The sequence below is a fragment of the Metabacillus idriensis genome, from assembly GCF_050483325.1.
Classification (GTDB): Bacteria; Bacillota; Bacilli; order Bacillales; family Bacillaceae; genus Bacillus_P; species Bacillus_P idriensis_A.
Window position 1 is genome coordinate 1 of sequence record NZ_JBCMYF010000021.1, and the last position, 57,671, is coordinate 57,671.

General features: G+C 41.3%; 57 protein-coding genes (1 of these 57 running past the window's edge). 41 read left to right on the forward strand and 16 right to left on the reverse strand.

The window, feature by feature from the left end; genetic code table 11:
* The first annotated feature begins 383 nt into the window (after window positions 1-383).
* The 11 genes from ABEQ24_RS12745 to ABEQ24_RS12795 all read left to right on the forward strand — a co-directional run bounded on the left by ABEQ24_RS12745 (window position 384) and on the right by ABEQ24_RS12795 (window position 11,715).
* Entirely contained in the window at window positions 384-1,322 is a 939-nt protein-coding gene (locus ABEQ24_RS12745; RefSeq protein WP_430007131.1) for an FkbM family methyltransferase, read from the forward strand.
* 266 nt (window positions 1,323-1,588) lie between these two features.
* The gene (locus tag ABEQ24_RS12750; RefSeq protein ID WP_309190609.1) at window positions 1,589-2,068 is read left to right on the forward strand and encodes a hypothetical protein; all 480 of its coding nucleotides are present in this window, start codon (window positions 1,589-1,591) and stop codon (window positions 2,066-2,068) included.
* A gap of 109 nt (window positions 2,069-2,177) precedes the next feature.
* A complete protein-coding gene (locus ABEQ24_RS12755; RefSeq protein ID WP_430007132.1) occupies window positions 2,178-2,906 on the forward strand; it encodes a Cof-type HAD-IIB family hydrolase in 729 nt (242 codons plus the stop codon).
* A 160-nt stretch (window positions 2,907-3,066) separates the two neighbouring features.
* Entirely contained in the window at window positions 3,067-4,560 is a 1,494-nt protein-coding gene (locus tag ABEQ24_RS12760; protein ID WP_430007133.1) for a coproporphyrinogen III oxidase, read from the forward strand.
* 180 nt (window positions 4,561-4,740) lie between these two features.
* Window positions 4,741-5,235, forward strand: a complete 495-nt coding sequence (locus tag ABEQ24_RS12765; protein WP_430007134.1) for a hypothetical protein — start codon at window positions 4,741-4,743, stop codon at window positions 5,233-5,235.
* Window positions 5,236-5,372: 137 nt separating this feature from the next.
* A complete protein-coding gene (locus ABEQ24_RS12770) occupies window positions 5,373-5,819 on the forward strand; it encodes a GyrI-like domain-containing protein (RefSeq protein WP_430007135.1) in 447 nt (148 codons plus the stop codon).
* 267 nt (window positions 5,820-6,086) lie between these two features.
* A complete protein-coding gene (locus ABEQ24_RS12775) occupies window positions 6,087-7,646 on the forward strand; it encodes a fatty acid--CoA ligase (RefSeq protein ID WP_430007136.1) in 1,560 nt (519 codons plus the stop codon).
* Window positions 7,647-7,666: 20 nt separating this feature from the next.
* On the forward strand, window positions 7,667-8,815 hold the full coding sequence (locus tag ABEQ24_RS12780; RefSeq protein WP_430007137.1) for an acyl-CoA dehydrogenase family protein: 1,149 nt from the start codon (window positions 7,667-7,669) through the stop codon (window positions 8,813-8,815).
* 35 nt (window positions 8,816-8,850) lie between these two features.
* Window positions 8,851-9,714: a 3-hydroxyacyl-CoA dehydrogenase family protein gene (locus ABEQ24_RS12785; RefSeq protein WP_430007138.1), complete on the forward strand. Its 864-nt coding sequence runs from the start codon at window positions 8,851-8,853 to the stop codon at window positions 9,712-9,714.
* Window positions 9,711-10,862, forward strand: coding sequence for a thiolase family protein (locus ABEQ24_RS12790; protein ID WP_430007139.1), 1,152 nt, complete (start codon window positions 9,711-9,713; stop codon window positions 10,860-10,862). Before ABEQ24_RS12785 ends, ABEQ24_RS12790 begins: the two co-directional genes overlap by 4 nt.
* A gap of 76 nt (window positions 10,863-10,938) precedes the next feature.
* On the forward strand, window positions 10,939-11,715 hold the full coding sequence (locus ABEQ24_RS12795; protein WP_430007140.1) for an enoyl-CoA hydratase: 777 nt from the start codon (window positions 10,939-10,941) through the stop codon (window positions 11,713-11,715).
* A 362-nt stretch (window positions 11,716-12,077) separates the two neighbouring features.
* On the opposite strand, the gene ABEQ24_RS12800 is transcribed toward ABEQ24_RS12795, so the two are convergent.
* A complete protein-coding gene (locus ABEQ24_RS12800) occupies window positions 12,078-12,263 on the reverse strand; it encodes a YhzD family protein (protein WP_430007141.1) in 186 nt (61 codons plus the stop codon).
* Between the two features lie 139 nt (window positions 12,264-12,402).
* On the opposite strand from ABEQ24_RS12800, the gene ABEQ24_RS12805 reads away from it, so the two are divergent.
* Together ABEQ24_RS12805 and ABEQ24_RS12810 are read left to right on the forward strand one after the other, a co-directional pair.
* Entirely contained in the window at window positions 12,403-13,302 is a 900-nt protein-coding gene (locus ABEQ24_RS12805) for an ABC transporter ATP-binding protein (RefSeq protein WP_430007142.1), read from the forward strand.
* Entirely contained in the window at window positions 13,295-14,554 is a 1,260-nt protein-coding gene (locus ABEQ24_RS12810; protein ID WP_430007143.1) for an ABC transporter permease, read from the forward strand. Before ABEQ24_RS12805 ends, ABEQ24_RS12810 begins: the two co-directional genes overlap by 8 nt.
* Window positions 14,555-14,782: 228 nt before the next feature.
* Here ABEQ24_RS12810 and ABEQ24_RS12815 read toward each other — a convergent pair whose 3' ends face one another.
* Together ABEQ24_RS12815 and ABEQ24_RS12820 are read right to left on the reverse strand one after the other, a co-directional pair.
* Window positions 14,783-15,145, reverse strand: a complete 363-nt coding sequence (locus ABEQ24_RS12815) for a YunG family protein (protein WP_430007144.1) — start codon at window positions 15,143-15,145, stop codon at window positions 14,783-14,785.
* Between the two features lie 12 nt (window positions 15,146-15,157).
* Complete coding sequence (locus ABEQ24_RS12820) at window positions 15,158-15,676, reverse strand: GNAT family N-acetyltransferase (protein WP_430007216.1); 519 nt, start codon at window positions 15,674-15,676, stop codon at window positions 15,158-15,160.
* An 867-nt stretch (window positions 15,677-16,543) separates the two neighbouring features.
* Here ABEQ24_RS12820 and ABEQ24_RS12825 point away from each other — a divergent pair.
* From ABEQ24_RS12825 to ABEQ24_RS12845, 5 genes are all read left to right on the forward strand, one after another.
* On the forward strand, window positions 16,544-17,773 hold the full coding sequence (locus tag ABEQ24_RS12825) for a metallophosphoesterase family protein (RefSeq protein ID WP_430007145.1): 1,230 nt from the start codon (window positions 16,544-16,546) through the stop codon (window positions 17,771-17,773).
* A 9-nt stretch (window positions 17,774-17,782) separates the two neighbouring features.
* Window positions 17,783-20,806, forward strand: a complete 3,024-nt coding sequence (locus tag ABEQ24_RS12830) for an AAA family ATPase (protein WP_430007146.1) — start codon at window positions 17,783-17,785, stop codon at window positions 20,804-20,806.
* A gap of 37 nt (window positions 20,807-20,843) precedes the next feature.
* Window positions 20,844-22,064: an MFS transporter gene (locus ABEQ24_RS12835; protein WP_430007147.1), complete on the forward strand. Its 1,221-nt coding sequence runs from the start codon at window positions 20,844-20,846 to the stop codon at window positions 22,062-22,064.
* Window positions 22,065-22,140: 76 nt separating this feature from the next.
* Window positions 22,141-23,085, forward strand: a complete 945-nt coding sequence (yhaM, locus tag ABEQ24_RS12840) for a 3'-5' exoribonuclease YhaM (RefSeq protein ID WP_430007217.1) — start codon at window positions 22,141-22,143, stop codon at window positions 23,083-23,085.
* A gap of 324 nt (window positions 23,086-23,409) precedes the next feature.
* A complete protein-coding gene (locus ABEQ24_RS12845) occupies window positions 23,410-23,601 on the forward strand; it encodes a sporulation YhaL family protein (RefSeq protein ID WP_430007148.1) in 192 nt (63 codons plus the stop codon).
* Between the two features lie 40 nt (window positions 23,602-23,641).
* Here the strand turns inward: ABEQ24_RS12845 and ABEQ24_RS12850 are convergent, their stop codons facing one another.
* The gene (locus tag ABEQ24_RS12850; protein WP_430007149.1) at window positions 23,642-24,511 is read right to left on the reverse strand and encodes a peptidylprolyl isomerase; all 870 of its coding nucleotides are present in this window, start codon (window positions 24,509-24,511) and stop codon (window positions 23,642-23,644) included.
* 179 nt (window positions 24,512-24,690) lie between these two features.
* On the opposite strand from ABEQ24_RS12850, the gene ABEQ24_RS12855 reads away from it, so the two are divergent.
* The gene (locus ABEQ24_RS12855; RefSeq protein WP_083328378.1) at window positions 24,691-24,777 is read left to right on the forward strand and encodes a YjcZ family sporulation protein; all 87 of its coding nucleotides are present in this window, start codon (window positions 24,691-24,693) and stop codon (window positions 24,775-24,777) included.
* Window positions 24,778-24,895: 118 nt separating this feature from the next.
* Window positions 24,896-24,976, forward strand: a complete 81-nt coding sequence (locus ABEQ24_RS12860) for a YjcZ family sporulation protein (RefSeq protein WP_101567585.1) — start codon at window positions 24,896-24,898, stop codon at window positions 24,974-24,976.
* Between the two features lie 93 nt (window positions 24,977-25,069).
* On the opposite strand, the gene ABEQ24_RS12865 is transcribed toward ABEQ24_RS12860, so the two are convergent.
* On the reverse strand, window positions 25,070-25,249 hold the full coding sequence (locus ABEQ24_RS12865; protein ID WP_070879396.1) for a hypothetical protein: 180 nt from the start codon (window positions 25,247-25,249) through the stop codon (window positions 25,070-25,072).
* Window positions 25,250-25,424: 175 nt separating this feature from the next.
* Window positions 25,425-25,964 (reverse strand): DUF3267 domain-containing protein, encoded by a 540-nt coding sequence (locus tag ABEQ24_RS12870; RefSeq protein ID WP_430007150.1) that lies wholly within the window; start codon window positions 25,962-25,964, stop codon window positions 25,425-25,427.
* Window positions 25,965-26,229: 265 nt separating this feature from the next.
* Between ABEQ24_RS12870 and ABEQ24_RS12875 the strand changes: the two genes are divergently transcribed.
* The gene (locus ABEQ24_RS12875) at window positions 26,230-26,517 is read left to right on the forward strand and encodes a DUF1878 family protein (RefSeq protein WP_430007151.1); all 288 of its coding nucleotides are present in this window, start codon (window positions 26,230-26,232) and stop codon (window positions 26,515-26,517) included.
* On the opposite strand, the gene ABEQ24_RS12880 is transcribed toward ABEQ24_RS12875, so the two are convergent.
* Together ABEQ24_RS12880 and ABEQ24_RS12885 are read right to left on the reverse strand one after the other, a co-directional pair.
* Entirely contained in the window at window positions 26,504-27,100 is a 597-nt protein-coding gene (locus ABEQ24_RS12880) for an HTH-type transcriptional regulator Hpr (protein ID WP_430007152.1), read from the reverse strand. The two genes, ABEQ24_RS12875 and ABEQ24_RS12880, sit on opposite strands and share 14 nt — an antisense overlap.
* 202 nt (window positions 27,101-27,302) lie before the next feature.
* Window positions 27,303-27,659: a YtxH domain-containing protein gene (locus ABEQ24_RS12885; protein ID WP_430007153.1), complete on the reverse strand. Its 357-nt coding sequence runs from the start codon at window positions 27,657-27,659 to the stop codon at window positions 27,303-27,305.
* Between the two features lie 157 nt (window positions 27,660-27,816).
* On the opposite strand from ABEQ24_RS12885, the gene ABEQ24_RS12890 reads away from it, so the two are divergent.
* Window positions 27,817-28,008, forward strand: coding sequence for a hypothetical protein (locus tag ABEQ24_RS12890; RefSeq protein WP_430007154.1), 192 nt, complete (start codon window positions 27,817-27,819; stop codon window positions 28,006-28,008).
* Between the two features lie 60 nt (window positions 28,009-28,068).
* On the opposite strand, the gene ABEQ24_RS12895 is transcribed toward ABEQ24_RS12890, so the two are convergent.
* From ABEQ24_RS12895 to ABEQ24_RS12905, 3 genes are all read right to left on the reverse strand, one after another.
* A complete protein-coding gene (locus ABEQ24_RS12895) occupies window positions 28,069-28,590 on the reverse strand; it encodes a tryptophan transporter (protein WP_430007155.1) in 522 nt (173 codons plus the stop codon).
* Window positions 28,591-28,707: 117 nt separating this feature from the next.
* Complete coding sequence (serC, locus tag ABEQ24_RS12900) at window positions 28,708-29,784, reverse strand: 3-phosphoserine/phosphohydroxythreonine transaminase (protein ID WP_430007156.1); 1,077 nt, start codon at window positions 29,782-29,784, stop codon at window positions 28,708-28,710.
* Window positions 29,785-29,919: 135 nt separating this feature from the next.
* Window positions 29,920-30,342: an HIT family protein gene (locus tag ABEQ24_RS12905; RefSeq protein ID WP_430007157.1), complete on the reverse strand. Its 423-nt coding sequence runs from the start codon at window positions 30,340-30,342 to the stop codon at window positions 29,920-29,922.
* Between the two features lie 722 nt (window positions 30,343-31,064).
* Here ABEQ24_RS12905 and ABEQ24_RS12910 point away from each other — a divergent pair.
* The 3 genes from ABEQ24_RS12910 to ABEQ24_RS12920 are packed head-to-tail and all read left to right on the forward strand — an operon-like array spanning window position 31,065 to window position 33,755.
* Entirely contained in the window at window positions 31,065-31,811 is a 747-nt protein-coding gene (locus ABEQ24_RS12910; RefSeq protein WP_430007158.1) for an ABC transporter ATP-binding protein, read from the forward strand.
* Window positions 31,798-33,027: an ABC transporter permease gene (locus ABEQ24_RS12915; protein WP_430007159.1), complete on the forward strand. Its 1,230-nt coding sequence runs from the start codon at window positions 31,798-31,800 to the stop codon at window positions 33,025-33,027. Before ABEQ24_RS12910 ends, ABEQ24_RS12915 begins: the two co-directional genes overlap by 14 nt.
* A gap of 23 nt (window positions 33,028-33,050) precedes the next feature.
* Window positions 33,051-33,755: an EcsC family protein gene (locus tag ABEQ24_RS12920; protein WP_430007218.1), complete on the forward strand. Its 705-nt coding sequence runs from the start codon at window positions 33,051-33,053 to the stop codon at window positions 33,753-33,755.
* A gap of 45 nt (window positions 33,756-33,800) precedes the next feature.
* On the opposite strand, the gene ABEQ24_RS12925 is transcribed toward ABEQ24_RS12920, so the two are convergent.
* Window positions 33,801-34,955: an amidohydrolase gene (locus ABEQ24_RS12925; protein ID WP_430007219.1), complete on the reverse strand. Its 1,155-nt coding sequence runs from the start codon at window positions 34,953-34,955 to the stop codon at window positions 33,801-33,803.
* 179 nt (window positions 34,956-35,134) lie between these two features.
* Here ABEQ24_RS12925 and ABEQ24_RS12930 point away from each other — a divergent pair, with 179 nt between their 5' ends.
* Window positions 35,135-35,785 (forward strand): phosphatase PAP2 family protein, encoded by a 651-nt coding sequence (locus tag ABEQ24_RS12930; protein WP_430007160.1) that lies wholly within the window; start codon window positions 35,135-35,137, stop codon window positions 35,783-35,785.
* 115 nt (window positions 35,786-35,900) lie between these two features.
* Here ABEQ24_RS12930 and ABEQ24_RS12935 read toward each other — a convergent pair whose 3' ends face one another.
* Together ABEQ24_RS12935 and ABEQ24_RS12940 are read right to left on the reverse strand one after the other, a co-directional pair.
* Entirely contained in the window at window positions 35,901-37,286 is a 1,386-nt protein-coding gene (locus ABEQ24_RS12935; protein ID WP_430007161.1) for a hypothetical protein, read from the reverse strand.
* Window positions 37,287-37,699: 413 nt separating this feature from the next.
* Window positions 37,700-38,203 (reverse strand): antibiotic biosynthesis monooxygenase family protein, encoded by a 504-nt coding sequence (locus ABEQ24_RS12940; RefSeq protein ID WP_430007162.1) that lies wholly within the window; start codon window positions 38,201-38,203, stop codon window positions 37,700-37,702.
* A gap of 136 nt (window positions 38,204-38,339) precedes the next feature.
* Between ABEQ24_RS12940 and ABEQ24_RS12945 the strand changes: the two genes are divergently transcribed.
* Complete coding sequence (locus ABEQ24_RS12945; RefSeq protein WP_430007163.1) at window positions 38,340-40,484, forward strand: transglycosylase domain-containing protein; 2,145 nt, start codon at window positions 38,340-38,342, stop codon at window positions 40,482-40,484.
* A gap of 93 nt (window positions 40,485-40,577) precedes the next feature.
* Here ABEQ24_RS12945 and ABEQ24_RS12950 read toward each other — a convergent pair whose 3' ends face one another.
* Complete coding sequence (locus ABEQ24_RS12950) at window positions 40,578-40,775, reverse strand: hypothetical protein (RefSeq protein WP_430007164.1); 198 nt, start codon at window positions 40,773-40,775, stop codon at window positions 40,578-40,580.
* 401 nt (window positions 40,776-41,176) lie between these two features.
* On the opposite strand from ABEQ24_RS12950, the gene hemE reads away from it, so the two are divergent.
* The 7 genes from hemE (at window position 41,177) to ABEQ24_RS12985 (ending at window position 51,346) form a co-directional block, all read left to right on the forward strand.
* Window positions 41,177-42,229, forward strand: a complete 1,053-nt coding sequence (gene hemE / locus ABEQ24_RS12955) for a uroporphyrinogen decarboxylase (RefSeq protein WP_430007165.1) — start codon at window positions 41,177-41,179, stop codon at window positions 42,227-42,229.
* An 80-nt stretch (window positions 42,230-42,309) separates the two neighbouring features.
* Complete coding sequence (gene hemH / locus ABEQ24_RS12960) at window positions 42,310-43,248, forward strand: ferrochelatase (RefSeq protein ID WP_430007166.1); 939 nt, start codon at window positions 42,310-42,312, stop codon at window positions 43,246-43,248.
* Between the two features lie 22 nt (window positions 43,249-43,270).
* Window positions 43,271-44,692 (forward strand): protoporphyrinogen oxidase, encoded by a 1,422-nt coding sequence (gene hemY, locus ABEQ24_RS12965; protein WP_430007167.1) that lies wholly within the window; start codon window positions 43,271-43,273, stop codon window positions 44,690-44,692.
* 116 nt (window positions 44,693-44,808) lie between these two features.
* Entirely contained in the window at window positions 44,809-45,381 is a 573-nt protein-coding gene (locus tag ABEQ24_RS12970) for a TetR/AcrR family transcriptional regulator (RefSeq protein ID WP_430007168.1), read from the forward strand.
* 80 nt (window positions 45,382-45,461) lie between these two features.
* Entirely contained in the window at window positions 45,462-47,939 is a 2,478-nt protein-coding gene (locus tag ABEQ24_RS12975) for a YhgE/Pip family protein (protein WP_430007169.1), read from the forward strand.
* Window positions 47,940-48,127: 188 nt separating this feature from the next.
* Entirely contained in the window at window positions 48,128-49,150 is a 1,023-nt protein-coding gene (locus ABEQ24_RS12980; protein WP_430007170.1) for a LacI family DNA-binding transcriptional regulator, read from the forward strand.
* A 132-nt stretch (window positions 49,151-49,282) separates the two neighbouring features.
* A complete protein-coding gene (locus ABEQ24_RS12985) occupies window positions 49,283-51,346 on the forward strand; it encodes a catalase (RefSeq protein ID WP_430007171.1) in 2,064 nt (687 codons plus the stop codon).
* 263 nt (window positions 51,347-51,609) lie between these two features.
* On the opposite strand, the gene yhfH is transcribed toward ABEQ24_RS12985, so the two are convergent.
* The gene (gene yhfH, locus ABEQ24_RS12990; RefSeq protein WP_070879296.1) at window positions 51,610-51,744 is read right to left on the reverse strand and encodes a protein YhfH; all 135 of its coding nucleotides are present in this window, start codon (window positions 51,742-51,744) and stop codon (window positions 51,610-51,612) included.
* Between the two features lie 150 nt (window positions 51,745-51,894).
* Between yhfH and ABEQ24_RS12995 the strand changes: the two genes are divergently transcribed.
* The 7 genes from ABEQ24_RS12995 to ABEQ24_RS13025 form a co-directional block, all read left to right on the forward strand.
* Window positions 51,895-52,635, forward strand: coding sequence for an MBL fold metallo-hydrolase (locus tag ABEQ24_RS12995; protein WP_430007172.1), 741 nt, complete (start codon window positions 51,895-51,897; stop codon window positions 52,633-52,635).
* 12 nt (window positions 52,636-52,647) lie between these two features.
* The gene (locus ABEQ24_RS13000) at window positions 52,648-53,637 is read left to right on the forward strand and encodes a lipoate--protein ligase (protein ID WP_430007173.1); all 990 of its coding nucleotides are present in this window, start codon (window positions 52,648-52,650) and stop codon (window positions 53,635-53,637) included.
* 159 nt (window positions 53,638-53,796) lie between these two features.
* Complete coding sequence (locus tag ABEQ24_RS13005) at window positions 53,797-55,353, forward strand: fatty acid--CoA ligase family protein (RefSeq protein ID WP_430007174.1); 1,557 nt, start codon at window positions 53,797-53,799, stop codon at window positions 55,351-55,353.
* A gap of 17 nt (window positions 55,354-55,370) precedes the next feature.
* Window positions 55,371-56,141 (forward strand): enoyl-CoA hydratase-related protein, encoded by a 771-nt coding sequence (locus ABEQ24_RS13010; protein WP_430007175.1) that lies wholly within the window; start codon window positions 55,371-55,373, stop codon window positions 56,139-56,141.
* 162 nt (window positions 56,142-56,303) lie between these two features.
* Window positions 56,304-56,855, forward strand: a complete 552-nt coding sequence (locus ABEQ24_RS13015; protein ID WP_430007176.1) for a helix-turn-helix domain-containing protein — start codon at window positions 56,304-56,306, stop codon at window positions 56,853-56,855.
* A 17-nt stretch (window positions 56,856-56,872) separates the two neighbouring features.
* Entirely contained in the window at window positions 56,873-57,592 is a 720-nt protein-coding gene (locus tag ABEQ24_RS13020) for an AzlC family ABC transporter permease (RefSeq protein WP_430007177.1), read from the forward strand.
* Window positions 57,582-57,671, forward strand: the 5' end (the start) of a protein-coding gene (locus ABEQ24_RS13025; RefSeq protein ID WP_430007178.1) for an AzlD domain-containing protein. The gene runs 216 nt beyond the window's last position; 90 of the gene's 306 nt are visible here — the first part of the coding sequence; its start codon is at window positions 57,582-57,584; its stop codon lies beyond the right edge, outside the window. Before ABEQ24_RS13020 ends, ABEQ24_RS13025 begins: the two co-directional genes overlap by 11 nt.

The following is a 57,671-nucleotide window of genomic DNA, read 5'->3' on the forward strand; positions in this document are numbered from 1 at the left end:
AGGAAACAAAGCCCTCTATGATTCCACAAATCGCTGAGGTGGAGTGAAAAGAGGAAACAAAGCCCTCTATGATTCCACAAATCGCTGAGGTGGAGTGAAAGGAGGAATCAAAGCCCCCTATGATTCCACAAATCGCTGAGGTGGAGTGAAAAGAGGAATCAAAGCCATGCTATGATTCCAAAAATCGCCCGAGATATCATTATGAGTGGAATCTACAGCAAAAATTAGAAACAGCCAAATTGCCGCAGCCTTGAATCGTTCAATAGCCGCGGAAAGCCCCCTTTTTAGCCAATTGTAAATTCTATGTTAATCTGTATCCATTTCAAAAGGATTTTTATAGGTTAATAAGAAGATATAAGAATGCTTAAAAAGGGAGGACCATCATGATTAACAAAGCCGCTGCAAGAAAGCCGTTTCTTATGAAAATGTGGGAGCATTACCCTAAGCTTTGGAAAGGGTTAATTGATTTTGGGATACTGATGAAATACAGAACCTTGGATATCAGCAAACTTCCAGATAAAATCGTATTGCCGTCTTCAACCGTTCTTTATGTTGATGCAAAAGAGAATCGGGGCAGAGCCCTGCTGATCAGCGGAGGCGTGACGCAAAAGAGGCTCCTTTCTTTTTGGCAGCAGGCTGTTGAAGCAGTGAAGCCGGACTGCATCATTGATATAGGCGTCAACTATGGAGAATGTATTTTTTCAATGATCTATCCTAAACATACAAAGATTTACGGAATTGAAGCTAACCGAAATCTGCTTACATACATCAGCCAATCCAGGGATGCTCATCCAAATCAATCACAAATCAAGATTGTTCATGCCTTTGCTTCTGATTCAGACGGAGAAGATAAACGCTTTTTCATAGATAATCATTGGTCAGGAACCTCTTCGGCTTCTTATATGCCGGCGCATCACATGGTCGACGAGGTTTCCGTACAATCAATTACTGTTGATTCGCTATTTAATAAAAGCATGGATAATGAAGCCGTTCTATTTAAAATTGATGTGGAAGGATATGAAGCTTTCGTTTTAAAGGGAATGAGGAAATTATTTAAAAACAGCCGCTCTGTTCTGGGTTTTATTGAGTTCAACAGCAACTATTTTGAAAAATCAGGAGTAGACCCGAATTCCTTTTTTGAGTACCTGAATCAGTATTTTACAATTTATGTTTATAAAGAGAACGATGATATCGTAAAAGTCAAATCGCTGAAAATAGAAGTCCTTCATGAAATGTTTGGTTCCCGCTACATTCATACAGATCTAATTTTAGCGACGGACGCAGATATGGCAGATTCATTAACCGGCAATGAACAGAGCTGAAAAGAAACAGCTCTTTTTTTTGTTCCGAGATGTCTGACATCAATGCCCACTCCTCAGCAGGAAAAGTTCCGCATTGGAAAAATACACCTTTAGAAGCAGACCCTGCCTATCATATATTCTAAACTTGTGTTTGCGCTTTTCTTGTAAAGAATGAGAAGGTATTTCCGAATTTAGTTAGAACTAATAAGGTATAACGATTTATTTCAGAAATGCACGGATCACTCACAACATTCCTGGGTCAATAACTAAAGAAAGAAGGTAAAGAGATGAAAGGGGACTTCTTCTCAAATTACGAAAAGTATATTATTGTGCCGCTCGAAGATCAAAATGCAAATCGAGAATTTAATCCAGGCGAGTATCAATCGCACTATATCCTTACTCTGTCACTTTATGATTCACTCATTTCAACTTGGAGTGAAGCGGGCAAATTTGATATAGAAATAGGAATGGGCCTTGAAAAAGTGCTTGAAGACTTTAACCGCAAACACGGGGACAGTTATCATCTGCAAGTTCTGGAGCTGGATTATGAAAAACCATACTTTGTTTTAGCTTTTTCAAGCAAAGTGAAAATTGAAACAGAAGAAGCCGAAGACCGGATTTCCTATGTCCTTGAGATCCTGCTTTCAAATCATTTTTATGTCGGGCAAAGCTGGTACAGGCTGATTGGCGATAAAGGGAGAATTAAACGCCAGTTATTCAGTTATTCGATTAAAGAGTACTTTGCAATGGAATCGGCGAATGTTTAAGTGGAATAAAAGACTTGCATTAAGAACAGCATGAGGCATCCATATGGTTTATCAGTCCGTAAAATGATATTCTATGTAAAGAGCCGAGAAGGTATAGGAGGATTTTTACATGGATATTAAACTTATTGCACTTGATATGGATGGAACACTTCTGAACGAAAAAAAAGAAATTTCAGAAGCAAACAGAAAAGCAATCAGAGACGCTGAAGCCCGGGGCATTCATGTCGTCATCAGCACAGGCAGAAGCATGGCAACCCTGCGGGATCTTGCTAAATCACTGAGCTTATCTTCTTATTTGGTCACTGTAAATGGCAGCGAAATCTGGGACGAGCACGGTGAACTCGTGGATAGAAATATCGTCCATAATGATTTGATGACCTGGATGTATGACTTATCTAAGACACATAAAACAGGTTACTGGGCAACAAGCACAGAAAGAGTTTTCTTTAATGAAATGCCGGAGGATTTAAGCACGTTTCAGTGGCTGAAGTTCGGATTTGAAATTGAAGATGATAAAGATCGTGAAACCATATTAAATGAGCTCCGCAGCAGAGGAGAGTTTGAAATCACGAATTCAAGTCCTACAAACCTTGAGGTAAATGCAATTGGAATTAATAAAGCGAAAGGCATTGAGAAGGTATGCGGACTGCTAGGCATTACAATGGAAAACGTGCTTGCCTGCGGCGACAGCATGAATGACCTGGCGATGATTAAAGAAGCCGGTATTGGTGTTGCAATGGGGAATGCACAGGACATCGTCAAGGAAGCAGCTGACTGGGTCACTTTGTCCAATGATGAAGACGGGGTTGCTGAAGCAATAAAAAAATATGTATTGTAATTGAGGAACAGATGGCTTTTTCGCCATCTGTTTTTATATTTTTTAAAATTGAAAAATTGGTTCTGAATTGAATCGTCTCCACTTTTCTAAATTGACCATATGCTCTAGGTTTTGTACACTTAAGAAAGTTTTGAAACTAAAAGAAGATAAGGTGAGAATCTTGCGATTTACTATACATGGCATAAACGATGAACGATTTCATCGTCCGCTGCAGTTAATTTCAAATTTGTTTTACGAGGAAACAAAGCTGATGTTTGAAGAAACTGAAGCGGACATCAGCATCGTTTTTCAAATAGAAGAAAAGAATGGAAGTATTAGCGTCCGCGGAACTTTGACGGATCAAAAAGGATATGAAAAGTCTGCTGTACACGAAAAAAGTATTTCAGATGACCTGAGTGAAAAAGAAGGATTTAAAGCGGTTAAACATACACTCGTATACGTGCATCTGAACCTGCTTCAGGATTACACGGGTATGATTCAGCAGTGGGGAATCTTAACAGGCATCCGTCCGACAAAGCTTCTTCATAAAAAATTGCGTGAAGGCATGTCAAAAGAAGAAGCGCATCAGATGCTGAAGGAAGAATATTTAATTTCAGACGAAAAAATTCAGCTGATGCAGCGGATTGTCGACAGACAGCTGAGCGTGGTTCCCGATCTGTATGATCTTTCAAAAGAAGTGAGTATATATATTGGCATCCCGTTCTGTCCGACTAAATGTGCGTACTGCACGTTCCCTGCTTATGCAATCGGCGGAAGACAGGGTTCTGTCGATTCGTTTCTCGGCGGTCTGCATTACGAAATTCGTGAGATGGGAAAATGGCTGAAAGAGAAAAACATTAAAATCACGACTGTTTATTACGGCGGTGGTACTCCTACAAGCATTACTGCAGAAGAAATGGATATGCTCTACGAGGAAATGAACGCAGCGTTCCCGGGTGTTGATAAAATCCGCGAGCTTACAGTAGAAGCGGGGCGTCCGGATACGATTACAGAGGACAAACTGAACGTGTTGAAAAAATGGAATATCGACCGGATCAGCATCAATCCTCAATCTTATATTGATGAAACTTTAAAGGCGATTGGACGTCATCATTCCGTTCAGGAGACCATTGATAAATTCCATTTAGCACGCTCCATGGGCATGAACAATATTAATATGGACTTAATTATTGGATTGCCGGGTGAAGGAATAAAAGAATTTGATTATACTCTTTCTGAAACAGAAAAACTGATGCCTGAATCCTTAACGGTTCATACGCTGTCCTTTAAACGTGCATCAGAAATGACAAGAAATAAACAAAAATACAAAGTGGCTGGACGCGAAGAAATCGAAGAAATGATGGACCATGCTGTCAAATGGACAGATAAACATGGCTACACTCCATACTATTTGTACCGTCAAAAAAACATTCTTGGAAATCTGGAAAATGTCGGCTATGCGCTTGAAGGCCAGGACAGCATTTATAACATCATGATCATGGAGGAGCAGCAGTCCATTATCGGCCTTGGATGCGGCGCTGCCAGCAAATTTATACACCCTGAAACAGGGAAGATTACGCAATTTGCGAATCCAAAGGATCCAAAATCCTATAACGACAGCTTTGAACATTATACAGAAGCGAAAATTAAGATTCTTGAAGAAATGTTTGAGTGATGCTGATCAGAGAGGCTTTCCCATAAAGGGAGAGCTTTTTTTTTATAGAAGAAAAAAAATTATTAATCGTAATAATCTCACATGACTTCCTGCTTATTCACCCAGCTAAATAATCCAAGCATCCCCCAACATGAGACAGCTCATGGCTGAATAGCCTAGGGGAGTGAGGAGGTGGGAGAATTGAAAAAACTTTTGTGCGTCTGTCTGTTTATATTCTTGTTTTTACTTTCAGGATGTTCGGGTTCGGAGGATCCTGTTCAGGAGGAATTGCTGTCCTATGTGAATGAAATCCTGCCTGAGGTAACGGAGAAAGAAACGGCTGCCATAAGCGCATATGACAGTGTGTCCGGCGAAAATTACACGAATGATGAAGTCATGTATTCAGTGATGGTAGATGAAGTTTCGCCAACTTACAATTCCTTTATTGCTGATTTAGAAGAAGTTCAGGTCGAATCAGAAAAATTAAAGGCACTGCATGAAAATTACATTGAAGCAGTCAATATTCAGCATAGTGCTTTTATCTTGATCATTTCAGGGCTTGAAGAACAGGACCGGGGGAAAATTATCGAGGCGAATGAAAAGCTTGCGACAGCACGAAAAATGATCAGAGAATTCAGTGATGAGTTGGAAACGCTGGCAGAAGAACATGATGTTACTCTTGAAAAAGAGTACTAAATTCATGGTCAAAAAAATAAAGAGCAAAATAACCAGTCCTCCTAAAAAATGGGCTGGTTATTTATTTAATTGGGAGGAATTCATTTTGGTATATCGAAATTGTAATATTGTGGTAAAACAAGTCAGGAGGGATACTCATGGAGTGTAAAAGGGTTAAGAGAACTTTTAAAGTGGTAGGCATGAAGGGCAGTGGAGCTTTTGACAATTTCGGCATCGATGTTCCAAGACTTGCCCGGCAATTTTTGTCTCGTGCAGATGAAATAGAAAACCGTTCTGGTACTGAAATCGCTCTTTTTGAACCCAAAAGGGATGTTACCCACTTGAGAGGCCATTTTTATGCAGGATTAAGTGTTAATGACTCTCTTGAAGCCGTTCCAAATGGAATGGATTATCTCGAATTGTCTCAAAACTATGTCACGATTAGAGGACAAATGAATAATATCGGCAACCTGCATCACAATTTAGTGCACTGGGCAGACGATCAGGGGTATAAAAGAGACTTAGAATTTCCTATTGTTGAGACCTATCATCCTATGGAAAATGGTGAGGAAGAGGTAGAGATTTATTTGCCAATTAAAAGTTAACAAACTAATGCAGTAGTCAGTTTGGCGGCTTTTATATGACAGAATAATCATCTTGGGGTTCTGAGTAAATTACTCGAGCTTTTTTTTGCGGCTGATTTAATGGACTTTATAAAAGAACGGATTTTCATAGATATAAAACGTTCTGATGAAAGATTTCAAATTGAATGAAGGAATTTTCTGAAAAAAGATGAATGTTAATAAAGGGATTAAATAATGAGGCATTGCTGTCCTTTTTGTAAACGCTTTCTATCTAAAGGAGGAGTTTCTATGTATTCAACGATTGGAAGAGTATTTGATTTGACTGCTGAGAAGTACCCTGCAAAGGAAGCCATTTATGATGTAAGAAGAGGCATCAGGTGGACGTATTCCGAGTGGCAAAAAGAAGTGAATAAGCTTGCGAATGCGTTCTTGGAGGCAGGTGTTAAGAAAGGTGACCGGATCTCGACGTATTTATTCAATACGATTGAGCTTGCAACGGCTTATTTTGCCAGTGCCAAAATCGGTGCGGTTATCAATCCAATCAACTTCAGGCTGAAAGCACAGGAGGTGGCCTACATCTTAAACGATGCAAAGCCTTCCCTCGTTCTGTTTGAACGGGCGCTTGAGCAGCAAATCAGCGACATTCAATCGCAGTTTGACGAGATCTCCTTCTGGTTCATTGACGGTGAACCGCCATCTTATGCTTCAAGCTATCATGAGAAAGTTAAGCAAACAAGCGACAGGCTTATTGACATGGAAATTACTGAAAATGATCTGTATGCGATCATGTATACGAGCGGGACGACTGGGCGCCCGAAAGGAGTTCTTCATCGTCACAGGGATATGATCGAGCAGAATCATGTTTGTATTGCTGCAAAAAGGCTGACAAAGGATGACCGGGGATTAGTGGCTGCACCGATGTTTCACTGTGCCGAGCTCCACTGCTGTTTCCTCCCTCGCGTACAAGTTGGCGGAAGCAACGTGATTTTGCATCATTTTGAGCCGGAGCTTGTGCTTCAGCTGATTGAGGAAGAGAAAATCACCGTCTTTTTTGGAGCGCCGACGATGTGGAACATGATGCTTCAGGAGAAAATTGAAACGTACAATCTGACTTCCCTGCGACTTGGCTTGTATGGAGCAGCCCCGATGGCACCTGCACTTGTCAAGCTCTGCAAGGAAAAGCTGGGCACCGACCTTATCCAGGCTTATGGAATGACAGAGATGGGACCTGCCGTCACTTTCTTGTCAGAAGATGAGCAGCTGACTAAAGTAGGCTCAGCGGGAAAAGTCTGCTTCGGTCATGAGCTGCGGATCGTAAAGCCGAATGAGAATGGAGCATCAGAACCTGACGATATTCTCCAGCCGGGAGAGGTTGGTGAAATTATTGTAAAGGGACCTTGCATGATGGCAGGTTATTTCAATATGCAAGAAGCATCAGAAAAAGCGCTGTATAAGGGCTGGTATCATTCAGGCGATTTAGGATATTTGGATCGCGACGGGTTTTTATATGTGGCTGACCGGGTAGACGACATGATTATAAGCGGCGGGGAAAATGTGTATCCGCGAGAAGTTGAGGATGTTTTATTTGAACATAATGGCGTACTCGATGCAGCTGTTTTAGGAGAGCCGCACGAGAAATGGGGAGAATGTGTGACAGCCTTTATTGTCAGAAAAGATATGAATCTAACAGAACAAGAGCTTGAGAAATTCTGCAAATCGAGCGATAAGCTTGCGCCATATAAAAGACCGCGTAAATATCACTTTGTAGAGGCGCTGCCTAGAAACGCAAGCGGCAAAATCCAAAAATTTCTTTTAAGGGAAAAGCTCGCAGAACAGCCAAGCGCATAAAACAGGGGGGCTCGATTGAAATGCCGGCAGCATACTTGCAAAAAGAACATCAAATATTCCGGGAAGCACTAAGAAAATTCCTTCAAAAAGAAGCAGTGCCCTACTACGATCAGTGGGAAAAAGCAGGAATGGTCCCGCGTGAACTTTGGATTAAAATGGGGGATAAAGGTTTTTTGTGTCCCTGGACAGACGAGAAGTACGGAGGATCCGGCGTAGATTTTGTCTATTCTGTCATTATTAACGAAGAGCTGGAAAAAGTGGGGTCCAGCCTGATCGGAATCAGCCTTCATAACGATATCGTCGTGCCGTATTTTGATTCTTACGGAACGGAAGAGCTGAAGCAAAGATTCCTGCCGACTTGTGTGACGGGAGAAACCATTACGGCGATTGCGATGACAGAGCCAGGGGCTGGTTCAGATCTCTCAGCTGTCAAAACGACAGCTATTAAACAAGGAGATTATTATGTATTAAATGGAGAGAAGACATTCATTACAAATGGAATCTGTGCGGACTTAATTGTTGTCGTCTGCAAAACGGACCCAAAGGCGGTGCCTGCACATAAAGGCATCAGCCTTCTGGTCGTTGAAAGAGACACACCTGGCTTTAAAAGAGGCAGAAAGCTTGAAAAAGTAGGCTTGCACGCACAGGACACAGCAGAGCTCATTTTTGAGGATGCAAAAGTGCTTGCGGCGAACCTTTTAGGGGAAGAAGGCAAAGGCTTCTATTATTTAATGGATAAGCTGCAGCAGGAGCGTCTCCTTGTAGCAATCGGAGCCCAGACTTCTGCTGAGAGAATGCTTGCTATAGCCAAGCAGTATACAAAACAAAGAAAAGCGTTTGGAAAATCAATCAGTGATTTTCAGACTGTACAGTTCAGGCTGGCAGAAATGGCAACAGAAATTGAAATTGGACGTACTTTTTTAGATTCGGTCATTGAAGAACATCTGGCAGGAAAAAATGCGGTTACACGTGTTTCCATGGCTAAGTACTGGATTACGGACATGGCTAAAAAAGTGGCGTCAGAGGTTATGCAGCTTCACGGCGGATACGGTTATATGGAAGAATACGAGATTGCCAGACGTTATCGGGATATTCCTGTTTCGGCCATTTACGCAGGCACAAATGAAATCATGAAAACAATCATTGTGAAAAATTTAGATCTTGCTTAAACCATTCAGCAAAAAATCAAGGGGGACACACTTCCATGAGCATACAGAAAATAGCTGTTATCGGATCAGGATTAATGGGGAGCGGGATTGCCCAATCCTTTGCGGCAGCAGGAAAAACAATTTACTTATATGATGTTTCAGAGAAAGCGCTGGAAAAAGCACAAGCTGGAATTGATAAAAGTTTATCAAGGTTCGTTAAAGCAGGACACATTTCAGAATCTGATAAGTCAGCTACGTTAGAAAAGATCCGTTCTTTTACCGTGCTTGCAGATGCAGTAAATGATGCAGAGCTGGTTGTTGAAGCAGTTCCTGAGAATCTGGAGCTTAAAAAAGCGATTTTCAAAGAACTTGATAAATTAACGGGAAAAGAGGTCATCCTGGCTACAAATACGTCAGAGCTAAGTGTTACAGCCATTGCGGCTGCAACAAAAAGACCGGATCAGGTCATTGGCATGCACTGGTTTAATCCGGCTCCCGTCATGAAGCTGATTGAAATGGTAAAGGGAATTGATACATCTGATCAGACAATAGAAGCGATCAGAAAATTATCAGAGGAGATTGGGAAAGAGACTGTATTAGTAAAAGATGCACAGGGCTTTGTCACAACAAGAGCGCTGTCTGCTCATATGCTTGAATGCATCCGGATTTACGAAGAAGGAATTGCAAGTGCAGAAGATATCGACAAAGCGGTCAAGCTTGGGCTGAATTATCCGATGGGGCCGCTTGAGCTTGCAGACTTAGTCGGGCTTGATACGATGCTGTTTGTCAGCAATGGGATGGCGGATGCATACGGTGACCGCTTTTTGCCTCCGCAGCTGTTAAGAAAATTAGTTGAAGCCGGACATCACGGACGGAAAACAGGTAAAGGATTTTACACATACGAAGGAGAGAGAAAATGACACGGGAAGTAGTAATTGTTGAAGCGGTAAGGACAGCTGTTGGAAAAAGGAAAGGTGCCTTCAGAGAAACACATCCTGTTCATCTTGCAGCTGCGGTTTTAGATGAGGTTGTCACAAGGGCAGGTTTGCCGAAAGAGCATGTTGAAGATGTTGTTATGGGCTGCGTATCCCCAATTGCAGAACAAGGCTTTAACATTGGAAGACTGGCGGTTCTTGAAGCAGGATTTCCTGTCAGCGTGCCTGCCGTTCAAATCAACCGCATGTGCGGATCAGGCCAGCAGGCCATTCATTTTGCCTGTCAGGAAATCAGGTCCGGTGATATGGACATTGTCATTGCAGCGGGTGTAGAGAGTATGACAAAGGTTCCTATCTTAAGCGATGGAAACGACGAAACGATCCCAGCAAGCCTGCATGAAAAATATAACTTTGTCCATCAGGGCATTTCAGCCGAAATGATTGCAGAAAAACATCAGATTACAAGACAGGAGCTTGATGAATACTCGCTTCGAAGCCATAAGCGGGCTTTAGAAGCGATTCAAAAAGGAATCTATCAATCTGAAATACTGCCTCTGAAAGGGCTGAATAAAGAAGGAGAAGAAATTGTCTTTGATCAGGATGAGGGCCCGCGCGCTGATACTTCTCTTGAAGCATTGGCAAGTTTAAAAACGGTTTTCAAAGAAGATGGAGTCGTGACGGCAGGAAACGCAAGTCAAATGAGCGACGGTGCGGCTGCTGTCCTGTTAATGGAAAGCAAAAAAGCCCAGGAACTGGGACTAAAACCAAAGGCAAGAATTGTGGGACAAGCCGTTGTAGGCTCAGATCCGACTTATATGCTTGAAGGAGTGATCCCTGCAACTCAGAAAGTACTGGAGAAAAGCGGACTGACTGTAAACGATATTGATCTTTTCGAAATCAATGAAGCATTCGCTCCAGTTGTCCTTGCCTGGCAGAAAATGATTGGGGCAGATCCTGAAAAAGTGAATGTGAACGGCGGTGCTATCGCCCTTGGTCATCCACTGGGTGCAACTGGTGCAAAGCTGATGACGAGTCTTGTAAATGAGCTTGAACGCAGGAATGCACGCTACGGGCTGCTGACTATCTGCATTGGACACGGAATGGCGACAGCGACAATTGTTGAGAGAATTTAAATTATCTGAAAATAATATCAATTAGTTTCAGAACGAGCTATAATAATTAGTGAGGATGGAAATCTAATTTAGGGGGATGGGTATGGAAACTGTTACATATGCGGTACATGGAAGATATGCAACGATTGAAATGAACAGGCCTGATGTTTTAAATGCGATGAATGAACAAATGCTGAGAGAACTTCTTCAGGCATTGAAGCTTGCTGGTGAAAGTGAAGCGGATATCGTGGTTTTATCCGGCAGCGGCAGAGGTTTTTCAGCTGGCGGGGACATAAAAACAATGCTGAATTCAATAGATAACTCGGGCTTTTCAGGGGTAATGGATTTAATCTCAGAGGTTATCACGACATTGTATACACTGCCTAAGGTAACAGTGAGTGCGATTCACGGACCGGCAGCAGGTTTAGGATTCAGTCTTGCTTTAGCTGCTGACTATGTTGTCGCACATTCAAGCTCAGTTCTTGCGATGAATTTTATCGGCATCGGGCTTGTACCTGACGGAGGCGGACATTACTTCATGGAAAAACGCTTAGGCGAAGCGAAGGCCAAGCAATTGATCTGGAGCGGGGAAAAGTTAAGTGCAGATGAGGCGTACAAACTTGGTTTAGTTGACTTAGTATGCGACGTTGACTTAAAAGATGCAGTACAATCTCTTGTCAGCGAATGGCTGCAGAAACCTGTAAAAGCGATGATTGCGAGCAAAAATATTTATTCAGCTGTAAAGAAACCAGAGCTAGAAAACATCCTTTCACTTGAAAAAGAAACACAATATAACATGAGACAATCACAGGATCATCAAGAAGGAATTAATGCGTTTTTAGAAAAAAGAAAACCTCAGTTTACCGGCAAATGAACGGAGAGCGGTTGCGATTGTCGTAACCGCTTTTCACTTTGGTATTAGGAGGCGAATGGAAAAAAGAAAGTAAATCTTTCATTTTGGAAAGTATTTAGCAGACTTTTGAAAGTAATAAAGCGATTTTGGAAAGTAAGCCGATTTTTTTGGAAAGTAAACACAGTTATGCATAGAACAATGTCATTTCCAATAACAAAATTTACCTGTAACTAGGAAAAAATTATGCGCTTTAAAACGATAACTGGAAAAGAGCATTTTATGAAGGTATTTAGAGGGGCAATTAACCGCCAGATCCTATTTATAGAAAAAGGACATTCCTTATAAGGAATGCCCTCATCGATTTCACTATGATATTACTATTCTTATCTTTCAAATAAAATCAATTTACCGCTTGCCGATGTGCAGCGGTGCGTTTTTTTCAGATAGTTTTTCTCTTCAAGCTTTTGCCCGCCGACTTTTTTTGCTTCCTGGTCATTGGCAGCTTCAAAGCTTTCATCCATTAATTTTTCCCCGTCTTTATTAAATGCCGTTAAGTAATACATGCCCATTTAATAGCCCCCTTTGCATATGAAGTTTAAAAATTTAATAGGCTTATAACTATAATTCTCATCATCTTCTTTTTTTCCTGCAAGGAATGAAACATTTGCTTGATGAGTTTCGTACATAAGATAGACAGGAGGAATCAGGATGACATTACAATTGAATGGAATTACGAAACGATTTGGTTCACACACAGCAGTTGATCAGCTTTCATTAGCAATTCCAGAGAGTGAAATGTTTGGTTTGCTGGGAGCCAATGGGGCTGGAAAGACGACAACTTTCCGGATGATTTTAGGCTTATTAAACCCATCAGCAGGGCAAATTTTGTGGGACGGAAAGCCAATCGGCTATGATGCAAGTGATGAGATTGGCTATCTTCCGGAAGAAAGAGGACTTTATCCTAAAGTGAAAGTGCGTGATCAGCTTGTTTATTTAGGACGGTTAAAAGGGATGAATAAACAGACTGCGCTTTCAGAAATGAATGAATGGCTTGAACGCTTTAAGATTCCGGAATATGCAAACAAGAAAGTAGAGGACCTCTCAAAAGGAAATCAGCAAAAGATTCAATTCATTACAGCAGTCCTGCATCGTCCGAAGCTGCTGATTCTTGATGAACCGTTCAGCGGTCTAGATCCGGTAAATGTAGAACTGCTTAAAACTGCGGTATTGGAGTTGAAAAACCGCGGAACATCGATTGTCTTTTCAAGTCACAGAATGGAGCATGTAGAAGAACTGTGTCAGCATTTATGCATCATGCATAAAGGAAAGCCTGTCGTTCACGGGGCATTAAAGGAAATTAAGCGTTCCTTTGGAAGAAAAAATGTGATCGTTCATGCTGATTTTGACTTAGACTATTTACAGCACGTTGAAGGAGTTACTAAATCTAAGAAAACTTTTGAAGGAATGGAACTGCAGGTAACAGGTGAAGAGGTGTCTCAGGAAATCATGGCTTCTTTGCAGGGCAAAGGATTTGTCCGGAAATTTGAACTTGCAGAGCCCTCTCTGAATGATATTTTCATTGAAAAGGTTGGTGCCGCGTATGAATAAATTTTGGATCATCTTTTGGCATACATACACAAGCAAATTAAAGACAAAATCATTTTTAATTACAACCGGCGTCACACTGCTGCTGATCTTCGGGCTTACAAACCTGCAAAATGTGATTCATTTTTTTAATGACGGGGATAAAGAGGCAGTTAAGGTGGCAGTTATTGATCAAACGGAAAATGAAACGATTTATCCTGTTTTTGAGCAGAATGCCGGAACAATGGATAAGAAACTGCAGCTGAATCGTGCAGAGAAGTCAGAGGAACAGCTGAAAAAGGATGTCCTTGATGAAAAGATGGAAGGATACTTAATTTTGAGTCTTGATCAAGATGGCTTGCCGAAGGGTTCTTATTATGCAAGATCCATTGCAAACTCAAGTGTTTCAGAGACAATTGAGCAGTCCTTGCAGCAAACGAAAATAGCAGCAGGTACAGCAAATCTTGGCTTGAAAAGTGAACAGCTCAGTCAGTTGTTTGCTCCATTAGAACTTGAGAAAACGGCCCTGTTAGAAAATGCAAAATCTGAAGAAGAGCTTAATCAGGCAAGAGGGCTGGTCTACGTTCTGCTGTTCATTATTTATTTTTCGGTGATCTTATATGCAAGTATGATTGCGATGGAAGTAGCTGTAGAAAAATCATCGCGGGTAATGGAGATTCTGATCAGTTCCGTTTCTCCAATTAAGCAGATGTTTGCAAAGCTGCTTGGGATTGGACTAGTGAGCTTAACACAGTTCGGACTTATTATACTTGTAGGATACAGCTCTATTAAAGGAAATATGGAAAATACAGCATTGATGGGAGAAGGATTCTTCAGTTTCACAGAAGTGCCTGTCGCAACATTAGTTTACGCCGTTGTTTTCTTTATTCTCGGGTACTTTATCTTTGCGACTCTGGCGGCTTTTTTAGGATCGCTTGTCAGCAGAATTGAAGATGTTCAGCAGATGATTGCACCAATGACATATATAATTGTGGGTGCATTCATTATCGCAATGTTCGGTCTTGGAAACCCTGAAGCGATGTTCATCACGGTTACATCCTTTATCCCGATTTTCTCTCCAATGATCATGTTCTTGAGAGTCGGCATGCTGAGTGTTCCTGCATGGGAAATTGGATTATCAATCGGCATCTTAGTAATCACCATAATCGCACTAGCGGTCATAGGTGCTAAAGTCTATAAAGGCGGCGTGCTCATGTACGGCAAATCCTCATCATTTAAGGATGTCAAGAAAGCCTTGCAAATGTCAAAGGATTAATAAGAAGAGAAAGCAGAGCCTGTGCGCAACGGGTTCGGTTGAAAGGTGCAAATCGCTATATAACATATCAATTCGCATACTAATTCCTATAGGAATTGGTATGTTTTTTTTGTGGATATATAAGAGTTTACTTGTAATCCCTGTTCAAATTTAACATATAAAATTACATAGGAATTAGCAGGACTTTGCTGCTCGACAAATTCCTGCTAATTGAGGGCTATTTACAAATTATTCAGTATTACTTAGTTCTTTTAAAACACTGCTGATCAGATAGTTGTATTGATTAATGTTTGTATCCGTAAAAGCCTCTTTTCTATTCGAAGGAATATCTTCATAACTTATACTTTCACTGAATTGAGATTCTGAAAAATCATACCGTGTATGATAAATCATATTGTAAAAGTGCCACCCCTCAGCTAAAGGGGTTTTTCGTATTTCCCCGCCTAAAATGTCATTGACTACTAATGATGTTACACCGCACTGTCCTTTTGAAGGATTATCAATACTCCATTTGGAACTTGATTTTAATGACCACGTTTGTTTTAAAGATTGTAATAATTGTGCTTTTGTCACTTTTTCAATTGTATTCATTAATGGTCTTCCTCAATTTGAATATATTTTCATACGCCAATTATTGCATTGCATTAAGTTACCTGGCGGGTATTCAAATTCACAATCTGAAATAAATGAAAAGTTGAGCTTTCGGCAAATAGCATTTGAAGCAGGATTTTCAACTGATGGGAAAGCGTGTACGTATTTATATCTCTTCTCTCTAATGGTTTCATTAATTGCCAGCTTAACTGCAATAGTTGCTATCCCTCTACCTTGAAATTGTGGCAGTACACTCCATCCAATTTCGTAAACGTTTTCATCATTCCAAGTTGTTTGCCAATAGCCAACAGAGCCAACCGCTTCAAAATCAGGGGATTGTCTAATGCTAAACATTTTTCCTTTATCACCAAGTTCAAGATACCGTTTGTGCCGTTTTAAAATCTGTTGTTTACTTTCTGAGCCACCCAGATGTTCCATCATTTCTGGGGCGTTTAATTTAACGAGCAGTTCTAGATCTTTATCTTCCCAACTATTAATTTGAATTTGTCGTTCTCCAATTCGTTCAAAAATATCTATCAACTCCTTAAATTTTGTTTTCAATCATTATTCGCTTCAACAATGCTGCCCTTTACTTCAATAAGAAGTGGAGATACTTTTCTAAGCAATAGACCTATAACTGAATCAAGACAAAGAGTTAAAAGAAATAATCGGTGAATATCTGATATTTCCATTTTAATATAAATGTCCAATATCGTGTTTTATTAATGTAAATGAAAAAGCACGCCATTTTAGCTATTAAATGGTGTGAATTACTTTGCGATTTACTGTTTTTCACCTCATCTGTCTGCCGGGTCTGAACAGTCGGTTCCGCTTTTCCGGGTGTCCAGCTCCACCTCCCAACTCCTCGGCCAGAACGGCTCCGAAAGTATTGGCAAAAAGCGCCTTTTCTGTCGGATCCTTATCTGTCTGTCGGGGCTAAACGTTCGGTTCCGCTTTTCTTGTTGTCCAGCTCCGCCTCCTAGACCCTCGGCCAGAACGGCTCCGCCGGCAAAGGCAAAAAGCGCCTTTTCCATCGGATCCTTATCTGTCTGTCGGAGCTAAACGTTCGGTTCCGCTTTTCTTATTGTCCAGCTCCACCTCCCAACTCCTCGGCCAGAACGGCTCCGAAAGTATTGGCAAAAAGCGCCTTTTCTGTCGGATCCTTATCTGTCTGTCGGAGCTAAACGTTCGGTTCCGCTTTTCTTATTGTCCAGCTCCACCTCCTAGACCCTCGGCCAGAACGGCTCCGCCGGCAAAGGCAAAAAGCGCCTTTCCCGTCGGATCCTTATCTGTCTGTCGGGTCTGACCAGTCGGCTCCGCTTTTCTGGATAGAACGTGCATTCGTATTTCTGAGGTGGTACAATAGAGAATAAGAGAGAAGTAAAGGAAGGAAAGCGGATGGAACCTATTCGATTTATTCATGCAGCGGATTTACATATAGACAGCCCGTTTGCCGGAATGCAGCAGATGCCGGAAACGATTTTTGAAAGGCTGAAGGAGAGCACATTTGCTGCTCTGGACAAATTGATCAAGCTTGCCATCAGCGAACAGGTTGATTTTATCTTGATAGCCGGGGATTTATTCGACGGCGAGGACAGAAGTTTAAAAGCACAGCTGAAGTTAAAAAAAGCATTTGAACAGCTTGAGCTGAACAGCATTCAGGTATATGCCATACATGGGAATCATGATCACATGAGCGGGAAATGGCTTGCCCTTAGCTGGCCGCAAAATGTTCATATTTTTTCAGACAAAGAAGTAGAATGCAAAACTTTCTGGAAAAACGGAAATACTTCCGTCAATTTATATGGATACAGCTATCCGAAGCGGGCTGTTACCCAGAATATGACACCTTTCTATAAGAAGCAGAGTGAGGCAGATTTTAATGTTGGACTGCTTCATGGGTCGATTGCGGGCAATAACGACCATGACGTTTATTCTCCGTTTCTGATCAGCGACCTGCTCGAAAAGCAGTTTGATTATTGGGCGCTTGGACATATACATAAACGGACGCATCTTCATGAAAGTGAGCCGCCGATTCTATATTCAGGCAATATCCAGGGCAGAAACAGAAAAGAAACGGGAGATAAAGGATGCTATCTCGTTTCCATGTCTGAGGGCACCGTGTCGTATACGTTTAAACCGCTCCATGATGTGAAATGGGAAGAACTTTTAATAGAGATTAAAGGAAGTTTTGAGGAATGGATTGACAGCCTGCATCTGCAGCTTCAAGAGCTTAGAAGTGACGAGCCGCGTGTCGTTGTGATTCGTATAAGCGGTATTAGTGAGCTGTATGATTCGCTTCAGGAAGAGAATGTGCTTGACGATTTAATAGATCAATGGAATGAAGATGAGACAGAACGTGAGAATTTTGTATGGATCTCCTCAATCATCAATGAATCAATGCCCGAGATTAACAAGGAATCACTGCAGCTTGATTCTCATTTTTTAGCGGATTTAACAGAGATTATCAAAAACTTTGATGATTTTGAGAGCACTGTTTTGCCCCTGAAACAGAACGCATTATACAGGAAACACATACCGGCATTTGATGCAGCTGAACAGCAGCAGATAGAAAAAGAAGCAGAATACATGCTGTTTCAGGAACTTTTGAAGCATAGAAGATTGTGAGGTGAAAAAATGAAAATCATTGAACTGAATATCTATGGGTATGGACAATTTAATCACATAAATTTCACCCTGAATCCCCATAACTTTCAAGTGATTTACGGAAAAAATGAAGCAGGAAAATCTACAATCATGTCATTCATTCAAAGTATCTTATTTGGATTTCCCGCAAAAATCCAAAATGAAAACAGGTATGAACCAAAGCAAGTGAAAACATACGGCGGTGCTCTGATTGTTGATACCGAACAATATGGGAAGGTCAAAATTGAGAGGCTGCCTGGAAAATCAGCTGGTGAGGTTACGCTGTACTTTGAAAATGGAGATACAGGCAGCGGGGAAATCCTTGATCAAATCCTGTCTCATTTTGATAAATCGATGTATAAGTCTATTTTTTCATTTGATATCCACGGCATACAGCAGGTAAGCAAAGTAAGTGCTGATGAACTCGGAAAGTTTTTATTGTCATCGGGCTTGCTTGGGACAGATGCTCTCTTGCAGACGGAAAATCAACTGTTGAAAAAACAAGAACTGCTGTATAAGCCTAACGGAAAAAAACCAGAAATCAACGCAGCATTAAGCAGACTGAAGGCCCTTCATTCTGACATGCAAAAAGCAAAAGAACAAATCCAGCCTTACGAAGAACTCATGAAGGAAAAAGAAATGATTGAACGTCAGCTTATGGCAAAAGCAGAAAGCAAGTCTATGCTTGAAGCAAAATCAAGAAGGCTGGCTGAAATCATCGATGCTCTTCCATTATGGATTGAAGAAGAGTCGATTCTTTCTGAATTATCAAAGACAAACCAGTCCTTTCCTGCAGATGGATTAAAGCGCATGGATGAGATTGAATCGAAGGAAGAGCCGCTGCTGTCTGAAAAGAGATCTCTAGTGAGATTGATAGAAGAGCATCAGCAAGCAATACATCAGCTGAGTGTCAATGAATTCATTCTTTCGCATCAATCTGATATCGAACATCTCAGAGAGACAAACTCCGCCTATCATGCGAAAAAAGATCAGCATCAGCAGTACAGTTTGAAGCACGGGGCACTTTCAAGAAAAATATCAGAAGATAAAGAGCGGCTTTTTGCGGAAGCTGTAGATGATGAATCTGTTCTTTCAATTAACACCTCAATAACAGTCAAAGAAGAAATACGAGAAATCGTGTCGGACTATCAGCAGCTGCAGCAAAGAAAGCATATGCTCGATCAGCAGTTTGAACGGGCGAAAGAGAATCTGGAGGAAAGCGAAAACAGATTAACAGATTACGCAAAAGGGCTGCTTGGTGCAGAAGAAAGGAAGCTTCTAGAAGAAAAGGTAAAACAGCAGGAAGAAATGCAGCAGCAAATTCTGGATGAAAAAAGAGCAGAAGATGAATATCGGAGTAATGAAAAGAAAATAAACGAACAAAGCAAGTCGAACCAATCAAAGAAGAATCAAATGAACATAATGAAAGCAGCTGCGGCTGTTCTGCTTATTTTGTGTTCCGGCTGGATGATCTATGAACAGCAATGGTTCCTCTTGCCGATACTAGCAGGATTGATTGGCCTCGTTTTCTTTTTTATTTTCAAAAACGATTATGGGGAAGACGCATTTCTGAATCATTTACGGGACAAACAAGAGGAATTAAAACGTAAGCTTGAACAGTCGAGGGGACAAGAATATACAGATACGGAAGAACTAAGGGGCATCCTGTGGAAGGATGAACAGCTGAGAAGATCTCATGAGCTTGAGCAAGTGACATTCGCACAGAATGAAAGAGCGTATCACCGCACCGTCAGCGGTTTTGATGAATGGGAAGAGGCCATTTATCAATTAAACCGAAAAGCTAAAAAAGCGTACAGTGATTTTAGGATGAGCAGTGAATATTCGCCTCTCGCTCTGCCTGATCTTCTGCAAACATTGTTTCAGCTGCAGAAAGATATACGGGAGTGCTCTCAAATTGAAACGAACCTTGCAGAGCTGACATCAGCCCTTTCTGCTTATGAAAAACAGCTTAAAAGTGTATGTGAAAAATGCGGATTAGACCAAAAAACTGATTTGAATGAAGGCATGCGGAAATTGTCTGCTGCTCTCCAAGATTCAATGGAAAAGAAGAGCAGGCAGCTTATGTTTATAGAAAAAATTTCCGATGCCGAACAGCGATTAGCAAAAATTGAAGCAGATCTCAGCCTTCTTTCTGAGAAGAAAAAAGAGCTTTTCCATTTATCCCTGTCAGCTGATGCCGAAGATTTCCGTAAAAAGGCTGAAGAAGCGAACAAAAGAAGTTCGTTAGAGCAAAAATTAAAATGGATAGAGCAGCAGCTCCAGACAAAAAAGCATTTGCTCAAAGGCGGAAAGCTGGATTTTCTGATAGATTATAAAGAAGAAAAGCTTTTATGTGAGAAAGAACTTAAAGCGGGAATTGAACAAGAGAGGACCTTGCAAAGGAGGCTCTCAGAGCTTTCGGCTGCGCTTCAAAATATTGAGGAATCTGGACTTTACTCTGAACTAAAACAGAAGTATGAGCTTGAAAAAGGTGCTGTAAAGCAGCTTGCGCACAAGTGGGCGGTGCTCTCAGCCGCGAAAAATATGCTGAATAAAACGGTGGAATTTAACCGGTCAGTCAGACTCCCAAAAGTATTAGAAGGAGCTGAGCACTTTTTTTCGATCATGACGAATCATCAATACAGAAAAATCTTTCTTCCTGATTCAGAACAAACATTACTTGCAGAAAGAGCTGATGGAAACCGGTTTGCAGCAAATGAGCTTTCTCAGGCAACAGCAGAACAATTATATATTTCCCTGCGGCTGTCTCTTGCCCGTCATTTGAGCACGGAACAGGGCCTGCCGATTATTATTGATGATGGATTTGTGAATTTTGATTTTGACAGGACGAAACAAGTGCTGTCATTGCTTGAGGAATTTTCAATGCAGCATCAGATTATTTTCTTTACTTGCCAGGAGCATCTTCTGCCGCTGTTTAAAGAAGAACAAATTCTTGATTTAAAAGCTAAAGAGCAGGCTGCAAAACAAGTATCTATTGGACAGAGATTATTGTAAAATGAACTGACGAAAGGTACCTGAAAGGAAGTAAGTCATGCAGCAAACTACATATGAGAAAAAGCCTCTTGGCAAACCGCTCTTTTTACTGAGTTTTAACTTATTTATTATCATGGTGGGCATCGGCTTAGTGATCCCGATTCTGCCGTTTTATGTCGAAAAATTCGGAGCAGATGCAGCAACACTTGGATTTCTGGTAGCTGTATTTGCATTCATGCAGTTTTTTTTCGCTCCTATTTGGGGGAGGCTCTCAGACAGAATTGGCAGGAAACCGCTGATAACACTCGGGCTGTTTGGGTTTGCGGCGGCTGAGTTTATTTTCGCATGTGCAACGGATTTATGGATGCTGTTTTTATCAAGGATGATTGCAGGCATGTTCGGTGCTGCGATCATGCCGAGCGCAATGGCATACGTTTCTGATGTAACAACACCTGAAAAACGAGGGCAGGGGATGGGATATTTAGGCGCAGCAATGGGCCTTGGCATTGTGGTTGGCCCGGGAATCGGCGGCTGGCTCGCTGAATTCAGTCTTTCTTTCCCATTTCTATTTGCTGGTATTGCAGCATCACTTGCCGGAATTGTATCGGTCTTCGTTTTGCCGGAGTCCCTGTCAAAAGAAGCGATGGAGCAAACCATTGCTGAAGCTGAAAATGAAAAACGTGAAAATCAATTTGTTTTAATCAAAAAAGCTCTTCAAAGTCCTGTTGGCTTTTTGCTGATCCTTGTCTTTATGATGAGTTTTGCCCTAACGATTTTTCAGGCGATCTTTGGCTTCTATGCGTTAGAGCGCTTTGGTTACGGACCGCAGGAAGTCGGTCTGATCATCCTTTTAACAGGGATTGTAGGAACGATTACGCAAGGAGCTGTTGTTGGAAGGCTTGTGGCTAAATTCGGAGATGAAAGGGTTGTGACCTCTGCTCTTTTGCTGAGTGCATTTGGGTTTGTCATCATGACTTTTGCGAATTCTTTCGCAACAGTTTTACTGACAACCTCTATCTTCTTTTTGGGAAATTCCATTTTGAGGCCTTCTTTAAATACGTTTATCTCAAAATTAGCAGGAAGCAAGCAAGGTATGGTGATGGGGCTTAATAATTCTTTTATGAGTCTTGGAAATGTAGCAGGCCCCATTTTGGCGGGTTTCGTTTTTGAATATCAAATCAACCTTCCTTATTATATTGGTGCTGCGGTTATGCTTGCTGCACTGATTTCAGCGAAGGTGTGGATTTCAAGGAGAAACGATGCTGGTTTGTCAGCATAGCAGGAGTCAGGAAAAATAGATGGAAATTATGCTATACTCAGGATAATGAGGCAATTTGGGAGGGACCGTTTTAATGATGACAAAAGGAATTAATCATTACGAGGTAGGCGAGCAAGCAGATGTGTTTCTGATGGTGAAATCATCGACTAAAGGAATAGCCAGTAACGGAAAACCATTTTTAACATTAATTCTTCAGGATCAATCAGGTGAAATTGAAGCAAAGCTATGGGATGCGGGTCCAGAAGATGAGGTATCCTACAGCTCACAAAGCATTGTTAAGATTTATGGTGATATTCATCACTACCGCGGACGAAATCAGCTTAAGATCCGCAATATCCGAACTGCCTCAAGCACAGATAACGTGAAAATTTCTGATTTTCTTGAAACCGCTCCGATCGGACAAGAAGAAATGATGGAAAAAGTCACACAATATATTTTTGAAATGAAAAATCCCAACATTCAGCGGGTAACTAGATATCTTATGAAAAAACATCAAAATGAATTTCTTGAATATCCGGCTGCAACAAAAAATCACCACGAATTTGTTTCCGGATTAGCTTATCATGTTGTTTCCATGCTTGATTTAGCAAAGTCCATTGCAGCTTTATATCCAAGTCTTGATACGGATTTGCTATATGCAGGAGTCATTCTGCACGACCTTGGCAAGGTAACTGAACTCTCAGGACCTATCGGCACTTCTTATACAGTAGAAGGGAACCTGATTGGCCATATTTCCATCATGGTAAATGAAATTGCCAAAGCAGCCGAACATTTAGGCATTGAGGGTGAAGAAATCGTTATTCTTCAGCACCTTGTTCTCAGTCATCATGGAAAAGCAGAGTGGGGGAGCCCAAAACCTCCATTAATCAAAGAAGCTGAGATTTTGCATTATATTGATAATCTCGATGCGAAAATGAATATGCTTGACCGTGCTCTAGAGCGAGTGAAGCCGGGCGAGTATACGGAACGTGTTTTTGCACTTGATAATCGTTCTTTTTACAAACCAACCTTTCATAACTGATTTTTTAGAGTCTTTCTTCATTGAAGAAAGGCTTTTTAAGTTGTTTTTAATCAACCTGAATAGATCTTGAAGTCTAGAATAATAATGAGAAGCCTCTGAAACTCGGAGATTTTGAAAAAAGAGTGGAAGTCTAAGAATAAGGTGTGAATGTCTCGGAATGGAGCTGAAAGGCATCTGAAAAACCCCGGAAACTGACTATACGATTTACAGCATCCAAGAATCATAACAAGTTCTCTTTTCATCTTCTAAAAAATCATGTATAAATGGACCTGGAACCTCATATAGTGCAGTAAAGGGCTTGTCAATGAAAAGGGGGAAGCGGGAATGATCTTGCTGCCGTGGTGGGTTTACCTCTGCATACTTGGGATCTTATACAGCGGTTACATGGCTTTTTCAACAACAAGGAAAGAGAAGATTGTTGAGGAGGCCTATATAGAAAAAGAGGGCAATGTTTATATTGAAAGAATGCTTAAAGAACGTGAGATCCGCAGAAAAAATCAAGATGATGACATGTAAAAAACTCCCCCATTTACATTTAAATGGGGGAGTTTTGCTGTTATTGTCCTTCAGCAGGAGCTGCAGGAGCTGCTGGCGCTTTGAACGTATCTTCTAATTCTTTGTCTTTCACCTTTACATCTGCTTCTTTAAGAGCTTTGTCCAATGCTCCCTGAACAGCATCAGGCTGGCTTGTCTTTTGTTTTTTTACATCTGCTTCAAGTTCTTTTTTCATTTCTTCATACGGCTTTACTGTTTTTGTAACTTTGATAATGTGATAGCCGAATTCAGATTTTACAGGCTCGCTTACTTCGCCTTCTTTAAGAGCAAATGCTGCTTTTTCGAATTCAGGAACCATTTGTCCTTCGCCGAACCAGCCTAAATCTCCGCCGTTTTGTCCTGATGGATCTTTAGAAGCTTCCTTCGCTAAATCCTCAAACTTTTCACCTTTATCAAGTCGGGCTTTAATTTCTTTTGCTGTTTTTTCATCTTCAACAAGGATGTGGCTTGCCTGTACTTTGCCTTTTAGGCTTTCATAATATTGCTTAGTATCTTCTTCAGTAACTTTCACTTCTGTTTCAGCTGCTTTTTTGCGGAGCAGATCGACTTTTACCATATCTTTAACAGTCTTTTCACCTTGCTGCTGAATGACTGCTTCAAATTGAGGGCCGTATTGCTGAGTTAAGTTGTCAATTTCTTTGTTAACTTCTTCGTCAGAAACTTTGTACTCTTTGCTTAAAACTCTTTCATGTACAAGCTCTGTTAAAACATCTTTTCCGAAGCGGTCTTTCATGGCTTCATAAAATTCGTCTTTTGTTACATTGCCTGCTTTTGTTTCAGCAATGACCTCGGAACCGCTGTCATTATTGCTGCATGCGCCTAGCGCCAAAACACTTGATGCTGCTGCTAATGCAAGAGCAAATCTTTTCATCTGATACAACTCCTACTTCTGTTTAATTTAAAGACTGCCTAATAATTGGAACACTATACCACATTGTGCCATGAACTAAAAAGTTTTGCAATAGGACTAGGGTAATCAGGGCATTCGTCCAGGTCAAAATGAGAAAGCGTCCATATGATGTATGGAACGCCGATAAGGGAGGTTTTAACATGAGTGGAGGATACTCAAACGGTTTTGCATTACTGGTTGTATTGTTTATTTTATTGATCATTATTGGTGCTTCTTACATTTGTTAGGGAGCAATAAGGGCTTTAAATTTTACAAAAAGATTGCTTAAAACAAATGATAATTGCCTATTCGTTACATGATGATCGTGCATACAATAACTTACCGACGCATAAAAGGAGGTAAGTTATGGGAGGATACGCTGGAGGCTTTGCGTTAATCGTTGTTTTGTTCATCTTATTGATCATTGTTGGTGCTGCTTGGCTATAAGCCAAAATAAACATAGCTGACAGATAAATCTGTCAGCTATGATTGTATAAGCTGTGTGCGGATGACTGCGCGCAGCTTTTATAATGGTGAAATCTACGTAAATAAGATTTCTATGTATGAAGAAACTAATAAAATGGTAATCAGGACGTTGATTGTCCGGAATACTTTTGTTTGACGGTCTTCAGGAATCTCTCGGACCAGGCACAGCGTATTGGTCAATTTATTTATATAAAACAAAATGAACACGGCAAACAAAATGAAAAAAGCTATCATATGAGATTCCCCCTCTCCTCACTGATACATATAACATTACCAAAAAAATGATGAAAAAGATAGCAATGACTCCTAATAAATAGCAAAAGAAAAGCTTCTCCAAGATGAGAGGCTTTTCTTATTTATAGTTGCATATCTTTATGAATCAGCAGCCATGCAATATGCACAGTCTTTTCTAAGACTTTTGAAACAGAATTTCAAAGCTTTCATCGGCTTCTTCAATGAAACATTCTTTCGGCGCTTTGGAAAGCTGACTCAAAAAAATAAAATCAGTTACACATAATCCGGTATGAAAGGCGATTCCCAGGCAAAAGTAGTGCAAATATGCAGGAAATTGCATGAGTCCTGCCAGCATAACCGCCGTGACAATTATAAAAGGTGTAAGACGCGAAAGGGTCATACTTACTTTGCTTACATTGCAGTTCGTTTTCAAAAAGAGAATCGGCATGTATGACTGGAACTTCAGTTTAAGGGATACCCGGTAACCGTACATCCATAAAGGCACAGCATGAAGCAGTTTGTGACATGGCACGATGCATATGATAAACATAAGCAATAAGAAAAAATGATCTTCTTTCAAATGGATAGAAGGAAAAACGACCACAAGCGGTAAATATATGCTAATAAAGGTAATCATCATCGTTAATACAGAGACTATAAAAAGTCTATGGAATCCATAATCTTTTGAAAGATTAATGGTTTTCCAGCAATTCATTTCAATCACCGTCCGAAAGTTATAAATGTTCATGCACGAGCATGATTGGTCAAGTCCTTACATACTTTACGATGTTCAGTTGGAAAAAGCAATATGAAATTTCACGTGTAAACGGTTAAAATAAAATAAGTAAAGTTTTACAAAATAAGAAACTTTCGAAAAAGGGAAGAATGATTTAAAATAAATAAACGAAGAAGAATGAAAGAAGTGAACCTTAGTGGAATCCTTGGAAAAACGAATAGCAAATTTGGAGTACTACCAGAGGTTGCTTGTAAAGATGGTCGACGCTGATCAATACCCTTTTTATCTGTCGGTCATGAATGCAGGTTTATCTGCTGAAGAAATTGAGGACATTCACCGCATTTGCGCGGAGCTTTTGAACATGCTTGCAGAACAAAAAGAGCAAGGACTCCTCGATTACATGAGTCTCCTTACTCTTTTCGCCGGACAGCTGAACCATAAGCTTCCAGTTAATGAGACGATTCTTGCTTTGCATAAGCAGGGAATGTATGTGCCGCTGATGACAGAGTTCAAAAAAATTATTCGGAAATAGCTGAAGCCGTTTCAGCAGCAGGTTCTTCCCGTTTTTTAAGCTTCCGGTTTTCCTCAACAAATTCCTTCTCAATATTCGTAAAGGAATGTTCGAAGATCTCCATAAAGTCATCTCCGTATATGTTTCGTATGATACACATCATTTCCATTATTTCAGGAAATTTCCCATACAAATTTTGAAGCGGCAGAGCGCCTTTAAAAACAGCATTTCTGCTTGGATCATAGTCTTCTAAAAGCTTCAGCAAAATTTCTTCGCCCTGATCCGTCAGCTGAATGTACGTATTGCGTTTGTCATTCTGCTTTTTCGAAAACTCAAGATAGCCTCTCTCTTCAAGCTTCTTTGAAAAGTTGAATGCAGTAGATACATGCATCACTCCAAATTTAGCAATCTCTGAAATCGAAGCACCCTTTAAATGATAAGCAATCCATAAGATGTGATGCTCATTGATATTCAAATCATAGGGCTTAATCCATTGCTGCCAGTCTTTTTCGATGGATTTCCACAATGCTTTGCTGAGCTGCGCGATTCTCTGGCTGAATAAAAGTGCTTCTTTTATAGAATAATCCTGCTCGTTACGTTTCATCCCCAGTCACCTACTTTTTCTCTTTTGCTCTTATATTCTATTATGCCAATAAAATAAAGATTAATAAAGATTAAATTTACAAAATTTTTAAATAAATCTTAAAAGCATAGGAAAAGCGTTGTTTTTTCGGACAAAAAAAAAGAGCGGCATGTGAGATAATCTGCCGCTCCAGCAAGTGAATTGCTTTGTCTACAAAAATATTCTATTTGTTTAAAGTTTGTTCTAATTCTTTGATTTTCAGTTCGATTTCATTAATTTCTTTTTGAAGCTCATTTTTATGAGGCTCAATTTCTTCCTGCCAGGTCTGAATGGATTTTTGAAGATCTGATGTTACATCTTTTAGAACTACAGCACTTTCTTGAGCGGTTTTAACCACTTGATCTTTAAGTGAGACACTGTCATCTTTCAGCTGAATTAAAATATCTTCTAATTTTTGTTTATTTTGTTTTAACTGGCTGCGCAAATCTTTTCCGGAAGACGGAGCGGAGAGGATTGTTGCTATACCTCCGATAACGCTCCCGACTAAAAGACCTGTCATTAATGATTTTCCTTTTGCCATAGGTATCACTCCATTTGAGAATAATTGTATGTACTTTTAAAAGCAATAAACAGGAAAGTCCTTCTTTTATAAGTACCCCTTGTGAGGATAGATAAACGCTGTTTTATTCATAGCTTATGATGCTTTCGCATAAATATGAGTAAAAGGGGGGAGGAGCTTGGCTGGCGTCATCTTTCTATTTTTTATCATAAGCTTGCTTTTTTTTACGGGTGCTTTTCATTACCTCAAACTCGCGCAGCAATCAGCATCCTATCCGCCTAAGCATGTTGTTCATCAAAAAGCTGCTGTGCTTGCAGGGGGTGGAACACTTGCACTGCTGATCGGCATTTTATTCTATTCTTTCCAATAGGCTTCATTTTCATAGATTTTGACAAAAAACCCGACCGGCTAGGATCGGGTTTTTTCTATGTTATTGAGCAACAATGTTTGAACGTTTCATGATTGTCTGTACAATCGGATAAATGAAAACCATTGCGATGGTATTAAGGGCTGTTGCCGGTAATACAACTGCTATGAATAACGCCGTAAATCCTGCACCGCCTGGAAGACCGACAATGAATAGTGCGGCTGTCAGAAAAACAGTACCGGAAATCAGTGTGCCGGCAGCTGTCAGGATTCCTGCTCCTGCAGTTGATGCAGCATATTTCTTAATCACAATGACTAAAAGATAAAAAACAAAGGCAGTCACAAATTTATCAATGACATTCGGCAGAAGTCCGCCTGGAAAACTGGTAGTTAATCCGGACAGCACACCCGTAACCGCTCCAAGTAAAAACACATTGCGGATGTGAGGGAACAGCAGGATGCCTAAGAACATCATAGTGAGCATCATATCCGGCTTCATCCCATTAAAAAATGGCGGGATAATTCCGTGTAAAGCAAGCCCCATTGCGACAAATAAAGATAAAACAACTAATACTTTTGTATTCATTTCTCAACTCTCCTCAGACTAAGCTCTTTTTTTGGAACTCCCCAATAATGACCTATGTCTTATTGCGGGAGAACTTACAGAATAGTATAACAGGTATTTCTGACCTTGTAAAAAAAATTATGTGTGCTTTTTTTGAAATTCAGTCATGAATTCAACAAGTGCCTCGCATGCTTCGAGGGGCACAGCATTATAAATGGAAGCTCTGCAGCCGCCTATTGACCGGTGTCCGGCCAGACCTGAAAAGCCTTTTTCAATGGATTCTTTTAGAAAATCCTTTGTCAACTCTTCATTTTTAAGGGTGAAAGTCACATTCATTGCTGATCGGCTGTCCTTTTCGGCATGCCCTTTATAAAATCCGCCGCTTTGATCGATGCAGGAATAAAGCAGGCCCGCTTTCTTCTCATTCAGTTCTTCCATTGCTCTTAAACCGCCAGTTTCCTTGATCCATTCCAGTACAAGGGAAAGCATGTAAATTGCAAATGTCGGAGGTGTATTATATAGAGAATTCTGCTTTGAATGTGTACTGTACTTTAAAATAGCCGGTATTTCCGCATTTGCATTCTCAAGCATTTCTTTTTTTACAATTACGACGGTTACACCTGAAGGGCCGAGGTTTTTTTGAGCTCCTGCATAAATAAGCGAGAAACGGCTGACGTCAATTTCCCTGCTCATGATATCGCTTGACATGTCGGCAATCAGCGGCAGTTTTGTGGAAGGGAAGGTTTTCCACTGCGTGCCGTAAATTGTATTATTTGAGGTTAAGTGCACATAGCTTCCTTCTGCTGGATCTTCAAAGCTTTTCGGAATATATGTATATCGATTTTCTTTACTTGATGCAATAATCGACGTTTTGCCTATTTTTCCTGCTTCTGACTGTGCTTTTTCAGACCATACTCCGCTCATTATAAAATGGGCGGGAGAATCGCTTTTTAAAAAATTCATTGGAATCATGGCAAACTGAAGGCTTGCACCGCCTTGCAGGAACAGGACCTCATACTCTTCTGGAATGGACATCAGCTCTTTTAATAAAGATGCTGCGCGGCTGTGAACTTCTTCGTAAGGTTTGCTTCTGTGGCTGAGCTCCATGACTGACATGCCTGTACCGTTAAAATCAACTAATTCGCTTTGCGCTTTCTCCAAAACAGCAAGAGGTATTGCTGCTGGCCCTGCGTTAAAGTTATACGTTCTTTTCATGGGAAAATAACACTCCTTACTTTGATGCGCTGATTGATTAAATTTCTATTTCATTATCCTAACATGAAATGGAGAGTTGGAGTCGGAATTTTTGAAAAATAGTAAAAACAGCAAAAAAACCCGCAAAATGCGGGGTTAGAGCAGGCCTTCTTGTATGGATGATGCGATTTGCTTTAAATCTTCTGGTGTATATTCTTCCGTATGTGTTTTCCATACAGCGCCAAATCCATCGCCTTTTCCGTAGCGCGGAATCAGGTGAATATGATAGTGAAACACGGATTGACCGGCTTTTTCGCCGTTATTATTAAGGATATTCATGCCGACTGGCTCAAATTGTTTTTTTATCGAATTAGCGATTTTTGGAACAACCTCAAATACATTGCGGGCAATGTCAGGTGTCAGATCGTAAATATTTTCTTTATGTACTTTTGGAATAACCAGTGTATGTCCCTTTGTCACTTGACTGATATCCAGAAAAGCTACCACATGCTCGTTTTCGAAAACCTTTGCTCCTGGAATCTCCCCGTTTACAATCTTACAGAAAATACATCCGCTCATCATGTTTCATCCCTTTCTCAAATTAAACTGAATCTTAACCGTATTTTACCATAAATAAATGGAGGATTAAATTGCCGGAAACAAGACATTAATAGGAGGTTCTTTTCTTAGGAGGCTCCCATGCTTCCCGCGGAAAGCAAGTTCTTCTCGTTACAAGGAACGGACAACATTTATAATCAAAAACAATATCTATGCCATATAAAAAGAAAAACAGGATGATCACAAGGATCATCCTGTCCTGAAGAGGAAAACAAACTGTCGCAGCTTAAAGATAAGGCTCGCAAAACTCTTTGTCATCTCCCTCATTTGCTTGGAAATGAAGGTTAAAAAAGAGTGAATTGACTAACATTGTACAAAGCAACCATCTCCTAGTTAAGAAAATCACATAAAGGATAAACTCTTAACAAATCAGTAAACGGTCTTTGACGAACACCTCATTTAAAAATGAATTTATATAGGAGCATCTATTACAAAAAGTAACGGCCCGTAGACACCTCATCTCGAAATGGAAATTGATCATCATTTTATCAATGTTAACTTACTCATGGATTCCTTAACATAAACTGTCTTTAACACACACCTCATTTGAAATGAATGTCTGTGACAACTGCTTTCCTCTACACTCATTATGATGTCCTGAAATGATTTGATTATGCATCGTAAATTAGCAAAAGTGCCATCTGATTTGTTAAAATAAAAGAAAACGGTGAAGGGACGAAAACATGAGCTTATTAAAAGTAAATCACCTGACAGGAGGATACACGCGCAATCCTGTCTTAAAAGATATTTCATTTGAAATTGAAAAACACCAAATTGTCGGTCTGATTGGCTTGAATGGCGCGGGAAAAAGCACAACAATCCGTCATGTGATCGGGTTAATGGAGCCTCATAAAGGCGAAATTGCCATTAACGGCATTTCCTTTCACGAGCAGCCGACTGAATACCGCAGCCAATTTTCATTTATTCCTGAAACGCCGATTCTTTATGAAGAATTAACGCTTTATGAACACTTGGAGCTTACGGCGATGGCGTATGGACTAACTCAGGAAACATTTAAACAGCGTCTTCAGCCATTGCTGTCTGAATTCAGAATGGAAAAAAGACTAAAATGGTTCCCAAGTCATTTTTCAAAAGGCATGAAGCAAAAAGTCATGATTATGTGTGCGTTTTTAGTTGAACCTGAGCTCTACATCATTGACGAGCCATTTGTGGGGTTAGATCCGCTGGCAATTAATGCACTGCTTGAAATGATGAACAAAGCAAAACAAGACGGAGCGGGAATTTTAATGTCAACGCATATTTTAGCAACAGCAGAACGCTATTGTGATGCATTTATTATTTTACATAACGGAAAAATCAGAGCAAAAGGAACGCTTGAAGAGCTTCGTTCGGAGTTCGGAATGATGAACGCAACTCTTGATGATTTGTATATTCAGCTGACAAAGGAAGATCAAAATGAGCAGCATTGATCAAATTTGGAAAACCCGGTTAGAGGCTCATATGAAAGAAGTGCAGTCTTATACAAAATATATGTTCAATGACCATTTAATTTTTGTCCTTGTATTTTTGGGAGCAGGCGGTGCTCTATCTTATCAGGAATGGCTGAAAACAATGCCTGATGAGTTTCCTGCACTGGCGATCTTAACCGCGGTATTTGCACTCATTATTACGGCATCGAGTGTTCGGACACTTTTAAAAGAACCTGATTTGGTTTTTCTATTGCCGCTGGAAGAAAAAATGGCCGGCTATTTTCAAAAAGCCCTTGTGTACAGTTTCTTCAGTCAGCTGTATGTGTTTTTGATTGCAGCATTAATCCTCGCCCCAATGCTTTTCAGGGCTGAGAACTTGACTGGGACAGACTATTTGGTCATCTGTGTTCAAATCCTTCTTGTAAAAGGGTGGAATTTAATGCTGAATTTCAGAATATCTTTTTATACTGAACCTTCAGCGAAGATCTATGATTTCATTGTCCGCCTTGCTATCAATGCTTTAACTATTTTCTTCCTGCTGTCAAAAGCCTATATCTATGTATTTGTAATGTATGGTGTGATGGCGGTGCTTTACATCTATTTTCAAAAAGCAACAAAGGCAAAAGGAGTCAAGTGGGAGAAGCTGATTGACAAGGAGCTTGAGAAAAAACAATCCTTCTACCGGATTGCAAACCTCTTTACAGATGTCCCAAAGCTTACGAAAAAAGCAAAGCGCAGAAAGTATTTAGATGGATTCCTTGCGTTTGTTAAGTACAGACAGGAAAGCATCTACAGTTATTTGTATACAAGAGCATTTTTCCGCTCAAACGATTATCTTGGCATCTTTATGCGGCTGACAATTATCGGAGGAATTGTTCTTTATATTATCCCGACAAATCAGTTTAGTTTGCTCGCAATAGCCATCCTTGTTCTCTATTTGACAGGTATTCAAATGATCGGGCTTTATAAGCACTACGATATGCTTGCTCTGCCGGACTTATATCCCGTTCAGCGGCAATATAAAAAACTCAAATTTCTTAAACTGCTGTTTATCATGATAGTAAGCCAGCATATGATATTAACTCTGATTGCCCTTCTTTCGGGAAATATCATCCCGGCCCTGATTCTTTTTGGAGCAGGTTTCATTTTTGCCTATGTGTTTGTTTATCTCTATGTGAAATCAAGGCTGGTTAAAATGGATGCCAGCGTATTCTAGGGTAAAGGCAGCTGATGCAAATGATTTATGAAAAACAGCTGGAAGAAGATCTTTTTCAGTGGAAAAAGAAGTTGCTTAGAAAATCTTCTAGGTTTGAGCGTGTTTCTAAAAAAACACAAACGAAGATAAACGAGCGCATTCCGGAAAAAGTCCATGCAATTATTACCGAAAGCATAAAAAAAATGGTGCAGGCGACACTTGCGGGTTCTAACCTCACGACAAGCGAAAAGAAGCTTGCTGGACTGTCACTTGAAGAAAAAGAAAAGAAAGTCAGGCAAACGATCGGCACCTTTCAAAAAACAGCTGCTGTAGAAGGAGCAGGGACCGGGGCCGGAGGCATTTTCGGATCGGCTGCTGACTTTCCTTTGCTGCTGGGCATCAAAATGAAATGCTTATTTGAAATATCCACGCTATATGGATTTGATCCTAAGCAATATGAGGAGCGACTGTTTTTGCTCTATGTCTTTCAATTGGCTTATTCCAGTGACGAACATCGAAGAAATACGTTCGAACGGATTGAAAACTGGGAACTCAAAAAAGATGATCTTAAAGAGATTGACTGGCAAACCTTTCAGCAGGAATACAGAGATCACATTGACCTTGTCAAACTGCTGCAGATCATGCCGGGGATCGGGGCAGTTGTAGGCGGTGTTGCTAATTATCACCTTGTCCGGCATTTAGGGGAAACGGCAATGAATTGCTACCGTCTTCGGATTATGAATAAATAAAAAGAGTGCGATTTATAGAATCGCACTCTTTTTCTGCCTTTGTCCTTATTTCTCAACTGCAACAGCATTGTGTTCAGACTGATACGTCAATAATGCCAAACTGAGTGTTTTTGCTGCAATCAGCATCGATTTTTCATCAATATCGAATTTAGGATGATGGTGAGGATAAGCTGTTTCAGTGTAAGGAGGTTTTGCTCCTGTGAAGAAGAACGTGCCTTTTACATGCTGCAGATAATAGGCAAAGTCTTCGCCGCCCATTTGCATTGGACTTTCTTCAACAATCTGGACACCTGGAACCTTTAATGCAAGCTCAGCAAGCTGTTCGGTTTCCTCGCGGTGATTAACAACAGCCGGGTAGCCTCTCACGAACTGATATTCGTAGTCAGCGTCATAAAGGGCACAAGAAGCCTTGACGGCACGTTCAATTTCTTCCTCAATCAAAGTGCGCACCTCTTCATCAAATGTCCGGGCCGTTCCAATCAGCACGGCTGAATCGGCAATGACATTAAACGGATTTTCAGCAACAAAAGATCCTACAGATACGACTGCAGAATGAACGGGATCGACTTTTCTGCTCACAATCTGCTGCAGGTTCATGACAAGCTGGGAGCCGATGACGACTGCATCTTTCGTTTTGTGAGGCTGTGCACCGTGTCCGCCTTTTCCATTAATCGTAATCTGAAACCGATCTGCAGCAGCCATGATAGGGCCGACGCGGTATTGAATTTTGCCTGCTGGTTCGCTTGCCCATAAATGAGTCCCGAATATGACATCAACCCCGTCTAAGCATCCATCTTCAATCATGGATACCGCTCCGCCCGGTGCATATTCTTCAGCATGCTGGTGAATAAATACAACGCTGCCTTCAAGCGTGCTGCGATGTTTATGTAAAACCTTTGCTAATATCAGCAATGTCGCAGTGTGGCCATCGTGGCCGCAGGCATGAGCCACACCGGGAACAGTCGATTTATAAGGAACATCCTTTTCATCCCCGATCGGCAGTGCATCAAAATCTGCGCGGAGAGCAATGGTCTTTCCGGGCAAATCTCCTTTGATAACAGCAACTACTCCGTTTCCGCCCACACCTGTTCTGGCTTCGATGCCAAGTTTATGGTAAAACTCGGCAATGTAAGCTGCCGTTTTGAATTCCTGGAATGAAACCTCCGGATGCATATGAAGATAGCGTCTGATCTCAACCATTTCTTCAAAACCCGCATCTAAATCTGAACATATGTCAGTATACAAAATTTTTCATCCTTTCTTTTTGAACGCTTCTATTCACCAAATCATTAATAAGATAAAATAAATGCAGATATTACAATAAATTCTAGAGAAATTGTTTGAAAATTACAAGAATAAAGTTTGGAAGGGGCTAAAAGATGAAAAAAGGGTATTTAATTGCCTGTTTTCTAATGCTTACAATTGGAATAATCGTCTCGATGGATTCTGAATTTACCAAGCGGGCAGATGCGGCTGCGCGTGAGGCAGTATCATGGGTTCACCATTCAGATTTTCTGCTCGCTATTGTGGATGGGATAGGTTTCCTGGCTTCTAAAACAGGAATCATAAGCTTATTGGCTCTTGCCATTATCTTACTCGGACTTTTATATAAGCATATTCTTCAGCCGCTTATGATTGTGCTCGCCGTTTATTTTGGAGACCTCCTGAATAAAGCGCTAAAAAACTATTTTGGGCGTGAAAGGCCTCTTGAACCGCTGCATATTGAAGAAGGCTTCAGTTTTCCGAGCGGGCATGCGATGGTCGGTGTTCTCTTTTATGGATTTTTAGTCTATTTGCTGGCAGGGAAAATAGCGTCAGCAGCTGTAAGAAGGTGGCTTTACGCTGCTGTGTGCATGCTGATGCTGCTGATTGGCATGAACAGAGTTGCAACGAATGCTCATTTTTTATCTGATGTAGCTGGCGGATATCTCATTGGTCTGATTTGTTTACTCCTTGTAATTGCGGTCTATGATAAAGTGAATGATTTTCTAGCTGCTGCAAGAAGCAAAAAGAGCGGCGTTTCTGTTTGACGTCTTATATGGTATTTAAAACAGGCACTTCTTTATGAATGCCTGTTTTTGTGTTTATGATGTTATATGTCAATAATAAAACCGGATTAAAACAGAGACCGCTTTTCATTCCTCTTTACAGTAAAAACATCGCCACAATCGTGGTCACAATCAAACCAATTGTCACAGGAAGAATGTTTCGTCTTGCAAGTTCAAATGGATCGACTCCGCATATGGCAGCAGCGGGAATAAGCGCCCATGGAATGATCGTTCCTCCGCCTACCCATATGGCTGTGATTTGCCCTAAGGCTGTTAATGTGGCTGCTCCAGTACCAATAGCCGTGGAAATTAAACTGGCAATTGAGCCTGCAAGGGATATCCCTGAAAATCCGGAGCCATCAAGACCGGTAAGCACGCCGACACCAGTCAGTGTAACCGCTGCAACTTCTTTAGTTAAAGGAACAACAGATGCGAGGGCCACCCCAAGGTCATTTACAATTCCCTGTGAAGTTTTTGGTAAAAAATCGCCGACAATTTTAACAAATCCGGCATCTCCCAGATAAAAGAAAGCTGCAATCGGAATAACTGGTCCAAACACTTTAAAGCCAAATTGAAACCCCTCAATCATGTATCCTGTTGTTTTTTCAAGACTTGCATTTCTGTGAGCGAGCAGACAAACAGCAAGCAGAATGACCAGTGCCGTTCCTCCAATTAAAGCTGTTGCATCTCCGCCCTGCAAGTTAAGCTTAACCATCAGCAGAATATCAATCACAAATAATAGTGGAATAAACAAGGCCATGAAGAGTTTCATCCTGCCAGTCAGCAGCTCCTTTTTCTTCTCGGCTGAGATTGGCATTGTAAGAGACGGAAAAGACTTACCCAGCTTCATATCTCTCATTAAGAGGAAATAAGCTGTTATGGTAGTAACAGTCCCCATCACAATAACGAGCGGAATGGATGCACTGATTACATCGCCAATCGGAAGACCGGCTGCATCTGACGTAAGTTTTGGAGCAGCCTGAATGACAAAGTCGCCTGAAAGCGCAATGCCATGACCAAATAAGTTCATGGCCATTGCCACACCTAATGCGGGGAGACCAGCCTTTATCGCAGCCGGCAGCAGAACAGCGCCAATCAGGGCAACAGCGGGTGAAGGCCAGAAAAACCAGGAAATGGTCATCATTAATAATCCAATAGTCCAAAATGCAAGTGTTGGATTGCGAATGATCTTTGTGAATGGCGATACCATTGATTCATTTATCCCGGTTACTTCTAAAATCTTGCTCATTGAAACAATGATGGAAATCACAAGGATCGTCGGCAGCAGCTCAGTAATAGCAAAAATGAAACTGTTGAAAACACTTGTAATTGAATGGCTTAAGGAATGGCTTGCAGCAAAAGAAACTACAATAATCCCGATAATGCTGACAACGGTTGTATCCCGTCTGAAAAGCATGAATCCTATAATACTTATAATAAAAAACACATAAAACCAGTGTATGAGAGTTAACTCAGCCCCCATAGTGATCACTCCACTCCTGTATAAATGCCTAGATTCCTGTAATACAGGTTATGTGCGGAGCAGGAGGTTGTGATTGTTATTTTTAAAGAAATGGGGGTACTATTTTAGTAGAATGCTGTCATTTCCAAGGAAATATTGTCACCGTACCCCGAAAAGCGGAATCGCCCGTTCTGGCCGAGGAGCTGGGCGATGGAGCTAGACAGCCCCGAAAAGCGGAGCCGACTGCTCAGGCCCGACAGACAGATAAGAATTCACCCGAAAAGTCCGGTTTTGACTTTTTGGGGTGAATTTGTTCTGGCCGAGGGACTAGGAGGCGTAGCTGGACACCCCCGAAAAGCGGAGCCGGCTGTTCATAAGACAAGCACAAATGAAAGAACCCCCGCAAAATGCGAAGGTTCAGTTCTTTCATTAATTTATCCGGTTACAGTATGATAGGTTGTTACATAAGAAGGTCTTGGGAATATCGGCTTTTGGTCTACACCTTCGCTTGTCCCTCTTTTTTTATGTGCCTGTTCATACGATTTTGAGGCCTGCCAGTTTTTAAAGGACGATTCATTATCCCATAGCGTAAGAATGACATAAGTATCATCATTAACAGGTCTGAGCACACGAATTGCGACAAATCCGGGTTCGCCTTCAATCATTCGTGCCCGTTCTTTGAAGCGCTGTTCAAAGAGAGGCTTCCCTTCATCAGATACAGGAATATTGTTCAGGACAGCATAGCTTCCATTTTGGAAATCACCAGCACCATCAAGAACTTCATACTTTTTAGGCTCCTTAAAAAGGGAAGGGGCATCGCTTTCATGTAAGAGAATCGCTTTATCCTCATTTTGCATAAGAAGCATTTTTTCATTTTGATTTTCAGATGCTGTTTTAGCTAAATAGTCTGCAGTTCCAAATGTGACATAAAAATTCATTTTACATTCACCTCTTTTTGTTTCATTATAACAATGATTCCATAATTATTGCTATTTTCAGCCTCCAGTGTACATATTCATTCCTTTATTTAACAATAATAAGAGTATCTAAATTTAACGAATTGTAGGTGATGACATGCGAAAAAAAATCATTCTCTCTGCCAGTGTTGCACTATCTACAGCTGTAATTGCTTTTGCAGTCTACCTGCTCATTTTAGTGATCGGCGATTATTCTATAGATGAGAAAAAGCTTGTCATGGATTCGACTACCACTTTAGTGGATTTAAAAGGCAATAAGGTTGCGGAGCTGTATTTGCAGAACCGCGAGCCCGTAACGATTAAAGAAATTCCGGAGCATGTCCGCAATGCATTTATTGCTGTAGAAGATCAACGGTTTTATGAACACAATGGAATCGATATGAGGGCCATAACGAGGGCTTTGTATAAAGATTTGCTTGCCGGCCAGAAAGTGGAGGGCGGAAGCACGATCACACAGCAGCTTGCCAAAAATACATTTCTCTCTACTGAAAAGTCTCTTCTGAGAAAAACCAAAGAAGCGGCCATTGCGATGAGTCTTGAAAACAAATACAGCAAAAATAAATTGCTTGAACTGTATTTGAATCAAGTTTATTTCGGTCATGGTGCGTATGGCATTCAAAGCGCTGCACTTTACTATTTCAATAAGGATGCAAAGGATCTGACGGTCGAAGAAGGTGCGATGCTTGCCGGCCTCCCAAAAGCACCTTCTAATTATTCTCCGGTTCTGCATCCTGAAAAAAGCAAAGAACGCCGGGACACGATTTTAAGTCTGATGGGTGATCAGGATTATTTGACACCTGAAGAAGTCGTCCGTGCACAAGGGAAGACGCTTGGTTTAAATATCTCTGAAGAATCCGAATCACCTTGGCTTACAACATACATTGATATGGTAATGGACGAGGCAAAAGATCGATATGCTTTATCAAATGAAGAATTAATGCGGGGAGGCTATACAGTCACAGTCCCTATAAATACAGAAATGCAGGAAACAGCTTATGAGCTGTTTAAAAAAGGAGAATACTTTCCGGGAACAAATCAGCATGCAGAAGGAGCATTTGTCCTACTTGATAATAAAACCGGCGGCGTACTGGCTGCGATTGGCGGAAGAAATTATACACAAAAAGGGTTTAACCGCGTCAATACGATGAGGCAGCCTGGCTCAACGTTTAAACCGCTTGCCGTATACGGACCGGCAATGGAAGAAGATGAATTCGGCCCTTATTCATTGCTCGAAGACAAGCCTGTCTCATATAACGGGTATCAGCCAAGAAATAATGATCAGCAGTACGAAGAAGAAGTTACGATGTATGATGCCATTGCTGCATCTAAAAATGCACCTGCTGTTTGGGCATTAAATGAAATCGGGATTTCTAAGAGCAAGAAGTACCTTGAGAAGTCGGGTCTTTCTATAGAAGATAACGGTCTTTCAATCGCTCTCGGCGGACTAAAAGAAGGAGTTTCGCCATTGCAGCTTGCAAATGCCTACAGATCATTTGCCCAGTACGGCGTTTATAGTGAGCCGTTTGTTATCCAGAAGATAGAGGACCGTGAGTCCAAAAAAGTTGGTGAAGTGAAACAAGAGAAGAAGCGGATTTTTTCTTCTCAGACTGCATGGAACATGACAAGGATGCTTCAAGAGGTAGTTGAAGACGGAACAGGCCAGACAGGAACATACGGAGGCGAACTTGCCGGAAAAACAGGCACAACTTCATATGTCGATAAAAAAGGCGCTGTAAAAGATGCGTGGTTTGTAGGCTACACGCCTAAAGTCTCAGGTGCCCTCTGGATGGGCTATGATAAGACAAACAGTGAACAGCATCTGACTCATGGCAGTTCTTTTCCAACAAAACTATTTAAAGATATTTTAAGAAATTCTTCGATTGACCAGAATGTGGCGTTTAGCCTCCCAAAAGGTGTAGAGGATCTCGAAGAGCCAATCAGGCTGAAAAACCTTGGTGCTGTTGAAGCAAAGTATACATTTAAGCCGCTCGGTTTATTTACTGTCACACTGAACTGGGAAGCTCAAAAAGATGACCGGGTTATCTATAGAATTTATGAAACAAGCGGAAATGAGGACAAGCTTGTCGGTTTTGTGAAAGGAAAGGATTCCTATGAAATTCCTTATGCCAATCTTTTATCAGAAGCTGCCTATAAAATTGTTCCTTATAATGAGCAAACCGATCAAGAAGGCAAAGGATCAAAACCGGTCAAACCAAAACTATTTACAACGGCTCCATACTAGCTGGTTCCAGCAGCTTTCCTATTAAGCAGGACGGATCCCGGCAGATAAGTCAAAACCGGACTTTTCTGAGGGATCCTTTTTTGTCTGCCTGCGCTATACGGTTGATTGCGCTTTTCGGTGGTGTCTAGCTCCACCTCCTAGTCCCTCGGCCAGAACGGCTCCGTCTGTAAAGGCAAAAAGCGCCTTTTCAGCCGGATCCTTATCTGCCTGTCGGGCCTGAACAGTCGGCTCCGCTTTTCGGTGGTGTCCAGCTCCGCCTCCTAGTCCCTCGGCCAGAACAAAATCCTCCAATTAATTGGGGAACCCCATGAATTAATTCGGAAACCCCTTCAATTAAATTGAAAACCCCATGAATTAATTCCCAAACCCCTCCAATTAAATTGAAAACCCCATTAATTGGGTATTGGCTCCTCGTACTGGCAGTCGGCATCGCTTTTCAGTGGTGTCTAGCTCCGCCTCCTAGTCCCTCGGCCAGAACGGCTCCGTCTGTAAAGGCAAAAAGCGCCTTTTCAGCCGGATCCTTATCTGTCTGTCGGGCCTGAACAGTCGGCTCCGCTTTTCGGTTTTCAGTGTCAATTTATTGACATTTATTTGTGAAATCTATACAAGCAAGGGTGAAACAGTTATAGTGTAAGGAGCAAAAACAAGGAATAGCGTGTTTGTTTTACATAGAAAGGTGGATTTGAGGATTTATGACGGATTCAAAGCAGTTTAATGATACATTCCTTAGGGCGTGCAGAGGTGAAAAAACAGATCATGTTCCTGTATGGTATATGAGGCAGGCAGGAAGATCGCAGCCGGAATACCGTGCAATTAAAGAAAAATACAGTCTGTTTGAGATTACGCATCAGCCCGAGCTGTGTGCATATGTCACAAGATTGCCGGTAGAGCAGTATGGTGTGGACGCGGCTATTTTATATAAGGATATCATGACACCGCTTCCATCAATTGGGGTGGATGTAGAAATCAAGTCAGGCATCGGTCCTGTTATTGATAATCCAATCAGGTCGCTCTCAGACGTTGAAAAGCTTGGTGAAATTGACCCTGAAAGCGACATTCCATATGTGCTTGATACGATTAAATTGCTGACAACAGAGCAATTGAATGTTCCGTTAATCGGCTTTGCCGGCGCTCCATTTACGATGGCAAGCTACATGATTGAAGGCGGACCGTCTAAAAACTACAACAAAACAAAGGCATTTATGTACGCTGAGCCGAAAGCATGGTTCACGCTTATGGATAAGCTTGCAGACATGACCATTATTTATTTGAAGGCTCAAATTAAAGCAGGGGCAAAAGCGATTCAAATTTTTGATTCATGGGTCGGCGCTTTAAATGAATCAGATTATCGCTGCTTTATTAAACCTGTCATGGAACGCATTTTCACCTCGATGAAGGAAGAAAATGTCCCGATGATTATGTTCGGGGTGGGAGCAAGCCACCTTGCACATGAGTGGCATGATCTGCCGCTTGATGTAGTCGGACTTGATTGGAGACTGCAAGTAGATCAGGCACGCTCCATGGGACTTACAAAAACATTAATGGGAAATCTTGATCCTGCGATTCTCCTGGCCCCTTGGGAAGTAATTGAGGAGCGGGCTAAAGACATTCTTGATCAGGGCATGAAGCAGGACGGCTATATTTTCAACCTTGGACACGGTGTATTCCCTTCTGTTAATCCGGATGTTCTCAGAAAATTAACAGGTTTCATTCATGATTATACAAAAACTGCCAAGCGTGCGTAGAGCATTTGATTTGGAATCTTGCCCTTAGTAATGGCAAAATAAGACTAGATCTTATAACTAACCAAGAGGTGTAGGGAAAAATGACAAAGAAAACAATGGGTCTGCTCGTTATGGCATACGGAACTCCATATAAAGAGGAAGACATTGAACGCTATTACACACATATTAGACACGGCCGTCCGCCTGCTCCTGAAATGCTTCAGGATTTAAAGGACCGCTACGAAGCAATTGGCGGCATATCTCCACTTGCCAAAATCACATTGGATCAGGCTAAATCCCTTGAAGAACATTTAAATGCTGTTCAGAATGAAGTGCAATTTAAAATGTACCTGGGACTTAAACATATTGAGCCTTTTGTTGAAGATGCAGTGAAGCAAATGAAGGAAGATGGCATTGAAGAAGCTGTCAGCATCGTGCTTGCTCCTCATTTCTCGACTTTCAGCATCAAATCATATAATGGCCGGGCAAAGCAGGAAGCAGAAAATCTGGGCGGACTAGAGATTACATCTGTTGATAGCTGGTATAAAGAGCCTAAATTTATCGATTACTGGACGGGAAAAGTAAAAGAAACATATGCGTCAATGACCTCAGATGAACGAGAAAAAGCGGTTTTAATTGTATCTGCCCACAGCCTGCCTGAAAAGATTATTGCAGCGGGAGATCCATATCCTGATCAGCTTCAGGAAACAGCAGATTTGATTGCAGAAGCTGCAGGCATTGAAAACTATGAGATTGGCTGGCAAAGTGCAGGCAATACGCCTGAACCGTGGCTTGGACCGGACGTTCAGGACTTAACCAGAGATCTATATGAACAAAAAGGATATCGTACGTTTGTCTATATTCCAGTCGGCTTCGTTGCGGATCATCTAGAGGTTTTATTTGATAATGATTATGAATGTAAAGTGGTTACAGACGAACTTGGCGCGAAGTATTACAGACCGGAAATGCCGAATGCCCAGGATGAATTCATCGAATGTCTGTCAACGGTTGTTTTAAAAGAATTATCTATGAAAAAGTAAACAAAAAAGAAGGCGATAAACAATGACTGACAAGAAAAAGAAAGTTGTCATCATTGGCGGAGGGATAACTGGATTATCCGCGGCATTTTACTTGCAAAAAGAAATACAGGAAAACAACCTGCTGGCAGAGTCAATCTTGATTGAAGCAAGTCCGAGACTTGGGGGGAAGATCCAGACTGTCCATAAGGATGGATTTATCATAGAACGCGGACCTGACTCTTTTCTTGAAAGAAAAGCGAGTGCCCCGCAGTTTGTCAAGGATGTCGGACTTGCGTCAGAGCTCGTAAACAATGCAACAGGAAGATCATATGTGCTAGTAGGAGATCGGCTTCATCCGATTCCGGCAGGAGCTGTAATGGGTATCCCTACACAAATCCTTCCTTTTGTTACGACAGGGTTATTTTCCATTTTGGGGAAGGCAAGAGCTGCCGGTGATTTTATCCTTCCTGCGAAAAGAGAGACAGGTGATCAGTCACTTGGTCATTTTTTCAGAAGGCGTCTTGGGAATGAAGTTGTCGAAAATCTGATTGAACCGCTTCTGTCAGGAATTTATGCAGGAGATATAGACAAGCTGAGTTTGATGTCGACATTTCCGCAATTTCATAAAGTGGAGCAGGATCACCGCAGCCTGATACTCGGAATGAAAAAAGGATTGCCCTCATCGAACCAAAAACATGAACCTGCACGTAAAAAAGGGATTTTCCAAACGGTAAAAGGCGGACTGCAGAGTTTGGTGGATGCCGCTGAAAGCAAGCTTGACGATACAAAGATATTAAAAGGCGTCAAAGTCGAAAGTATTGTGAAAAAAGACGCTGGATATATTCTGAGGCTTAGCAATGGGGAGATAATTGAGGCGGAATCCGTTATCATCACAACTCCTCATCAGCAAACGGCAAATATGCTTCCTGATAAAGAAAATTATCAGTATATGCAGGAAATGCCTTCAACATCAGTTGCGACTGTCGCCATGGCTTTTCCGGAAGAAGACGTTGAGATTGAAGGAAATGGCACAGGGTTTGTTATTTCCAGAAATGGCGATTACACGATTACTGCCTGCACATGGACACATCGTAAATGGCCTCATACCGTTCCGGCAGGAAAAGCTTTGATCCGGGCATATGTAGGAAAAGCAGGTGATCAGGCGATAGTGGAACAGCCGGATCATGAAATTATCAGTGCTGTTTTAGAGGATTTAAACAAAATCATGAAAATAGATAAGAAACCTGAATTCACTGTCGTTTCAAGGTGGAAAGAAGCGATGCCGCAATATAATGTCGGTCATCAGGAAGAAATTCTTGAGGTGAAAACTAAAATCATGAATTCATATCCCGGCATGTTTTTAGCAGGTGCTTCATATTCCGGAGTAGGGATTCCTGATTGTATTGATCAAGGAATAATGGCTTCAGCTAATGCATTGGAGTATCTCAAAAAGGCAACTCTTTAAATAAGAGTTGTTTTTTTTGATGTTTTAACTTGATTGCGGGAAATTCCTGTGATATATTAATTTCTGTACTAGTTGACCGAAAATGTCATTTGGTCATTCTGATGGAGGTTAGCCGATTGAGCATTGATCGAAAACATTTAATTGTGGAAGCTGCAAAAAGGTCGTTTACACAATTTGGCTACAAAGCTACAACAATGGACTCTGTTGCGAAGCTTGCCAACGTTGGCAAAGGGACCATCTACACTTTTTTTAAAAACAAGGAAGAGCTCTTTGATGAGATTGTATCCACGCTTCTTGCTGAAATGAGAATAGAAGCAGAAAAAGCAATGGATGATGATCTGCCTTTTTTCGAAAATGTACATCGTGCTCTATACAGTCTGCTTGAATTTCGGAAAAAACATCAGTTCACAATCAAAATCTTTCAAGAAAGCACAGATGTTGGCACACCGGCTGTGCAGGAAGTTGTGCAGCGCCTTGAGAAAATGATCCTGCAGTTTATTGCTTCAAAAATTGAAGCTGCTGTTTCAAAAGGCGAGCTTCGGGAATGCAATCCTGAAGTAACCGCATTTGTGATGGTAAAGCTATACATTTCCCTTATTTTTGATTGGGAAAAACATCATCAGCCGCTTGAAAAAGCGGAAATAGCAGATCTTTTCCAGCTTTACTTATTAAAAGGATTGTCAAAATAGATGGTCCTCTATTTTTTTAAACCAAATTGACCAAATGAACAAATCGGTCAATATGTGTATTTATAGGAGGAGATTTTTGAATGAGCTTAATAGCGAAAGAATGGAAAGCATTAGTTTCCAACAAAAAAGTTCTTATTCCAGTACTCGCTGTTTTATTTATTCCGCTAATGTACGCCGGAATGTTCCTGTGGGCGTTTTGGGATCCATATGAACAATTAGATCAGCTGCCGGTTGCAGTCGTTAATGAAGACACCGGGGCAGATTACGATGGAACCGATTTAAAGATTGGGTCAGATCTGGTTGATAATTTGAGGGATAATCCAAAGTTCAAATGGGATTTTGTCTCAAAGGATGAAGCAGTAAGAGGCCTTGAAAATGAACAATATTACATGATGATTGAAATTCCTGAGGACTTTTCTAAAAACGCAACAACTCTGATGGACGAAAATCCTCAGTCCCTGGAATTAAAATACGTTCCGAATGAAGGCTTTAACTTCTTATCAGGGCAGATTGGCGGAACAGCTGTTGCTCAAATAAAAGAAGAAGTCTCAAATACGATTACGAGAACCTATGCAGAAAGTATTTTTGAAAACATTGATAAGCTTGCAGACGGCATAGGCCAGGCAAGTGATGGTGCCAGCGAGATAAATAACGGTGTTGGCGAATTGAAAGACGGTTCAGGCAAACTGAAAAAAAATCTTCAAGTTTTGGCTGAGAAGTCAATTAGCTTTAAAAATGGATTACATGATGCATCTGCAGGTTCTAAGGAATTGACAGCAGGTATTAACGGCTTGGACAGCGGACTTGGCCAGCTGCAGGACGGCGGAAAGCAGCTTGAGAGCGGATCTTCTGAAGCCGAAGCAGGGACTGTTAAGCTGAACGAAGGATTGGGTACATCTCTTGCAGGAATGAAAAAACTGCAGGAATCAGCCCCGCAGTTAACAGACGGTTCTGCTAAGCTCAGTGCAGGTGCGGGCGAGCTGTCAGGCGGTTTAAATCAGCTGGCTGAAGGCAATAAAGCATTATCAGCTGGTGCAGGAGAATTATCAAGCGGTTTGAATCAGCTTACTGACGGCAGTAAAGCATTATCAGCCGGTGCAGGAGAACTTTCAGGAGGCTTAAATCGTCTTTCTGATGGGAATCAGGCTGCACAAGCAGGGGCTGCGGAGTTATCTGCAGGATTATCTTCATTAAATGATCAGATGGCTGCTATGATTCCTCAAATTGAAAAAATGCCATTGCCTGAAGCAGATAAACAGAAGTTAATTAAGGCAGCAAAAGGTGTAAATCAATTATCACAGGGAAGCAAGAAGCTTGAAGGCAGTCTTGGAGAGCTATCAGCAGGAGCAAACAAGCTTCAATCAGGTGCGTCAACCTTATCTGAAAAATCAGGTCAGCTATCAGCAGGAGCAAACAAGTTTCAAACAGGTGTTGCAACACTATCTGAAGAATCCGGAAAGCTATCAGCAGGAGCAAGCAAGCTTCAAACTGGCGCTGCTGTTCTTTCAGAAAAATCCGGACAGCTTGCCGCAGGTCAAAAACAAGTTGAAACTGCTTTAGATCAGCTTGTTGCAGGTCAAGAAGCTTTATACGATGGTTCGGGCAAGCTTTTAACAGGTCAGCAGAAGCTTACAAACGGATTAGAAACATTTAATCAGAAATTCGCTGAAGCAAAAGCTGGATCTGCCAAACTTGCAGCCGGCAGCGGTGAACTCAACTCAGGAATTTCTAAGCTTGCAGACGGTTCTTCTGCTCTTCAGGACGGTACAAATCAGCTTGCTGACGGTGCTGGAAAAATAGATGAAGGTGCAGGCAAACTATCAGAAGGAACTGGGGAACTATCTTCTAAACTTGGTGAAGCCGCAGAAGAAACAAAAGACAAAAGCGGTTCAGATAAAACGTATGACATGATTTCCGAACCTGTAAAAGTAAAAGATGAAAAGGTAAATGCGGTTCCTAACTATGGAACGGGCTTCGCACCTTACTTCTTGTCACTTGGTTTATTTGTTGGGGCATTGCTGCTTTCAATTGTCTTCCCATTGAGACAGGCGGCTGGCGTTCCTAAAAGTGCAATCGGCTGGTTTATGAGCAAGTTCGGCATTCTCGCAGTCATTGGCGTCATTCAGGCATTGCTTGCAGATGCAGTCTTATTATATGGATTAAACATTGAAGTACAAAGTGTTCCATATTTCATTTTATTCAGCATCATTACGAGTCTGACTTTTATTACACTGGTCCAATTCTTAGTGACAACATTAGGCGATCCGGGCAGATTTGTTGCCATCATCATCCTGATTTTACAGCTTACAACAAGCGCAGGAACATTCCCGCTTGAACTGATTCCAAATGCGCTGCAGATCTTTAATGCATGGCTGCCTATGACTTATTCAGTCTCTGGCTTTAAAGCGGTCATCTCATCTGGTGACTTTGCCTTCATGTGGCACCAGGCAGGCATTTTGGCGATCTTTATCGGTGCTATGATGATTGGCACAATTGCTTATTTCTTCTTCGCTTTAAGAAAGGATAAAAAAGAAGAAGCAGATGAATTAGCTGCATAAAGGAAAAACGTCTAAAGCGATATGCTTTAGGCGTTTTTTATTATGAATGATCCAGGAGTGAACTGACAGAGAAAAGATTCAACAGTTTTATATATTGAAAGCCCTTACATTTTGAAATATAATGGAAAATGAGAACGATTTCATTTAAATAGAGACACCATTCGTTCGCGAGATGAGGGGGAAAGCAAGTGTCTACAATTGAGGATGTTGCCAGACTTGCAGGACTGTCCAGAACTACTGTATCACGAGTCATCAACAACCATCCATATGTATCTGAATCAAAAAAAAGGGTTGTATTAGAAGCAATGGAAGAACTGGGTTATGTACCTAATTCATCCGCCAGAAGTCTCCGCAATCAAAAAACAGAAATTATCGCAGTGTTCATTCCAAGAGTTCTCAATCCTTTTTTCAGCCAGTTCATTGAGTCATTGGAGATGGCATCGTCTGAGAGAAACTATCAGCTGATCGTATGCCAGACACAATATTCTAAAACCAAAGAACTAAAATATTTAAACCTGCTTAAAACAAAGCAGGTTGATGGCGTGATCCTTGCATCTCTTGAAAATGACTGGAGCAAAATCGAGCCGTATATGGAATATGGTCCTATCGTATTGTGCAATGAGTTCGAAGAAAATGCCAAAGTCCCTATGATCAGGTTAGATCAGGCGTTTGGCGGCTACATAGCAACAAAGCACTTGATTGAGCAAGGCCACAAACATATCGCGTATTGCTGCGGAGGGCACAGAAGCAATGTTGCCAAAGAGCGGGAAAGAGGATTTAAACAAGCGTTAGCAGAAGCAGGACTGCCTTTTGACGAAAATGCCGCGTTCAGAGACGCATTCAATATTGAAGATGGAAAAAGAGTTTTCCGCGAATTAAAGGGGCTGAATGAGAGTCCAACAGCTGTTTTTACTGGGGCTGATGAAGTAGCGGCAGGCATCATTTCTGAAGCAAGAAAGCATGGCTGGAACGTGCCGGATGAGCTTGCCGTCGTTGGCTTTGATAATCAGGCGATAACGGAATTGCTTGATCCAATGATTACAACCGTTCACCAGCCTGTCTGCGAAATGGCTAAAAAAGCAATGGATGTAATAATTGATAAAATTAACAGGAAAATCTATCATTCTCTTGAAATTTACCAGTTTCCTCTGAAGCTTATTGTGAGGGATTCAACTGTGAGGGAAATGGCAAAAATCCAAATGACAAATTAGTCAATCAATAGAGAGCTAAGGACACTGTTTTACATGCAGTGTCTTTTTTGATGAAAGGAATCTAAGATATATGGGTTTCATTGTCGAAATTATGTGGTAATTCAATAGAGTACATATAATAGGACGGAAGGAATGAATGAATTGGACAAGCATCCTAAAAACAGCAAGGACGAACAATTAGAGGCTTATCGTGTAGATGATACAGGGAAAAAAATGACGACGAACCAGGGGCTGCGTGTTTCAGAAGATGAGCATTCTTTAAAAGCGGGTGTACGGGGACCTACTCTGATGGAAGATTTTCATTTCAGGGAAAAGATGACTCATTTTGATCATGAGCGCATTCCTGAGCGAATTGTGCATGCTATGGGTTATGGGGCCCATGGTTATTTTCAAGTCTACGAGCCGATGAAAGAATTCACAAAGGCTAAATTTCTTCAGGATCCATCTGTTAAAACGCCTGTATTTGTCCGGTTTTCAACGGTTGCCGGTTCAAGGGGTTCAGGCGATACGGTAAGGGATGCCAGGGGATTTGCAACCAAATTTTATACCGAGGAAGGAAATTATGATTTAGTTGGAAATAACATACCGGTTTTCTTCATTCAAGATGCGATCAAGTTTCCGGATTTAGTTCATGCTTTAAAACCAGAACCGCATAATGAAATGCCCCAGGCTTCTACCGCTCATGATACATTCTGGGATTTCATTGCAAACAATCAGGAATCAGCACATATGATTATGTGGGCAATGTCAGACAGGGCAATTCCTAGAAGCTACCGGATGATGGAAGGATTTGGCGTCCATACCTTCAGATTTGTAAACGAGGAAGGGAAAGGCCGTTTTGTGAAATTCCACTGGAAGCCGAAGCTTGGCGTTCATTCTCTAGTGTGGGATGAAGCTCAAAAGCTTGCAGGTAAAGATCCGGATTTTCATAGAAGAGATCTATATGAAGCAATTGAAAATGGAGATTATCCAGAGTATGAGCTAGGCGTTCAAATCATAGAAGAAGAGGATGAGTTTAACTTTGACTTTGACATTCTCGATCCGACAAAGCTATGGCCGGAGGAAATCGTTCCTGTAAAATTGATTGGAAAAATGACGCTGGACCGCAATCAGGATAATGTATTTGCTGAAACAGAGCAGGTTGCGTACCATCCTGGAAGTGTAGTGCCAGGTATTGATTTTTCAAATGATCCATTGCTTCAGGGCCGATTATTTTCGTATACAGATACACAGCTCTCAAGACTTGGAGGTCCAAACTTTCATGAGCTTCCGATCAATCGTCCCGTCTGTCCGTTCCATAACAATCAAAGAGACGGCATGCACCGGATGACAATTAATCGAGGTCAGACGGCTTACCATAACAACTCACTTTCTCAAAATGACCCTCGTCCAGCATCTGAGGAGGAAGGCGGCTATGTACATTATCAGGAAAAGGTAGAGGGACGTAAAATCCGTCAGCGCAGTGAAAGTTTTAAAGATCATTTTTCACAGGCTAAGCTTTTCTGGAACAGCATGACGGATATTGAAAAGCAGCATATGACTGCAGCTTTCCGCTTTGAACTTGGAAAAGTAAAGAGCAAAGATGTGCAGCAGCAGGTTGTAGACATGATCAGTTCAATCGACATGAAGCTTGCAAATGAGGTTGCTGCAGGCATTGGGGCTTCCGTAAGTAAGGATGCTGCAGAGTCAGGTGTAACAAACTCATCTCCTGCATTAAGTCAGGAAAAAACAATTAAAGTGCCTGATACACGCAAAGTAGCGATTCTCGCTGAGGACGGGTACAATGCTTCTCAACTTCATCCATTTTTAAGCTCATTGAAAGAAGCAGGCATTACGCCTGAAGTGATCAGTCATACATTGAGTCCTCTTAAAAGTGATGACGGTCATGAACTTGAAGTGGACCATACTTTCCTTACTAGTGATTCCGTCTTATTTGACGCCATTTTCGTTGCCGGAGGAACGAAAAGCCGTGATCTCTTGCTGCAGAAGAAAGAAGCTGCTGCTTTCTTGAAAGAAGGCTTCAGCCACTTTAAAGCAATCGGGGCAGCTTATGAAGCGGCCGAAATTCTTGAATCAGCGGGAATTGGCAATGGTTCAGGCGTAGTTGTTGCTGAAGAAGCAGAAAAAGCGGCGACTTTCGCTGATGCATTTATTGCAGCAGCAGCCGAGCATCGTCATTGGGACAGAGAAGTATAATAGGAGAAGAAAGGCACTGAGTTCTCAGTGTCTTTTTTAAGAGATAAGAAAGTATAAAATTTTGCGCTTCGATGGCGAGCGGAATCGCCCAACTCCTCGGCCAGAACGGATCAGCCAGTAAAGGCAAAAAGCGCCTTTACTGGCTGATCCTTATCTGTCTGCCTGCGCTAAACGGGCGCTTGCGCTTTTCTTATTGCATAAAAAAAGAGAAAGAACGTTGCATTCTTTCTCCAAAATATAGGTATTGTTAGGATGAACAAGGGTTAAATGTGGTTGATTTTCATGCATTTATCGCATGTATTGCCGTAACACTCATGCTGTTCTTCAATTTTATCCCCGCACTCCAAGCACTTCTTAGCAGGCAGGTTTTTGAAAAATTCAGTCATTTTAACTAACATTGGTATCCCCTCCAAGTTGTTGTTAATGTCATTGTATTATAACAGATAGAGGTATGTCAACATCTGTTTTGTAACAATGTCATAAAACATGCAATTTTTTTAAAAAATGGGTATATTGAGAGGTAGGAATAAAAATAAAGGAGGATTGTCATGAAGGTAACAGTAGTTGGTTTTTGGGGCGGGTATCCGGCGGTGAATGAGGCATCATCGGGATATCTTTTTGAATCTGCCGGATTTCGTCTTCTTGTAGACTGCGGAAGTGCTGTATTATCACAGCTGCAGAATTATGTGAAGCCTGAAGATCTTGATGCAGTTATCCTTTCCCATTATCACCATGACCATATTTCAGATGTGGGACCTCTTCAATTTGCAAGACTGATTGCAAAGTACTTAAACAAGAGCAGCAGAGCACTGCCGATTTACGGACATGCCGCTGATCAGCCGGAATTTGCAAGACTTACATATAAAGACGTGACAATAGGAAAGGCCTATAATCCAAATGAGCAGCTGCAAATTGGCCCTTTTACCATTCGTTTCTTAAAAACAAAGCATCCGGCAGACTGCTTTGCAATGAGGATTTCTGATGGTGCTGCAGAAGTCGTTTATACAGCTGACTCAAGCTTCATCGAAGAATTTATTCCCTTTTCAAAACAAGCAGATCTGCTTCTTTGCGAGTGCAATTTTTACGGGGAGATGGATGGATCAGGTGCAGGCCATATGAATAGTTACGATGCGGCAAAACTGGCAAATCTCGCTTCCGTAAAGGAATTAATGCTTACTCATTTGCCGCATTTCGGGAATCATCAGCAGTTACTCTCAGAAGCTCAGACAATCTATCAAGGTCCTGTCCGCCTTGCCGCTTCCGGCTTAAAATGGACAAAGGAAAATTAGGAGGAACAAACCATGCTATTTATCGATAATCAGGGGATTACGGATCCTAGAATAAATCTGGCCATAGAGGAGTATTGCCTGAAAAACTTAGATCCTGAACAAACTTATCTGCTTTTCTATATCAATGAACCTTCCATCATCATCGGGAAGAATCAAAATACAATAGAAGAAATTAATACGAAATATGTAGAAGATCAAGGGCTCCATGTTGTCCGCAGATTATCAGGCGGCGGAGCTGTTTATCACGATCTTGGAAACTTGAATTTCAGCTTTATCACGAAAGACGATGGAGACAGCTTTCACAATTTCAAGAAGTTCACTGAACCAGTAACACGTGCATTAAAGCGTTTGGGCGTAGATGCTGAACTAAGCGGCAGAAATGATATTTTGGCTGAAGGCAGAAAAATTTCAGGGAATGCCCAGTTCTCAACGAGAGGCAGAATGTTCAGCCATGGCACTCTCCTGTTTGATTCAGAGATGGAGAATGTCGTTTCAGCGTTAGTGGTGAAAAAAGACAAGATTGAGTCAAAGGGCATAAAATCGATTCGCAGCCGGGTAGCAAACATAAGCGAATTTCTGGAAGAAAAAATCACGATTGAGCAGTTCAAAGAGATGATTCTCCGTTATATCTTTGATACGGATGGCGAAATTCCGCAATACAAACTGACAGAATCAGACTGGGAAAAAATCAATGAACTTTCAAAAGAACGCTATCAAAATTGGAACTGGAATTACGGCAAATCGCCAACCTTTAACCTTCAGCACTCACACCGTTTTTCAATCGGCCAGATCGATGTTCGTCTGGAAGTGAAGAAAGGCCAAATTGAAAACTGCAAAATTTTTGGCGATTTCTTCGGAGTAGGAGATGTTGAAGAAATTGAAAACCGTTTAAAAGGGCTGCAATATGATCGTTCTTCAATTGAGTTTGCTCTCAGGGACGTTAATATCAAACACTATTTTGGAAACGTTGAGAAAGATCAGTTTATCGATCTGCTGTATTAATACATGTAAGGGATGTCCGTAAATCGGACATCTTTTTTTTGAAATAATTTAAACAACCAGTTTGTTGAGTATTTCTGTGCTATAAAATATAATAGACTTATAGTTTTAAATTTTTAGAAAATGAATGGCTATTCATTCATTTTTACAAGGGGTGGGAGAATGAATTTATCATCACAGCTGTCTTTATCCGCTAGTACGTATAAAGACAAGCCGGCATTTATCTTTGAGGGAAAGGAAACATCCTACGGGGAACTGGATGTTTTAATCAGCAAATTTGCGGATGGTCTGCAGAAGCTCGGAGTGAAAAAAGGGGATCATCTCGCTCTGGTGCTTGGGAATTCACCATATTTTGTTATATCGCTATACGGAGCGATGAGGGCCGGCGCTACAGTCATTCCAATCAATCCAATCTACACACCAGATGAAATCGGGTATATTTTAAACAATGGTGATGTAAAAACAATTGTTGCTCTTGATGTTCTGCTGCCTTTATTTGAAAAAATGAATCCTGTTTTGCCAAGCCTTGAGAATATCATTTCATGCGAAACTCCTCCATCTGATGCAAATTCAGGATTGGATGTTTCAGCACTTTCAATCAGCACGAAATTGAAATCGTTTACAAGTTTAATCGCTTCATCTGTTTCGGATCCGGAAGAGGTCATTCTCTCAGAAGAAGATGTTGCTGTCATCTTATATACATCAGGCACCACAGGAAAGCCTAAGGGGGCAATGCTTACTCATAAGAACCTTTACTGCAATGCAAAAGATGTAGGTTCTTATTTGAAAATGAATGATGGGGACAAGGTGGTTGCTGCTTTACCTATGTTCCACGTTTTCTGTTTGACGGTATCACTCAATGCACCGTTAATCAGCGGGGCAACACTGTTAATTGTACCGCGTTTTAGCCCAGGTGAAATTTTCAGGCTGATTAAAACCTATGATGCTACTGTTTTTGCAGGTGTGCCGACAATGTATAATTTCCTTTTACAGCACGCGGCGGGGGATGCAGACGATCTAGAGTCTCTGAGACTCTGTATTTCAGGCGGAGCATCGATGCCGGTTGCGCTTTTAAAAGGATTTGAGCAGAAGTTTAAAGTTGTGATTTCTGAAGGCTATGGTTTATCTGAGGCTTCTCCAGTAACGTGCTTTAATCCGCTTGACCGGCCGCGAAAAGCAGGCTCGATCGGCACGAACATACTGAATGTCGAAAATAAAGTAGTCAATGAATTAGGAGAAGAAGTGCCTCATGGACAAGTTGGAGAGCTGATCGTTAAAGGTCCAAACGTGATGAAGGGGTACTATAAAATGCCTGAAGAAACAGCGCATACCATCCGAAATGGCTGGCTCTATACCGGAGATCTTGCCACGATGGATGAAGAAGGCTACTTTACTATTGTCGACCGCAAAAAAGACATGGTGATAGTCGGCGGATATAATGTTTATCCGCGCGAGGTTGAGGAAGTGCTTTACAATCATCCTGGAGTAGTGGAAGCAGCCGTTGTCGGCGTTCCGGATCCAAACCAGGGAGAAGCTGTGAAATGCTTTGTTGTTTTAAAAGATCATTCACTGACAGAAGAAGGATTAAAAGCATACTGCCGCGAACATTTAGCTAAGTATAAGGTTCCAAGTTCCATTGAGTTTTTAGAAGAACTTCCTAAAAATACAACGGGAAAAATTTTGCGCAGGGCGCTTAAAGATCAAGTTCTTCAAAAATAGTCAGGAGGAAGTCTGTTTTGACCAACATTTTATACACAGTAGAAAAGAACCTGGCCGTTGTCACGTTAAATCGCCCGGAGGTATTCAACTGCTTCAATTATGAAACACTGCTTGAGCTTGAGGCTGCAGTTGAAGATATCCGGACGAATCCTGAAGTCAGGGCCGTGATTTTTACAGGTGCAGGGGAAAAGGCATTTTGTGCAGGGGCCGATCTGAAAGAGAGAAAGACTCTGACAGATCAGCAGGTAAAACGGAATCTATATAAAATCGGCGAGGTATTCACAAAGATCGATGCCCTTCCCCAGCCCACAATTGCAGCCATTAACGGATATGCATTCGGCGGAGGGATGGAGCTTGCCCTGTCATGTGATTTCAGGCTGATTGCAGAAGGCACGTCTGTCGGGCTGACCGAAACAGGCCTTGGCATCATTCCCGGTGCAGGGGGAACACAGCGCCTTCCGCGCATTATCGGCGAGGCTAAAGCGCTTGAGCTTATTTTAACGGCACGCAAAATTACGTCAGTGCAAGCACTGGAGTATGGTCTTGTTTCAAAGACAGCTCCAGATGTTTTGGCTGCCGCAATCGAGCTTGCAGAAGAAATGCTCAAAAATGGGCCAATTGCTCTGCAACAGGCTAAATTTGCCATTAAACAGGGAATGAATGCAGATCTTCAGACAGGCTTGCATATTGAGCGCAAGGCTTATGAAATAACGATTCCTACCGAAGACCGCATCGAAGCTTTAGCGGCTTTCAGCGAAAAACGAAAACCCGTTTTTAAAGGGAAATAAGAAGGAAGCGGCCATGATTGGCCGCTTTTTCTGTGCTTTTTTTCCAATGGATAAATCCTTATCTTGGACTTTGGTCTCAAAAATCAGAATATTTCTTTTTTTATATTGTTCAAAATATAATACGAATGTATACTATATAAAACAAATCAAAAGGGAGAACTTATGAAATCACTGCAGGAACAAATTGGAATAAATTTGAAAAACGTTCGGAAAATGCGGCAGTACAGCCTTGATCAGCTTTCAGCCGTTACGGGTGTGAGCAAAGGAATGCTTGCACAGATTGAAAAGGGCCAGTCAAGTCCGACTGTTAATACGCTCTGGAAAATTGCAAACGGGCTTGGGGTATCTTTTTCGTCTCTCGTAGAAGAAGAACAGACGAGTGTTGCGGTTGTACGCAGAGCTGATAAAACAGCTGTTCAGGATTTAAATGAATTATACAATGTCTTTTCCTATTTTCCTTATGATCAGCAGAAGAAGTTTGAAATTTTTCTGCTTGAGCTGCTGCCTGGATGCAAGCATGTTTCAGAGCAGCATTTAAGCGGAGTTGAAGAGTATCTGTTTGTTAGTGAAGGAGAAATGTCCGTTTCTATTGGAGAGGCTTATTATGAGCTGAAAAAAGGAGACTCCATCAAATTTACCGCTAATCGGGAGCATGTCTACGAAAATAAAGCAGATGCAGCCGCAAACTGTTTTCTGCTGATCTATTATCCGTAAAGAGGAGAGGGAGAAGAATGGCAACAACAGCCTTTATGCGAAAACAGTCACATTTTTCTGAAGGAATAACAGCAGGTCTCAGCATTGCAATTGGCTATATGCCTGTTGCTATCACATTCGGGCTGCTTGCAAGCGATACTGGACTTGCTTTATCTGAAACTGTTTTAATGAGTATTTTCGTTTTTGCGGGAGCTGCACAATACATATCGCTGAGCCTGATTGCAGCCGGCACAGGAGTATTTGAAATTATTTTTACTACTTTTATTGTGAATATCAGGCATTTTTTAATGTCAGCTTCTTTAAATGAAAAGGTTGAAGAAGACAGTTTGTGGAAAAAAGCGCTATATGCATTTGGGATTACAGACGAAACGTTTTCGGTTGCTTCTGTGAAAGAAGGGCATGTTTCAGCCGGTTATATGTTTGGGCTTATTTTCATTTCTTATTCAAGCTGGGTACTGTTTTCAGGTGTTGGGCATTTGATAGGAGCCAACTTGCCGGAAACGCTGCAAGAGAGCATGTCGGTTGCACTATATGCAATGTTTATCGGTCTTTTAGTTCCTTCAATGAAAAAGCAGAGGAAAGTTGTTTTTCTGGCATCAGCCGCCGCGGTTATTCATTCGATCATTTACCTGACTGGGCTCATGTCAACTGGATGGGCTATTGTTGCATCTACACTGCTTTCAGCTGTTTTAATTGAGCTCATCTATTCAAAGGAGGAGAAGCAAAATGATCAGTAATGTCATGATGATGATTTTCGGCATGGCAGTTGTCACCTATTTGCCGAGGATGATACCCTTGGTGGCTCTAAGCGGTATC

What these genes read in the sequence shown, in the direction of transcription:
- ABEQ24_RS12895 (WP_430007155.1), bottom strand. Translation starts at nt 28,590, where the DNA reads ATGAATACAAAAGTATTAGTTGTTTTATCTTTATTTGTCGCAATGGGG.
- serC (WP_430007156.1), bottom strand. Translation starts at nt 29,784, where the DNA reads ATGAAAAGAACGTATAACTTTAACGCAGGGCCAGCAGCAATACCTCTT.
- ABEQ24_RS12745 (WP_430007131.1), top strand. Translation starts at nt 384, where the DNA reads ATGATTAACAAAGCCGCTGCAAGAAAGCCGTTTCTTATGAAAATGTGG.
- ABEQ24_RS12935 (WP_430007161.1), bottom strand. Translation starts at nt 37,286, where the DNA reads ATGGGGGCTGAGTTAACTCTCATACACTGGTTTTATGTGTTTTTTATT.
- ABEQ24_RS12815 (WP_430007144.1), bottom strand. Translation starts at nt 15,145, where the DNA reads ATGAATACAATTGAAAAAGTGACAAAAGCACAATTATTACAATCTTTA.
- ABEQ24_RS12835 (WP_430007147.1), top strand. Translation starts at nt 20,844, where the DNA reads ATGCAGCAAACTACATATGAGAAAAAGCCTCTTGGCAAACCGCTCTTT.
- ABEQ24_RS12940 (WP_430007162.1), bottom strand. Translation starts at nt 38,203, where the DNA reads ATGAATTTTTATGTCACATTTGGAACTGCAGACTATTTAGCTAAAACA.
- ABEQ24_RS12830 (WP_430007146.1), top strand. Translation starts at nt 17,783, where the DNA reads ATGAAAATCATTGAACTGAATATCTATGGGTATGGACAATTTAATCAC.
- hemH (WP_430007166.1), top strand. Translation starts at nt 42,310, where the DNA reads ATGACAAAGAAAACAATGGGTCTGCTCGTTATGGCATACGGAACTCCA.
- ABEQ24_RS12915 (WP_430007159.1), top strand. Translation starts at nt 31,798, where the DNA reads ATGAGCAGCATTGATCAAATTTGGAAAACCCGGTTAGAGGCTCATATG.
- ABEQ24_RS12785 (WP_430007138.1), top strand. Translation starts at nt 8,851, where the DNA reads ATGAGCATACAGAAAATAGCTGTTATCGGATCAGGATTAATGGGGAGC.
- ABEQ24_RS12885 (WP_430007153.1), bottom strand. Translation starts at nt 27,659, where the DNA reads ATGGCAAAAGGAAAATCATTAATGACAGGTCTTTTAGTCGGGAGCGTT.
- yhaM (WP_430007217.1), top strand. Translation starts at nt 22,141, where the DNA reads ATGACAAAAGGAATTAATCATTACGAGGTAGGCGAGCAAGCAGATGTG.
- ABEQ24_RS12750 (WP_309190609.1), top strand. Translation starts at nt 1,589, where the DNA reads ATGAAAGGGGACTTCTTCTCAAATTACGAAAAGTATATTATTGTGCCG.
- ABEQ24_RS12905 (WP_430007157.1), bottom strand. Translation starts at nt 30,342, where the DNA reads ATGAGCGGATGTATTTTCTGTAAGATTGTAAACGGGGAGATTCCAGGA.
- ABEQ24_RS12880 (WP_430007152.1), bottom strand. Translation starts at nt 27,100, where the DNA reads ATGAAACGTAACGAGCAGGATTATTCTATAAAAGAAGCACTTTTATTC.
- ABEQ24_RS12810 (WP_430007143.1), top strand. Translation starts at nt 13,295, where the DNA reads ATGAATAAATTTTGGATCATCTTTTGGCATACATACACAAGCAAATTA.
- ABEQ24_RS13015 (WP_430007176.1), top strand. Translation starts at nt 56,304, where the DNA reads ATGAAATCACTGCAGGAACAAATTGGAATAAATTTGAAAAACGTTCGG.
- ABEQ24_RS13020 (WP_430007177.1), top strand. Translation starts at nt 56,873, where the DNA reads ATGGCAACAACAGCCTTTATGCGAAAACAGTCACATTTTTCTGAAGGA.
- ABEQ24_RS12845 (WP_430007148.1), top strand. Translation starts at nt 23,410, where the DNA reads ATGATCTTGCTGCCGTGGTGGGTTTACCTCTGCATACTTGGGATCTTA.
- ABEQ24_RS12755 (WP_430007132.1), top strand. Translation starts at nt 2,178, where the DNA reads ATGGATATTAAACTTATTGCACTTGATATGGATGGAACACTTCTGAAC.
- ABEQ24_RS12775 (WP_430007136.1), top strand. Translation starts at nt 6,087, where the DNA reads ATGTATTCAACGATTGGAAGAGTATTTGATTTGACTGCTGAGAAGTAC.
- hemE (WP_430007165.1), top strand. Translation starts at nt 41,177, where the DNA reads ATGACGGATTCAAAGCAGTTTAATGATACATTCCTTAGGGCGTGCAGA.
- ABEQ24_RS12945 (WP_430007163.1), top strand. Translation starts at nt 38,340, where the DNA reads ATGCGAAAAAAAATCATTCTCTCTGCCAGTGTTGCACTATCTACAGCT.
- ABEQ24_RS12780 (WP_430007137.1), top strand. Translation starts at nt 7,667, where the DNA reads ATGCCGGCAGCATACTTGCAAAAAGAACATCAAATATTCCGGGAAGCA.
- ABEQ24_RS12860 (WP_101567585.1), top strand. Translation starts at nt 24,896, where the DNA reads ATGGGAGGATACGCTGGAGGCTTTGCGTTAATCGTTGTTTTGTTCATC.
- ABEQ24_RS12770 (WP_430007135.1), top strand. Translation starts at nt 5,373, where the DNA reads ATGGAGTGTAAAAGGGTTAAGAGAACTTTTAAAGTGGTAGGCATGAAG.
- yhfH (WP_070879296.1), bottom strand. Translation starts at nt 51,744, where the DNA reads ATGTTAGTTAAAATGACTGAATTTTTCAAAAACCTGCCTGCTAAGAAG.
- ABEQ24_RS12865 (WP_070879396.1), bottom strand. Translation starts at nt 25,249, where the DNA reads ATGATAGCTTTTTTCATTTTGTTTGCCGTGTTCATTTTGTTTTATATA.
- ABEQ24_RS12995 (WP_430007172.1), top strand. Translation starts at nt 51,895, where the DNA reads ATGAAGGTAACAGTAGTTGGTTTTTGGGGCGGGTATCCGGCGGTGAAT.
- ABEQ24_RS12800 (WP_430007141.1), bottom strand. Translation starts at nt 12,263, where the DNA reads ATGGGCATGTATTACTTAACGGCATTTAATAAAGACGGGGAAAAATTA.
- ABEQ24_RS12805 (WP_430007142.1), top strand. Translation starts at nt 12,403, where the DNA reads ATGACATTACAATTGAATGGAATTACGAAACGATTTGGTTCACACACA.
- ABEQ24_RS12975 (WP_430007169.1), top strand. Translation starts at nt 45,462, where the DNA reads ATGAGCTTAATAGCGAAAGAATGGAAAGCATTAGTTTCCAACAAAAAA.
- ABEQ24_RS12825 (WP_430007145.1), top strand. Translation starts at nt 16,544, where the DNA reads ATGGAACCTATTCGATTTATTCATGCAGCGGATTTACATATAGACAGC.
- ABEQ24_RS12855 (WP_083328378.1), top strand. Translation starts at nt 24,691, where the DNA reads ATGAGTGGAGGATACTCAAACGGTTTTGCATTACTGGTTGTATTGTTT.
- ABEQ24_RS12910 (WP_430007158.1), top strand. Translation starts at nt 31,065, where the DNA reads ATGAGCTTATTAAAAGTAAATCACCTGACAGGAGGATACACGCGCAAT.
- ABEQ24_RS13000 (WP_430007173.1), top strand. Translation starts at nt 52,648, where the DNA reads ATGCTATTTATCGATAATCAGGGGATTACGGATCCTAGAATAAATCTG.
- ABEQ24_RS13005 (WP_430007174.1), top strand. Translation starts at nt 53,797, where the DNA reads ATGAATTTATCATCACAGCTGTCTTTATCCGCTAGTACGTATAAAGAC.
- ABEQ24_RS12985 (WP_430007171.1), top strand. Translation starts at nt 49,283, where the DNA reads ATGAATGAATTGGACAAGCATCCTAAAAACAGCAAGGACGAACAATTA.
- hemY (WP_430007167.1), top strand. Translation starts at nt 43,271, where the DNA reads ATGACTGACAAGAAAAAGAAAGTTGTCATCATTGGCGGAGGGATAACT.
- ABEQ24_RS12870 (WP_430007150.1), bottom strand. Translation starts at nt 25,964, where the DNA reads ATGAATTGCTGGAAAACCATTAATCTTTCAAAAGATTATGGATTCCAT.
- ABEQ24_RS12925 (WP_430007219.1), bottom strand. Translation starts at nt 34,955, where the DNA reads ATGGTTGAGATCAGACGCTATCTTCATATGCATCCGGAGGTTTCATTC.
- ABEQ24_RS12930 (WP_430007160.1), top strand. Translation starts at nt 35,135, where the DNA reads ATGAAAAAAGGGTATTTAATTGCCTGTTTTCTAATGCTTACAATTGGA.
- ABEQ24_RS12795 (WP_430007140.1), top strand. Translation starts at nt 10,939, where the DNA reads ATGGGTATGGAAACTGTTACATATGCGGTACATGGAAGATATGCAACG.
- ABEQ24_RS12790 (WP_430007139.1), top strand. Translation starts at nt 9,711, where the DNA reads ATGACACGGGAAGTAGTAATTGTTGAAGCGGTAAGGACAGCTGTTGGA.
- ABEQ24_RS12850 (WP_430007149.1), bottom strand. Translation starts at nt 24,511, where the DNA reads ATGAAAAGATTTGCTCTTGCATTAGCAGCAGCATCAAGTGTTTTGGCG.